Source organism: Hydrogenophaga sp. (assembly GCF_030158645.1).
Taxonomy (GTDB): domain Bacteria; phylum Pseudomonadota; class Gammaproteobacteria; order Burkholderiales; family Burkholderiaceae_C; genus Hydrogenophaga.
This window is the reverse complement of record NZ_JAOASO010000062.1, coordinates 1-54039: the sequence shown is the minus strand read 5'-3', so window position 1 is coordinate 54039 and position 54039 is coordinate 1. Positions and strand designations below refer to the sequence as shown.

At 65.9% G+C, this 54039-nt stretch carries 49 protein-coding genes and 4 tRNA genes; 12 read left to right on the top strand and 41 right to left on the bottom strand.

Annotation, left to right across the window (positions count from 1 at the left end; genetic code table 11):
* Positions 1-485 (top strand): helix-turn-helix domain-containing protein (locus Q1W68_RS06485; protein ID WP_300715919.1); only part of this gene is annotated, 485 nt, incomplete at its 5' end.
* Positions 486-590: 105 nt separating this feature from the next.
* On the opposite strand, the gene Q1W68_RS06480 is transcribed toward Q1W68_RS06485, so the two are convergent.
* From Q1W68_RS06480 to Q1W68_RS06440, 9 genes are all read right to left on the bottom strand, one after another.
* A complete protein-coding gene (locus Q1W68_RS06480) occupies positions 591-821 on the bottom strand; it encodes a hypothetical protein (protein WP_300655852.1) in 231 nt (76 codons plus the stop codon).
* Between the two features lie 31 nt (positions 822-852).
* Positions 853-1137 (bottom strand): hypothetical protein, encoded by a 285-nt coding sequence (locus Q1W68_RS06475; protein WP_300655850.1) that lies wholly within the window; start codon positions 1135-1137, stop codon positions 853-855.
* Positions 1138-1162: 25 nt separating this feature from the next.
* A complete protein-coding gene (gene ccoG, locus Q1W68_RS06470) occupies positions 1163-2536 on the bottom strand; it encodes a cytochrome c oxidase accessory protein CcoG (protein ID WP_300655866.1) in 1374 nt (457 codons plus the stop codon).
* Positions 2537-2620: 84 nt separating this feature from the next.
* Entirely contained in the window at positions 2621-3538 is a 918-nt protein-coding gene (gene ccoP, locus Q1W68_RS06465) for a cytochrome-c oxidase, cbb3-type subunit III (RefSeq protein WP_300715918.1), read from the bottom strand.
* Between the two features lie 33 nt (positions 3539-3571).
* Entirely contained in the window at positions 3572-3709 is a 138-nt protein-coding gene (locus tag Q1W68_RS06460; RefSeq protein WP_300660286.1) for a cbb3-type cytochrome c oxidase subunit 3, read from the bottom strand.
* A gap of 16 nt (positions 3710-3725) precedes the next feature.
* Positions 3726-4352 carry a cytochrome-c oxidase, cbb3-type subunit II gene (gene ccoO / locus Q1W68_RS06455; protein WP_300650632.1) on the bottom strand — a complete coding sequence of 209 codons (627 nt, stop codon included), beginning with the start codon at positions 4350-4352 and terminating at the stop codon, positions 3726-3728.
* A 10-nt stretch (positions 4353-4362) separates the two neighbouring features.
* Positions 4363-5808 (bottom strand): cytochrome-c oxidase, cbb3-type subunit I, encoded by a 1446-nt coding sequence (ccoN, locus tag Q1W68_RS06450; RefSeq protein WP_300715917.1) that lies wholly within the window; start codon positions 5806-5808, stop codon positions 4363-4365.
* A 78-nt stretch (positions 5809-5886) separates the two neighbouring features.
* Positions 5887-6024, bottom strand: a complete 138-nt coding sequence (gene ccoS / locus Q1W68_RS06445; RefSeq protein WP_300651765.1) for a cbb3-type cytochrome oxidase assembly protein CcoS — start codon at positions 6022-6024, stop codon at positions 5887-5889.
* 42 nt (positions 6025-6066) lie between these two features.
* Complete coding sequence (locus Q1W68_RS06440) at positions 6067-8454, bottom strand: cation-translocating P-type ATPase (RefSeq protein WP_300651762.1); 2388 nt, start codon at positions 8452-8454, stop codon at positions 6067-6069.
* Between the two features lie 79 nt (positions 8455-8533).
* On the opposite strand from Q1W68_RS06440, the gene Q1W68_RS06435 reads away from it, so the two are divergent.
* Both Q1W68_RS06435 and Q1W68_RS06430 read left to right on the top strand, forming a co-directional pair.
* On the top strand, positions 8534-8977 hold the full coding sequence (locus tag Q1W68_RS06435; RefSeq protein WP_300651760.1) for a universal stress protein: 444 nt from the start codon (positions 8534-8536) through the stop codon (positions 8975-8977).
* Positions 8978-9042: 65 nt separating this feature from the next.
* Positions 9043-10410 (top strand): MATE family efflux transporter, encoded by a 1368-nt coding sequence (locus Q1W68_RS06430; RefSeq protein WP_300651757.1) that lies wholly within the window; start codon positions 9043-9045, stop codon positions 10408-10410.
* A 309-nt stretch (positions 10411-10719) separates the two neighbouring features.
* Here Q1W68_RS06430 and Q1W68_RS06425 read toward each other — a convergent pair whose 3' ends face one another.
* The 9 genes from Q1W68_RS06425 to Q1W68_RS06385 form a co-directional block, all read right to left on the bottom strand.
* Positions 10720-12261 carry a malonyl-CoA synthase gene (locus Q1W68_RS06425; RefSeq protein ID WP_300651754.1) on the bottom strand — a complete coding sequence of 514 codons (1542 nt, stop codon included), beginning with the start codon at positions 12259-12261 and terminating at the stop codon, positions 10720-10722.
* Between the two features lie 32 nt (positions 12262-12293).
* The gene (locus Q1W68_RS06420) at positions 12294-13055 is read right to left on the bottom strand and encodes an enoyl-CoA hydratase/isomerase family protein (RefSeq protein WP_300651752.1); all 762 of its coding nucleotides are present in this window, start codon (positions 13053-13055) and stop codon (positions 12294-12296) included.
* A gap of 100 nt (positions 13056-13155) precedes the next feature.
* Positions 13156-14148, bottom strand: coding sequence for a tripartite tricarboxylate transporter substrate binding protein (locus tag Q1W68_RS06415; RefSeq protein ID WP_300662699.1), 993 nt, complete (start codon positions 14146-14148; stop codon positions 13156-13158).
* A 34-nt stretch (positions 14149-14182) separates the two neighbouring features.
* Complete coding sequence (locus Q1W68_RS06410; protein ID WP_300715916.1) at positions 14183-15511, bottom strand: malonyl-CoA decarboxylase; 1329 nt, start codon at positions 15509-15511, stop codon at positions 14183-14185.
* On the bottom strand, positions 15508-16176 hold the full coding sequence (locus Q1W68_RS06405; RefSeq protein WP_300715914.1) for a GntR family transcriptional regulator: 669 nt from the start codon (positions 16174-16176) through the stop codon (positions 15508-15510). The genes Q1W68_RS06410 and Q1W68_RS06405 overlap by 4 nt, the downstream gene beginning before the upstream one ends.
* A 188-nt stretch (positions 16177-16364) precedes the next feature.
* Positions 16365-17165, bottom strand: a complete 801-nt coding sequence (lgt, locus tag Q1W68_RS06400) for a prolipoprotein diacylglyceryl transferase (RefSeq protein ID WP_300715913.1) — start codon at positions 17163-17165, stop codon at positions 16365-16367.
* Positions 17166-17261: 96 nt separating this feature from the next.
* Positions 17262-18611 (bottom strand): ATP-binding protein, encoded by a 1350-nt coding sequence (locus Q1W68_RS06395; protein ID WP_300651736.1) that lies wholly within the window; start codon positions 18609-18611, stop codon positions 17262-17264.
* 5 nt (positions 18612-18616) lie between these two features.
* Positions 18617-19156, bottom strand: a complete 540-nt coding sequence (locus tag Q1W68_RS06390; protein ID WP_300651733.1) for a heme NO-binding domain-containing protein — start codon at positions 19154-19156, stop codon at positions 18617-18619.
* Between the two features lie 231 nt (positions 19157-19387).
* Entirely contained in the window at positions 19388-20341 is a 954-nt protein-coding gene (locus tag Q1W68_RS06385; RefSeq protein ID WP_300651731.1) for a LysR family transcriptional regulator, read from the bottom strand.
* A gap of 99 nt (positions 20342-20440) precedes the next feature.
* On the opposite strand from Q1W68_RS06385, the gene ilvD reads away from it, so the two are divergent.
* Positions 20441-22147: a dihydroxy-acid dehydratase gene (gene ilvD / locus Q1W68_RS06380; RefSeq protein WP_300662691.1), complete on the top strand. Its 1707-nt coding sequence runs from the start codon at positions 20441-20443 to the stop codon at positions 22145-22147.
* A gap of 6 nt (positions 22148-22153) precedes the next feature.
* On the opposite strand, the gene Q1W68_RS06375 is transcribed toward ilvD, so the two are convergent.
* Positions 22154-22399: a TIGR04438 family Trp-rich protein gene (locus Q1W68_RS06375; protein WP_300662688.1), complete on the bottom strand. Its 246-nt coding sequence runs from the start codon at positions 22397-22399 to the stop codon at positions 22154-22156.
* A 124-nt stretch (positions 22400-22523) separates the two neighbouring features.
* Here Q1W68_RS06375 and Q1W68_RS06370 point away from each other — a divergent pair, with 124 nt between their 5' ends.
* Positions 22524-22829 (top strand): c-type cytochrome, encoded by a 306-nt coding sequence (locus Q1W68_RS06370; RefSeq protein ID WP_300662685.1) that lies wholly within the window; start codon positions 22524-22526, stop codon positions 22827-22829.
* Between the two features lie 79 nt (positions 22830-22908).
* Here the strand turns inward: Q1W68_RS06370 and acs are convergent, their stop codons facing one another.
* Complete coding sequence (gene acs / locus Q1W68_RS06365; RefSeq protein WP_300715910.1) at positions 22909-24903, bottom strand: acetate--CoA ligase; 1995 nt, start codon at positions 24901-24903, stop codon at positions 22909-22911.
* A gap of 204 nt (positions 24904-25107) precedes the next feature.
* Between acs and Q1W68_RS06360 the strand changes: the two genes are divergently transcribed.
* A complete protein-coding gene (locus Q1W68_RS06360; protein ID WP_300662679.1) occupies positions 25108-25707 on the top strand; it encodes a TIGR00645 family protein in 600 nt (199 codons plus the stop codon).
* A 4-nt stretch (positions 25708-25711) separates the two neighbouring features.
* On the opposite strand, the gene fumC is transcribed toward Q1W68_RS06360, so the two are convergent.
* On the bottom strand, positions 25712-27097 hold the full coding sequence (gene fumC, locus Q1W68_RS06355; RefSeq protein ID WP_300662676.1) for a class II fumarate hydratase: 1386 nt from the start codon (positions 27095-27097) through the stop codon (positions 25712-25714).
* 134 nt (positions 27098-27231) lie between these two features.
* Here fumC and Q1W68_RS06350 point away from each other — a divergent pair, with 134 nt between their 5' ends.
* Positions 27232-28785, top strand: coding sequence for a fumarate hydratase (locus Q1W68_RS06350; RefSeq protein ID WP_300715909.1), 1554 nt, complete (start codon positions 27232-27234; stop codon positions 28783-28785).
* Entirely contained in the window at positions 28782-29582 is an 801-nt protein-coding gene (murI, locus tag Q1W68_RS06345) for a glutamate racemase (protein WP_300715907.1), read from the top strand. Before Q1W68_RS06350 ends, murI begins: the two co-directional genes overlap by 4 nt.
* Here murI and Q1W68_RS06340 read toward each other — a convergent pair.
* From Q1W68_RS06340 to Q1W68_RS06280, 13 genes are all read right to left on the bottom strand, one after another.
* Positions 29571-30884: an MFS transporter gene (locus Q1W68_RS06340; protein ID WP_300715905.1), complete on the bottom strand. Its 1314-nt coding sequence runs from the start codon at positions 30882-30884 to the stop codon at positions 29571-29573. The two genes, murI and Q1W68_RS06340, sit on opposite strands and share 12 nt — an antisense overlap.
* A gap of 86 nt (positions 30885-30970) precedes the next feature.
* Entirely contained in the window at positions 30971-31594 is a 624-nt protein-coding gene (locus Q1W68_RS06335; protein WP_300715904.1) for a DUF6806 family protein, read from the bottom strand.
* A gap of 40 nt (positions 31595-31634) precedes the next feature.
* A tRNA-Leu gene (locus Q1W68_RS06330) sits at positions 31635-31727 on the bottom strand.
* 115 nt (positions 31728-31842) lie between these two features.
* Positions 31843-31916: transfer RNA gene (locus Q1W68_RS06325), tRNA-Cys, on the bottom strand.
* Between the two features lie 73 nt (positions 31917-31989).
* Positions 31990-32065 (bottom strand) — tRNA-Gly (locus Q1W68_RS06320).
* A 98-nt stretch (positions 32066-32163) separates the two neighbouring features.
* Positions 32164-34596 (bottom strand): endopeptidase La, encoded by a 2433-nt coding sequence (gene lon, locus Q1W68_RS06315; protein ID WP_300715903.1) that lies wholly within the window; start codon positions 34594-34596, stop codon positions 32164-32166.
* Positions 34597-34696: 100 nt separating this feature from the next.
* Positions 34697-35962: an ATP-dependent Clp protease ATP-binding subunit ClpX gene (gene clpX, locus Q1W68_RS06310; protein ID WP_300661263.1), complete on the bottom strand. Its 1266-nt coding sequence runs from the start codon at positions 35960-35962 to the stop codon at positions 34697-34699.
* 115 nt (positions 35963-36077) lie between these two features.
* Entirely contained in the window at positions 36078-36695 is a 618-nt protein-coding gene (clpP, locus tag Q1W68_RS06305) for an ATP-dependent Clp endopeptidase proteolytic subunit ClpP (protein WP_300661266.1), read from the bottom strand.
* Positions 36696-36878: 183 nt separating this feature from the next.
* Positions 36879-38189 (bottom strand): trigger factor, encoded by a 1311-nt coding sequence (gene tig, locus Q1W68_RS06300; protein WP_300648585.1) that lies wholly within the window; start codon positions 38187-38189, stop codon positions 36879-36881.
* An 82-nt stretch (positions 38190-38271) separates the two neighbouring features.
* A tRNA-Leu gene (locus Q1W68_RS06295) sits at positions 38272-38358 on the bottom strand.
* A 101-nt stretch (positions 38359-38459) separates the two neighbouring features.
* Positions 38460-39104: an aspartate/glutamate racemase family protein gene (locus Q1W68_RS06290; protein WP_300648607.1), complete on the bottom strand. Its 645-nt coding sequence runs from the start codon at positions 39102-39104 to the stop codon at positions 38460-38462.
* Between the two features lie 127 nt (positions 39105-39231).
* Complete coding sequence (locus tag Q1W68_RS06285; protein ID WP_300648587.1) at positions 39232-42396, bottom strand: efflux RND transporter permease subunit; 3165 nt, start codon at positions 42394-42396, stop codon at positions 39232-39234.
* A 7-nt stretch (positions 42397-42403) separates the two neighbouring features.
* Positions 42404-43522 (bottom strand): efflux RND transporter periplasmic adaptor subunit, encoded by a 1119-nt coding sequence (locus Q1W68_RS06280; RefSeq protein ID WP_300648589.1) that lies wholly within the window; start codon positions 43520-43522, stop codon positions 42404-42406.
* Positions 43523-43642: 120 nt separating this feature from the next.
* Here Q1W68_RS06280 and hpnC point away from each other — a divergent pair, with 120 nt between their 5' ends.
* The 4 genes from hpnC to bchO all read left to right on the top strand — a co-directional run bounded on the left by hpnC (position 43643) and on the right by bchO (position 48479).
* Positions 43643-44557 carry a squalene synthase HpnC gene (gene hpnC / locus Q1W68_RS06275; protein WP_300648590.1) on the top strand — a complete coding sequence of 305 codons (915 nt, stop codon included), beginning with the start codon at positions 43643-43645 and terminating at the stop codon, positions 44555-44557.
* 129 nt (positions 44558-44686) lie between these two features.
* Positions 44687-45718, top strand: coding sequence for a magnesium chelatase ATPase subunit I (gene bchI, locus Q1W68_RS06270; RefSeq protein ID WP_300648591.1), 1032 nt, complete (start codon positions 44687-44689; stop codon positions 45716-45718).
* A 24-nt stretch (positions 45719-45742) separates the two neighbouring features.
* A complete protein-coding gene (locus Q1W68_RS06265; protein ID WP_300648593.1) occupies positions 45743-47563 on the top strand; it encodes a magnesium chelatase subunit D in 1821 nt (606 codons plus the stop codon).
* Between the two features lie 10 nt (positions 47564-47573).
* Complete coding sequence (gene bchO / locus Q1W68_RS06260) at positions 47574-48479, top strand: alpha/beta fold hydrolase BchO (protein WP_300648594.1); 906 nt, start codon at positions 47574-47576, stop codon at positions 48477-48479.
* Positions 48480-48488: 9 nt separating this feature from the next.
* Here bchO and ccmI read toward each other — a convergent pair whose 3' ends face one another.
* From ccmI to ccmC, 7 genes are all read right to left on the bottom strand, one after another.
* A complete protein-coding gene (gene ccmI, locus Q1W68_RS06255) occupies positions 48489-49742 on the bottom strand; it encodes a c-type cytochrome biogenesis protein CcmI (protein ID WP_300648596.1) in 1254 nt (417 codons plus the stop codon).
* Entirely contained in the window at positions 49739-50227 is a 489-nt protein-coding gene (locus tag Q1W68_RS06250; RefSeq protein WP_300715901.1) for a cytochrome c-type biogenesis protein, read from the bottom strand. Before Q1W68_RS06250 ends, ccmI begins: the two co-directional genes overlap by 4 nt.
* Before the next feature lie 4 nt (positions 50228-50231).
* Positions 50232-50756 carry a DsbE family thiol:disulfide interchange protein gene (locus tag Q1W68_RS06245; protein WP_300715900.1) on the bottom strand — a complete coding sequence of 175 codons (525 nt, stop codon included), beginning with the start codon at positions 50754-50756 and terminating at the stop codon, positions 50232-50234.
* Entirely contained in the window at positions 50753-52777 is a 2025-nt protein-coding gene (locus tag Q1W68_RS06240; protein WP_300715899.1) for a heme lyase CcmF/NrfE family subunit, read from the bottom strand. The genes Q1W68_RS06245 and Q1W68_RS06240 overlap by 4 nt, the downstream gene beginning before the upstream one ends.
* Positions 52774-53253: a cytochrome c maturation protein CcmE gene (ccmE, locus tag Q1W68_RS06235; protein ID WP_300662559.1), complete on the bottom strand. Its 480-nt coding sequence runs from the start codon at positions 53251-53253 to the stop codon at positions 52774-52776. Before ccmE ends, Q1W68_RS06240 begins: the two co-directional genes overlap by 4 nt.
* 8 nt (positions 53254-53261) lie before the next feature.
* A complete protein-coding gene (ccmD, locus tag Q1W68_RS06230) occupies positions 53262-53441 on the bottom strand; it encodes a heme exporter protein CcmD (RefSeq protein WP_300662553.1) in 180 nt (59 codons plus the stop codon).
* Positions 53438-54039: heme ABC transporter permease CcmC (gene ccmC / locus Q1W68_RS06225; protein WP_300715898.1), on the bottom strand; the 602-nt coding region annotated here is incomplete at its 5' end. The genes ccmD and ccmC, both read right to left, overlap by 4 nt.

The window sequence follows — 54039 nt, the reverse complement described above, 5'->3', positions numbered from 1 at the left end:
TGACCGGCTTCCAGATGACGGGCGAGATCATCGGCATGGACGGCATCGTGAGCGATCACCATTCGTGCGATGCCGTGGCGCTGGAAGACGCCGAGGTCTGCATCATGCCGTTCGACCAGGTCGAAGAGCTGTCGCGGGAGTTCACCACGCTGCAGCACCATGTGCACAAGATCCTGAGCCGCGAGATCGTGCGCGACCACAGCGTGATGCTGTTGCTGGGCAGCATGCGGGCCGAGGAGCGGCTGGCCGCTTTCCTGCTGAACCTGGTGCAGCGCCTGCACGCGCGTGGCTTTTCACAGTCCGAGTTCGTGCTGCGCATGACGCGCGAAGAGATCGGCAGCTACCTCGGCATGAAGCTGGAGACGGTGAGCCGCACGTTCTCGAAGTTCGTCGAAGACGGCATCATCGAGGTGAAGCAGCGCTACGTGCACATCAAGAACGTCGACGGGCTGCGCCAGATCGTCAACCCGCAAACCTGCATTTGAGGCCCCCACGCTCCGCCGCTGCGCGGGTCGCTGCCCCCCGAGGGGGCTGATCCGGCTTGGGGCGGCCCGGCGCCGGATCACGACGTCCTCTCCCCGCTGCGCCGCTCAGAGCTCGGACGGCGGCAGGCTCAGCAGCGTGGTGAGTGCGCTCGACGCCATCGTCAACCCCCAGAAAACGAAGAACGCCAGGGTGTAGACCGCCTCGCGCGAGAGCGCCAGGGGTGACCCGAACCAGTGCAGACTGCCCGGGTCCACGAGTGCGAACACCACCATCTCCAGCACGGCCGCCACCAGAAAGGCGGGCCATGCAATCACCATCAGGCGTTTTCCCCACATGGGCTGGTCTCCCCGTTGTTGTGGTGTCGGATCACTCGGCCGGGATCACCGGTGAAGCGGCGTTGTTGCGCGCCTGGTGGGCCGGCTGCAGCTTGGCCAGCGCGTCGATGCGCGCCTGGCCTTGCAGCTCGTGGGCCGCTTTGTAGTCGCGCTGGTAGTCGGCCTTGTTGAGCACGGGATCGGCGCCGTTGATGGCGAAGAAGGCGGCCGTGAGACTGGCCGCCACGCCCACCAGCGGCGCGCCCACCACCAGCCACATCTGCGGCGTGCGCCACCAGGCGGTAGAAGAAGGGTGTGATGTGTGGATGGAACTCATGAAAATCTCCTGAAAGGGGGCTGGTTCAACGTGGAACCAGGAAGGCGGCCTTCTCGGTCACGCGGGCCACCTCGTCGCCGGTGGAACGGATCTCGAACTGGATCGGGTGTGAACCCGTGGACGCCGAGCCGGGTGGGACCTGCACCCGTACCGCAGCCGAACGCACCTCGGTGGGCAACACCTCGACCTCGGTGACCGGATCCAGCGTGATGCCGGGCAGGCCCGAGACGCTGATGGCATACCGCTGCGTTTCCTCGGTGGCGTTCATGATCTGCAGGCGGTACACGTTTTCGATGCGGCCCTGCTCCACCATGCGCGCCAATGAACCGCGGTCGCGCATCACGTCCACGCGCAGCGGCGTTCGCAGGTACAGGCTCACGCCCACCGCCGCGGTGATGGTGAGCAGGATGGCCGAGTACACCAGCACGCGTGGGCGCATGGCGCGCTTGAGCATCTGTTTCGTGTCCCAGCCCTGCTGCATGCCGTTCTGGGTCGAGAACTTGATGAGCCCGCGCGGATAGCCCACCTTGTCCATCACGTCGTCACACACATCCACGCAGGCGGCGCAGCCGATGCACTCGTACTGCAGACCTTTGCGGATGTCGATGCCGGTCGGACACACCTGCACGCAAAGTGTGCAGTCAATGCACGAGCCCAGGCCCAATGCCACGGGATTGGCTTTCTTCGAGCGCGGTCCACGCGGTTCACCGCGCTTCTCGTCGTAGGTCACGATCATCGTGTCCTTGTCGAACATCGCGCTCTGGAAGCGGGCGTAGGGGCACATGTACTTGCACACCTGCTCTCGCAGGAAGCCGGCGTTGCCGTACGTGGCGAAGCCGTAGAAAAACACCCAGAAGGTCTGCCAAGGTCCCAGCGACGCGGCCAGTGAGAGCGCGCCCAGTTCCCGGATGGGTGTGAAGTAGCCCACGAAGGTGAAGCCCGTCCACAGCGCAAAGGCGATCCACAGCACCTGCTTGAGCACCCGCTTGCCCAGCTTGGAGGCCGACATGGTGGCAGCGTCCAGCCGCAGGCGGGCCGAGCGGTCCCCCTCCACCTTTTTCTCGATCCAGAGAAAGATCTCGGTGTAGACCGTCTGCGGGCAGGCAAAGCCGCACCACAGCCGCCCCGCGACCGCCGTGAACAAAAACAGGGACAGCGCCGAGATGACCAACAACCCCGTGAGGTAGATGAAGTCCTGCGGGTAGAGCACCAGGCTGAAGATGTAGAAGCGGCGTACTTCCAGATCAAACAACACCGCCTGGCGCGCGTTCCATTCCAGCCAGGGCAGACCGTAGAAAACGATCTGCGTGATCCACACCATGAGCCAGCGCCAGTTCGAGAACACACCCGAGACCGAGCGTGGGTGGATCTTCTGGCTGGCCGCGTACAGGGACACCATCGTCTCGTCGTCCACCGGGACGGGCACGATGGGGATGACGGTGGCGGAGGGCTTGGTGGTGGACACGGGTATGTGCAATCCGGCTCAGTTGGCGGCCACGGGTGGCTTGTTGGACAGCCCCCAGACATAGGCCGTCAGCACATGAATCTGGTCGGCGTTGAGCTTGCCGGCCTGCGCCGGCATCTGGTTGGTGAAGCCGTTGGTGACGGCGCGCACGATGGCCTCTTCGCCCCAGCCGTGCAGCCAGATACCGTCCGTCAGGTTGGGGGCACCCAGCGCCGTGTTGCCCTTGCCCTCGGCGCCGTGGCAGGCCGCGCACACGGCGAACTTGACCCGGCCCTGCGCCGCCTTCACCGAGTCATGGGGCGTGGCTGACAGGCTCATCACGTAGTGAGCGACGTTGCGCACGTCGTCCGGTGTTCCCACGGCAGCGGCCAGCGCAGGCATCATGCCGATGCGGCCCTGCGTGAGCGTCGTCTTGATCGCGGCCGGCTCACCCCCGTGCAGCCAGTCGGCGTCGGTCAGGTTGGGGAAGCTGCGGGCACCGCGGGCGTCCGACCCGTGGCATTGTGCGCAGTTGTTCATGTACAGGCGCTCACCCACCGCCATGGCGGGTGCGTCGCCCGCCAGTTGCTCGGGCGACAGGCCGTTGAAGCGGGCGTAAATCGGCGCGATGTCCTGCTGCATCTTGTCCACCTCCGCCTGGTGCTGGCCTTGTGACGACCAGCCGAGCACGCCTGCGTATTTGCCGAAGGTCGGGTACAGCACGCCGTAAACGAGGGCAAAGATCACCGTGATGACGAACAGGTACACCCACCAGCGCGGCAGCGGGTTGTTCATCTCCTGCAGGTCGCCGTCCCACACGTGGCCGGTGGTGTTGTCGGCCCGGGCCTTGACTTTGGTCGTGCCGCTGATCCACAGCAGCACCGCGCAGGCCAGGATGCTGACCAAGGTCAGCCCGGCCACGTACCAGGACCAGAATTCGCTGGTGAAATCGCTCATGATGTTTCTCTTGTTCTGACAGGTTCGCGGGGTTCACTCGTCCTGGAAGGGCAACTGGGCCGCTTCCTCGAAGCGCTCCTTGTTGCGCCTGGACCAGGCCCAGGCCACGATGCCCAGGAAGGTCAGCAGGCTGACCAGGGTGACGATGCTGCGCAGGTCGTTGATGTCCATGGTGTCCTCCGCGGGCTTATTTGATGGCGGTGCCGAGCACCTGCAGGTAAGCCACCAGCGCGTCGAGTTCGGTCTTGCCCTTCACGTCGGCGGGGGCGGATGCGATCTCGGCGTCGGTGTAGGGAGCGCCCAGGGTACGCAGCACCTCCATGCGGCGCGGCACGCTGGCCTCGTTCACGGTCTTCTTGCCCAGCCAGGGGTAGGCCGGCATGTTCGACTCGGGCACCAGGTCGCGCGGGTTGTTCAGGTGAACGCGGTGCCATTCGTCGCTGTAGCGTCCCCCCACGCGGTGCAGGTCCGGTCCGGTGCGCTTGCTGCCCCACTGGAAAGGCCGGTCGTACACAAACTCGCCGGCCAGCGAGTAGTGGCCGTAGCGCAGCGTCTCGGCCTGCAGCGGCCGGATCATCTGCGAGTGGCAGTTGTAGCAACCCTCGCGCACGTAGATGTCGCGTCCGAGGATCTGCAGCGCGCTGTAGGGTTTGAGACCCTCCACCGGCTGGGTGGTGGACTTCTGGAAGAACAGCGGAACGATCTCCACCAGTCCACCGACCGCGATCACCAGCACGATGAGCACGATCATCAGGAAGTTGTTGGTCTCGATCCGCTCGTGGGTGAAACCCTGGATCTTGTCTTCGTTGGCCATGGTCTTGTCCTCAGGCGTGGGCAGGGTTGAGCGCGGGGATGCGCACTTCGGGCGCCTGTCCGTTCCTGACCGTCATGACCGTGTTCCACAACATGACCAGCATGCCGCCGAGGTACAGCAGGCCCCCCAGCAGACGGATCACATAGAAAGGGAACGTCGCCTTCACGGACTCCACGAAGGTGTAGGTGAGGCTGCCGTCGGGGTTGATGGAGCGCCACATCAGCCCCTGCATCACACCGGCGATCCACATCGCGGCGATGTAGAGCACGATGCCGATGGTGGCGATCCAGAAGTGCAGCTCGATGGCGGGCACCGAGTACATCTTCTTCTGGCCGTACAGGCGGGGGATCAGGTAGTACATGGAACCCATGGTCACCAGGCCGACCCAGCCCAGCGCGCCGCTGTGCACGTGGCCCACGGTCCAGTCGGTGTAGTGGCTCAGGGCGTTCACGGTCTTGATCGACATCATCGGACCTTCGAAGGTCGACATGCCGTAGAACGAGAGCGAGACGATCAGGAAACGCAGGATCGGGTCGTCGCGCAGTTTGTGCCAGGCGCCCGAGAGCGTCATGATGCCGTTGATCATGCCGCCCCAGCTGGGCGCGAGCAGGATGAGCGAGAACACCATGCCCACCGATTGCGTCCAGTCGGGCAGCGCGGTGTAGTGCAGGTGGTGCGGGCCGGCCCACATGTAGGTGAAGATCAGCGCCCAGAAGTGCACGATCGACAGCCGGTACGAGTACACCGGGCGCTCGGCCTGCTTGGGGATGAAGTAGTACATCATTCCGAGGAAGCCGGCGGTGAGGAAGAAGCCCACCGCGTTGTGGCCGTACCACCACTGCACCATGGCGTCCTGCACGCCGGCGTAGGCCGAGTAGGACTTGAAGCCGTCCACCGGCAGCGCCGCGCTGTTGACGATGTGCAGCATGGCCACGGCCAGGATGAAGGCGCCGAAGAACCAGTTGGCCACGTAGATGTGGCGCACCTTGCGCTTGCCGATGGTGCCGAAGAACACCACCGCATAGGCCACCCAGACCACCGCGATCAGCAGGTCGATGGGCCATTCGAGTTCGGCGTATTCCTTGCCGGAGGTCAGGCCCAGCGGCAGCGTGATGGCCGCCAGCACGATCACGAGTTGCCAGCCCCAGAAGGTGAAGGCGGCCAGGCCGTCGGAGAAGATCCGCGTCTGGCAGGTGCGCTGCACCACGTAGTAACTGGCCGCAAACAGGCCGCAACCACCGAAAGCAAAGATCACCGCGTTGGTGTGCAGCGGCCGCAAGCGACCGTAAGACAACCACTCAATGCCCAGATTGAGCTCGGGCCAGGTGAGCTGGGCAGCAATGATCACGCCCACCAGCATTCCCACCACCCCCCACACCACCGTCATGATGGTGAACTGCCGCACCACTTTGTCGTTGTAGACCGCCGACTGGCTGGCCTGGTTTGTCACGGACATACAGAACTCCTCGCAAATGTCACTGATTGAAGTGTCTTCACTGCCGGAGCTCGGCGCCTTGACTTACATCAAGCGAGCTCAATCGCTTTTGAGAATCCGCTCGCCCTCACGCTCGATGTTGTCGAACTGCCCCGACTGCAAGGCCCACCAGAACACGCCGATGATCCCGAACACGAGCAGCACGGACAGGGGAATCAGCAGGTACAGGACGTCCATGGCAAGAAGGTTCTCGGAATCGTGGTGGGGGTGCGGTCCATGCTACGCCGATGCGGGCGCGGAAACCGGGTTGATCGATGAGGAGTGCGTGCTTTTCCCGGCCAGGCGCAGGGCGTTGCCGATCACCAGCAGCGAACTGCCCGCCATGCCCAGACCGGCCAGCCAGGGCGGCATCCAGCCCACCAGCGCCAGCGGCACGGCCACCAGGTTGTAGGCCGCGGCCCAGATGAGGTTCTGCCGCACGATGCGCAGCGTGGCACGCGCCTGGGTCAGCGTGTGCACCACGTCCATCACCTGTCCGCCCTGGATCACATAGTCCGACTGGGCCTGCGCCAGCGGCGCGGCCTGGCCGAGCGCGAACGAGGTGTCGGCCCGCGCAAGCACCGGCCCGTCGTTGAGGCCGTCGCCCACCATGGCGAGGGTGAGGCCCTGCGCCTGCAGGCGAGAGACCTCGTCCAGCTTTTGCTCGGGCGTGGCGCCAGCGATCACGTGATCCACCCCCACCGCCCGGCCCACGGCCTCGGCGGCGGCAGCACGGTCGCCCGACAGCAGCCAGGTGCGCACGCCCAGCGCGCGCAAGGCCTGCACCGCCTCGCGGGCGTCGTCGCGCAGGCCTTCTTCCAGGGTGAAGCTGGCCATCCAGCCCTGGTCGTCGCTGAGGTGGGCGCGGGGCGCGTCTTGGGTCGCGGAGACCAGGGGTGCCCCGCAGAACGCGGCCGAGCCCAGCCGCACGCCAGCGCCGTCGGGCCGTCGGGCCTGCATGCCCTGCCCCGCCACCTCGCGCACATCCACCATTTGCAGTCCTGTGGAATGCTGCGTCAGCGCGCGCGACACCGGGTGCAGCGAGCCCGCCGCCAGCGCACCGGCCAGCGCCAGCGCCTGCTCGCGGCTCACGCCCGCCCGCGTGACGACTTCGCGCAGGACCAGCCGGTCGTGGGTCAGCGTGCCGGTCTTGTCGAACACCACGGCGTTGATGTTGGCCAGCGTCTCGAACGCCTGAAGCCGGCGCACCAGAACACCGCGGCGGGCCAGCGCCCCGGCCGAGCTCAGCATGGCCGCCGGCGTCGCCAGCGAGAGCGCACACGGGCAGGTGACGATGAGCACCGCCACCGCCACGGCCAGCGCACGGGTGTGGTCGATCTGCCACCAGTACACCCCGGCCACCGCCGCGGCCAGCAGCACGAGCAACAGAAAGGGCGCGGCCACCCGGTCGGCCAGGATGGCCAGGCGCGGTTTCTCGGTGGAGGCCTGCTCCATCAACTGGACGATCTGGGCAAAGCGCGTGTCGCGCCCGACCTGCATCACGCGCATGCGCACCGGACCACCCAGGTTGAAACTGCCGGCCACCACGCCCTGCCCTGCTTCGCGCGTGACCGGGCGCGACTCACCGGTGAGCAAGGCCTCGTCCACCGTGGCCCGTTCGCTCAACAACTCGCCGTCGGCCGGAAAAGCCTGGCCGGCCTGAAGAAGCACCACGTCGCCCACCGCCAGCCGGCGGATGGACACCGTCTCAAGGCCCTTCGCGGTCTCGCGCTCGCACACTTCGGGCAAGCGGTTCATCAGGCTGTCGAGCGCGCCGGCGGTGCGGTCGCGCGCCTTGAATTCGAGGTAGCGCCCACCGAGCAGGAAAAACACGAACATGGTCAGCGAGTCGAACCAGACCTCGGCGCCCCAGGGGCCGGTGGGGTCGAAGGTGGCGGCCGAACTCACGAGGAAGGTGACCAGGATGCCGATGGAGACCGGCGTGTCCATGCCCACACGGCCGTGCTTGAGGTCGCGCCAGGCACTTTCGAAAAACGGACCGCTGGCAAAAAACACCACCGGCAGGCTCAGCACCCAGCTGGCCCAGCGCAGCAACTGGTCGATGTCGGCCGGGATCTCGCCCGGCTCGGTCACGTAGGCGGGCCACGCGTACATCATCACCTGCATCATGCAGAAGCCCGCCACGAACAGGCGCCACAGGCCTTGCCGGGTTTCACGCAGGCGCTCGCTGATGCTCAGCGCCTGCTGCATGGGGAGCAGGCGGTAGCCGCGCTCGCCCACCACCTGCGCCAGGCTGGACATGCGGGTGGCAGAAGGGTCCCAGCGCAGCGTGAGCCGGCGCGTGGCGGCGTGCACCCGCGCCAACTGCACACCGGGCAAGCCTTGCAGGGCCGACTCCACCGTGTCGGCGCAGGCGGCGCAGTACATGCCCTGAACCATCAGCACCGATTCGGCGAGATCACCGTCGGCCTGCTCGATGCGCTGGGTGAAGGTCGCCTGCTCCACCGGATCGTCGAGCACCGCGAAGTTGTCGGTGACGGTGAGGGGTCCCCGGTGGTCGGTCAGCCAGCTGGTGGCTGGGGATGCGGGTTCGGCGAGCAGGGGCCGCACCGGGAGCGTGGACGCGGCCTGGTTCATGGGCTGAGCGTAATCGGGGACTTGTTTCATGGGCTTGATCCAAGTCAACCACAAGCGGGCCAGCTGCGCTACCCTGAAGACTCGAACAACAAACTTGAAGGAGCAAGCCATGTACAAGCGCATCCTGGTCGCCACCGACGGATCCAAACTCTCCAAGATGGCGGTGGAACACGCCATCAACCTGGCGGACCTCACCGGCGCGGAAGTGGTGGCCCTGAAGGTGGTGCCGCGCTACCCGCAGACTTACTTTGAAGGCGGCGTGGCCCTGGCCGCGGCCGAGATCGCGCGCATCGAAGCACAATGGAACGAGGAAGCGCTGACGGCTGTGAATGCGGTGAAATCGGCTGGGCAGCTGCGCGAGGTCAAGGTCAAGCCAGTCACCGTGAAGTCGGACCTGATCGCCGAGGCCATCATCGCCACGGCCAAACGCAACAAGTGCGACCTGATCGTGATGGCTTCGCACGGCCGCCGGGGTTTGAAGCGCTTGTTGCTCGGCAGCGAAACCCAGCAGGTGCTCACGCATTCGCACACACCGGTGTTGGTGCTGCGCTGACTTGACCCCCATCTCACAGGGCTGAGGGGCCCGGTGTAGAGTGGGCGGGCACCCCGACCCACCCCATGCCGCCCTCGTCCCCCGCTTCGCCCACCTTCGTCACAGGTTCCACGCTCAAGCACGTCATCAGCATGACCGCCACCGGCTCCATCGGGCTGGCGGCGGTTTTTCTCGTCGACGTGCTCAACCTGTTCTACATCTCGCAGCTCGGGCAGAAGGAGCTGGCCGCGGCGGTCGGCTACGCCGGCACCCTGGTGTTCTTCCTCACCTCGCTGGCCATTGGCCTGTCGATCGCGGCCACGGCCCTGGCCTCCCGTGCCCTGGGGCGTGGCGAACGCGACCAGGCCCAGGTGATCGCGGGCGCCTCGCTGGTGCTGATGGCCGTGTTCATGGGGGCCGCGGTGGCCTTGATCTATCCGTGGCTGGCCCACCTGATCGCGCTGCTCGGTGCGACGGGCGACACGGCCGCACTGGCCCTGCGGTTCACCCATTGGGTGGTGCCCTCGGCGGTGCCACTGGGACTGGGCATGTGCCTGGCGGCGCTGCTGCGCTCGCTGGGTGACGCACGCCGTGCGATGTATGTGACGCTGGGCGCGGGCGCGGTGTCGGCCGTGCTCGACCCGTTGCTCATTCTCGGCCTGGGCTGGGGGCTGGACGGTGCGGCGACGGCCACGGTGCTGGCCCGTTGCTCCATGGTGTTCATCGGCCTGCACGCCCTGCTGCGGGTTCACCGGTTGTTTGCCTGGCCCACCTGGCGGGTGCTGCGCAACACCCTGCAACCCTTTCTCGCCATCGGCTTTCCGGCCGTGCTGACCCAGGTGGCCACGCCGGTGGGCAATGCTTTTGTGACCGCGGCCATCGCGCCGTTCGGCGACAACGCGGTGGCGGGCTGGGCGGTGATCGTGCGCCTGATTCCGGTTGCTTTCGTGGCGCTGTTTGCGCTCTCGGGCTCGGTGGGTCCGATCCTGGGTCAGAACCTGGGTGCGCGCCGCTTTGACCGCCTGCGCAGCACCGTGCGCGACAGCCTGAAAGTGACGCTGGTGTACGTGCTGGTGGTGTGGTTGCTGATGGCGGTGGGCAGCGGTTTCATCGCCACCGCGTTCGGTGCACAGGGTGAGGCGCGCGAGCTGATCGTGTTCTTCTGCGTGTTCGTGGCGGGCAGTTTTTTCTTCAACGGCGCATTGTTCGTGGCCAACGCGGCGTTCAACAACCTGGGCTTTGCCTTCTATTCCACCGCGCTCAACTGGGGCCGCGCCACGCTGGGGGTGGCGCCCTTCATCTGGATCGGTGCACAGTGGTTTGGTGCGCGCGGGGTGTTGGCGGGGTATGGCCTGGGGGTGGTCGTGTTCGGGGTGGTGGGCTTGTGGCTGAGTCGGCGGGTGCTGAAACGGTTGGAGCGGGAAGCCACTTCTGCCGGCCTTGCTTCTCGTTAGTTGGGGTTGATGGCGTGCACCACTTGGGCTCGCGGACGCGGCTTGCTCTGCTCCGCGGCTGTCCCCCGGCGGCTGGAGCCGCCTCCTCCTTTATGCCGCTGCGCGGAGCAAACCACGCCCTCGAGCGGCCTGCACCCTGGCACGCCAAGCTTTCAACACGCCTTTCGAACGCCAAGGAGGGCGGCGGCAGCCGGGCTGACCGGCGCAGCGGCATAAAGGAGGAGCACGGGGCGCAGCCCCGGGCGGGGGACAGCCGCGGAGCCGGTCAGCCCGGTTGCCGCCGACCGGAGCAAGCCAACGAAATGGGGCTCAAGCAAACAACGATTTGTGCTCTTCCCGCAGCAAATTTTTCTGAACCTTCCCCATCGTGTTCCTCGGCAACTCGTTCACCACAAAACAGCGCTTGGGAATCTTGAAGTTCGCCAGACGCGACTTGAGCGAAGCCAACACCTGCGCGGCGTCCACCTGCGCACCCGGCTTGGCAATCAGCAGCGCCACACCCACCTCGCCAAAGTCCGGATGCGGCACACCGATCACCGCACTCTCGACCACCCCCGGCATCTCGTTGATGTAGCCCTCGATCTCGGCCGGGTACACGTTGTAGCCGCCGGAGATGATCAGGTCCTTGCTGCGCCCCACGATGTTCACGTAACCGCGCTCGTCGATGCGGCCCACGTCACCCGTCTTGAAAAAACCGTCCGCGGTGAACTCCTCGGCTGTCTTCTCCGGCATGCGCCAGTAGCCCTTGAAGATGTTGGGACCACGCACCTGGATGCCACCGATCTCACCCGGCTGCACCAGCTGCCCGTCGTCGCCCATCACGCGCAGTTCCACCCCTGGCAACGGGAAACCCACCGTGCCGCCACGCCGTTCGGTGGCGCCGCCATGGCGCGGGTCGGCACCGCAGGGGTTGGAGGTCAGCATGGCGGTTTCGCTCATGCCGTAACGCTCCAGGATGGTGTGGCCCGTGCGGGCCTTCCAGTCGTTGAAGGTCTCGATCAGCAGCGGCGCCGAGCCCGAGATGAAGAGCCGCATGTGCGCCGCCTGCTCCACCGTGAGCGTGGGCTCGGCCAGCATGCGGGTGTAGAGCGTGGGCACGCCCATGAACACCGTGGCCTCCGAGAACTTGCGGATCGCCAGCTTGGGGTCGAACTTCGACATCCAGAACATCTTGCTGCCGTTGATCAGCGCGCCGTGGATGGCCACAAAAAGACCATGCACGTGGAAGATGGGCAACGCATGAATCAACACGTCATCGGGTTGCCAGCCCCAGTAGGTCTTGAGCACCTCGGCGTTGCTGCGCAGGTTGCCGTGCGTGAGCATCGCGCCCTTGCTGCGGCCGGTGGTGCCACTGGTGTAGAGGATGGCGGCGAGGTCGTCGTCCGCGCGCACGGCGGGCGTGTGCCGGTCGCTCATGTGGGCGGCGCGCTCCAGCAGGCTGCCGGTGCGGTCGTCGCCCAGCGTGAACACATGGCGCGTGCCGGCGGTGAAGGCAATCTTGCTGACCCAGCCGAACTGGCCCGGGCTGCACACCACCACGGCGGGCTCGGCGTTGCCGATGAAATACTCGATCTCGGCGCTCTGGTAGGCCGTGTTGAGCGGCAGAAACACATGGCCCGCGCGCAGCGTGGCGAGGTACAGCACCAGCGCTTCGACCGACTTCTCCACCTGCACCGCCACGCGCGATGCGAGCGGCAGCGCCAGCGAGTCGAGCAGGTTGGCCACCATGGCCGAGGCGCGGTCGAGGTCGCGCCACGAATAGTTCAGACCATCGTCGGTCTCGATCGCCACCCGGTCGAGGTCCTGCGGGAAGGCCGCGCGCAGGGCGGCAAAGAGGTTGGAGTTGTCCATGTTCTGGTCAGCAAAGTGGGGTGACAAAAAGATCAGAAAACCGCGGGCCGTTTGGCCAGAAACGCCGCGATGCCTTCGCGGTGTTCGGCGCTGTCGGCGTAGCGGTAGGCGCCAGCGTCCCCGGACAACGGCGCGCCCTGGGCGGCACGCAGGGCCTGTTTGTTGAGCCGCGCGGCTTGCGGGGACAGTGCACAAATGCGCTGGGCACGCGCCAGCACGGCGGACGTGAGCGTGCCGTCGGGCAGCACCGTGTTGAGAAAACCGCGCGCCTTCATCTCGCCGGCGTCAAAGACCGCCGCTTCCAGCAGCATTTCGCGCGCGGTCGCCGCGCCGGCTTCACGGGCCACCAGCGCGGCCTCGCGCGGCGCCATGGGAAAACCCAGCTTGGCGATCGGCGCACCGAAACGTGCGCCGCTGGCCGCCACGCGGATGTCGCAACAGCTCGCCATCTCCACCCCCGCGCCCATGCAGTTGCCTTCGATCTGCGCGAGCATCGGCACGTCGCAGGCCAGCATGGCGCCCAGGCCGCCCCACACATCGTCTTCGTGGAAACCGCGCAAGGCGGGCTCGTCGAACCGGAAGTCGGGGTACTCGGCGATGTCACCACCCGCGCAGAAGTGCCCCCCCTCGCCCACCACGATCACGCAGCGCACGTCGGCGCGGCTTTGCAGCGCCACGAACACGGTCTTGAGCTCACGCCACATCGCGCGCGACATGGCGTTGAACTTGCCCGGGTGCGACAGGGTCACCTGCGCCACCTGGCCCAGCAGGGCCAGGTGGACTCGGCCGGTCATGGAGGCGAGGGCCAGCCGCCGGGCCGCCCCAAGGTAGGCCCAGCCCCCTCGGGGGGCAGCACAGCACACGCCGTGACAAGCGTGGGGGTCATGCGTTTCATCAGTCCAGCTTCGCGCCGGAGGCCTTGACCACGGCCGCCCATTTGCGGATCTCGCCCTTGACGAAGGCGTCGAACTGCGGGCCGCTCACGTTGGCAAATTCGGCGCCCTGGTTGGCCCAGACCGCCTTGGCTTCGTCGGTGCTCACGGCCTTGCGGATCTCTTCCGTGGCGCGCGCCTGCGCATCGGCCGGTGTGCCTTTGGGCGCCCACACGCCATACCAGGTGGTCACGTTGTACTCGGGCATGCCGAGTTCGGCGGCGCACGGCACGTCGGGGAAGGCGGGGTTGCGCTTGGGGCCCGAGACCATCAGCGCCTTGATGCGACCACCCTTGATGTGGGCTGCGGACGATCCGAGACCGTCGAACATCATGTCCACCTGACCCGCGATCAGGTCGTTGAGCGCGGGGCCTGCGCCGCGGTAGGGAATGTGGGTGATGAAAGTGTTGGATTGCTGCTTGAACAGCTCGCCCGCCAGGTGGTGCGAGGTGCCGCCACCGGCCGAGCCGTAGTTGAGCTTGCCGGGGTTGGCCTTGACCTGCGCCATGAATTCCTTGAAGCCCGCACCCGGGATGTTCTTCGGGTTGACCACCAGCACCTGCGGCACGCTGGCCACCAGGATCAGCGGGATCAGGTCGGTCTCAAGGTTGTAGTCGAGGCGGGGGTACATGCTCGGCGCGATGGTGTGGTGCACCGCGCCCATGAACAGGGTGTAGCCATCGGGCACGGCCTTGGCCGCGATGCCGGCGCCCAGCGTGCCACCGGCGCCGCCCCGGTTGTCGATCACCAGGCTCTTGCCCGCCAGGCGCGTGAACTGCGCGGCCAGGGGGCGGGCAAACGCGTCGGTACCGCCACCGGCGGGGAACGGCACGATCATGGTCACCGGCTTGTTGGGCCAGGTGGACTGCGCGTGGGCCAGGGTGCCGGTGCCCAGGACGGTGGCGCCGGCGACGGCGGCGCGCAGGACGTCCCTGCGATTGAAGTTGTCGGTCATGTTGTTTGTCTCCTGTGGTGATGAAAAAACAGCGTCAAAGGTACAGGTCTTCGATCGCTGCGGCTATCGGGATCTTTCCCTGCGCCAGCCAGGCGCGGTGCTTCTCCAGGCGTTTAAGGTCATAGAGGTAATTGACCATCAAACCGTAGGATTGTTTGGAACCTTTGTTGGACGGGTCCCCCGCCCAGTTCAGTCGCTCCACGCGGGCGCCGTTGCCCAGGTGGAAACGCGCCACCGGGTCCAGCGGCTTGCCACCTTGCATCTCCTTGCCCAGGTAACGCGCGGCCCAGCCCAGCAAGGTCTTGCGCTCAGGGGCGGACTCGGTGAGCTGCTCCAGGTTCTCCCAGCTCTTGAGCAATTCGGCCGGCGCGTTCTTGTTGAGCCAGGCGCGCAGGCCCGGGATGGGCGAGAGCGTGACGAACACCTTGAGCTTGGGAAACTCCTGGTGCAGGGTCTCGACCACGCGCTTGATGAGGGAGTCGCCAAAGCTCACGCCACGCAGGCCGTTCTGCGTGTTGCTGATCGAATAAAAGATGGCCGTGTTGGCCTTGGCGATGTCGACCGGCGCAGCCTCTTCGTCCAGCAAGGGCGTGATGCAGTCGGCGATCTCGTTCATGAGCGCCACCTCCACGAAGATCAAGGGCTCTTCGGGCAGGCGCGGGTGGAAGAAACCGTAACAGCGGCGGTCGCCATCAAGCCGGTTCTTCACATCGGCCCAGCTGCGGATGTCGTGCACCGCTTCGTACTTGATGAGCTTTTCCACCAGCGAGGCCGGTGAATCCCAGCTGATGCGGCGCAGCTCCAGGAAGCCCACGTCGAACCAGGTGGAGAACATGTACTCCATCTCGACGTCGAGCGCGAGCAGGCGCTTGTCGGCCTTGAGGTGGGACTGCATCTCGGCGCGCAGATCCACCAGAAAGCGGATGCCCTCGGGGTGAGCGCTGAAACGCTGCAGGATGCGCCGGCGCGGCGACACCGTGGCGCGGCGGTACAGCACCTCGGCCGCGGCTTCGTCGGGTGTGCCCACGGCGGCGGCAAACTGCGTCTGGGCGGCCTTGATCTGTTCGGCGTCGGCCACGAACTGCTCGCTCATGAGCAGCCACAGGTCGCGACGCTCGGGCGGTGTGGCCTTGGCATACCAGGTCATGAGGGCTTGCGCACGGGCGCCGCCCTCCACCTCGCTGAGCAGCGGATCAACAATGCCCTTGAGCTGTTCGAGCAGGCGGCGCAACTGGCGTGGCGACATCGCCTCGCCGTCGTGGATCAGGGCACCCTTGAGTCGCTCCTGCGTCGATCGCACGGCGGGCTTGCCGCCATGACGAAGGATGGACACGCCCTTCTCGATCCATTCAGCGGTGCTCATGCGGAGATCCTCGATGTGTTGTTGCGCGCGAGTTCGCGCAAGGCCACGCGCTGGCGCGTGAGGTGGGTGCGCATGGCGGCCTCGGCGCCTTCGGCATCGCGCGCCTTGATCGCGGCAAACACCGCCATGTGCTCTGAAAGGCTCTGGTCCAGCCGGCCCGGTGCGTGCAATTGCTGCAGGCGCGCGAGCTTGACGATCTTGCGCAGGTCCCCGATCACCTGTGCCAGCCAGCGGTTGTTGGCCAGCGTGATGATGGCTTCATGAATGGCGAAGTTGGCCTGGTAGTAGTCGTTGATGCGGCGCGATTTGGCGCAGCGGTTCAGGCGGTCGTGCATCTGCTCCAGCGTCACCAGATCGGCGTCGGTGGCGTTGCTGGCGGCTTCAAACGCACACCGGCCTTCGAGCAGGGCAATGACGGGAAAGATCTCGTCGAGGTCGCGCTCGGTGATCTGGTTGACGAAGCACCCCCGGCGCGGTTCGTGGCGCACCAGGCCTTCGGCGGCCAGCACCTTGAGCGCCTCGCGCAACGGCGTGCGGGAGATGGCCCACTCACCGCAGAGCGCGAGCTCGTCGATGAAGCTGCCGGGTGGCAGCACACCGTCGAAGATGCGCTGCCGAAGCTTCGCGGCCACTTCGTCGTGCAGGGAGTTGAGCACCAGTCGCATGGGGTTGGGTTCGTTCGTAATCACCTGTAATTACAGCCGATGATAAAAAATCCCCGGTCACCTGCACCGGGGATTTACCCTTGCAGGCGATGAGCGGCGCACAGATCCGCCGCCGGGCCGCCCCAAGGCGGATCAGTCCCCTCGGGGGGCAGCGACCCGCGAAGCGGTGGAGCGTGGGGGCAGCATCCCTAGCTGCGCCGGCCGAACCACCACCACATGAACGCGCCCGCGAGCACCATGGGCACGCACAGCCACTGCCCCATGCTCATGCCCATGGACAGCAGGCCCAGGTGGGCGTCGGGCTCGCGGAAAAACTCGGCGATGAAACGGAACACGCCATAGCCCATGAGGAACACCGCCGACACCTGCCCGCGCGCACGCGGTTTGCGCGCATAGAACCACAGCAGCACAAAGAGCAGCAGGCCTTCGAGCAGGAACTGATAAACCTGCGAAGGGTGTCGCGGCAGATCGCCCGCACCCGGAAACACCATGCCCCAGGGCAACGACGGGTCGGCCACCCGACCCCAGAGCTCACCGTTGATGAAGTTGCCCACGCGCCCGGCCGCAAGACCCGTGGGCACGCAAGGCGCCACAAAGTCCATGACCTCCATGAACGGGCGTTTGCGGCTGTGCGCGTACCAGACCATGGCCAGCATCACGCCGATCAGGCCGCCATGAAAACTCATGCCACCCTGCCAGATGGCAAACACCTCCAGCGGGTTGGCCAGGTAGTACGCTGGCTTGTAGAACAGGCAGTAACCGATGCGCCCGCCCGCCACCACACCGAGCACGCCGAGGAACAAAATGTCCTCCACATCGCGCCGGGTCCAGGGTGGGTTGGTGACGCCGGCGAACGGCTGGTGGCGCAGGCGCAGGTTGGCCAGCCACATGAAGAGCCCGAAGGCGGCCAGGTAGGTGAGGCCGTACCAGTGGATGGCCAGCGGGCCGAGCTGCAAGGCAACGGGGTCGATTTGGGGGTGTTGGAGCATGGCGGGATTGTCGCAGCGATCCGGCACCGGTCCGCTACGAACGCCGTACCCGGCACGGCGATGGGCCACCGGTGGCCGTGCCGGGCTTCTTGGCTTTCAGACCGGCGCCGCCGACATCAGGGCCAGTTTTTCGCCCAGGGCATCGAGCCGGAACGGCTTGGCCATGAAATCGTCCATGCCGGCGGCCATGCAACGCTGCCGGTCACTCTCGTAAGCATTGGCGGTCAAGGCAATGATGCAGGGCTGGCGAATGTCCAGGCCACGAATGAAGTGTGTGGTCTGCACGCCGTCCATGCCCGGCATCTGCAGGTCCATGAGCACAATGTCCACATCGCCCGCGCTGACGCGGGTGACGGCATCCTCACCGCAGGCCGCTGATTCGGCGGTCACGCCCAGCTTGTCCAGCATCGCCAGCGCCAGGGTGCGGTTGATCCGGTCATCATCCACCACGAGCACGAGACGCTTGTTGGCGACCAACTCGCGGGCCGACCCGCTGACCGCTTTCGCCGCAGGCACAGGGGTCAGCGGTGAGGGCGCAGCGCAGGGCGCGAGCGCCAATGCCACGCTGAACCGGAAGACCGAGCCTTTGCCCACCTGGCTCGTCACCGTGATTTCGCCACCCATCGCGTGGCAAAGCCGCGCCGAAATGGCCAGGCCCAGCCCGGTGCCGCCGAACTGGCGCGTGGTGGACGAATCCACCTGCGAGAACGCCTTGAACAGGCGGTCCAGCCGGTCTTTCGGAATGCCGATGCCGGTGTCTTCCACGGCGATGTCCAGCGTGAATGCATCGGCGCTCTCGCGCATTGACACGTTCACATGGACCCGCCCTTCCGATGTGAACTTGATGGCGTTGGCCAGCAGGTTGGAGAGCACCTGGCGCAGCCGGGTGCGGTCGCCCCGCACATGGGTGGTCAGCACGGGACCCCAGGTGTGGTCCAGGGCCAGCGATTTGCGCTCGGCCATCGGCCGGTAAAGCGCCAGGGTGCTGGAAACCGCCTCTTCAATGTCGAAATCCCGGTGTTCGAGGTCGAGGTACCCGGCCTCGATCTTGGAGAAATCCAGGATGTCGTTGAGCAGAACCAGCAGCGTGTCGCCCGAACTGCGGATCGCACCGAGATAGTCGCTCTGCTCGGTGTTCAGTGCGGTCATCTCCAGCAACTGCGTCATGCCCAGAATGCCGTTCAGGGGCGTGCGGATTTCGTGGCTCATCATGGCCAGGAATTCACTCTTGGCGCGGGTCGAGGCCTCGGCGCGGTCCAGCGCCAGTCGCAGTTCGGCCGTGCGCTCGGCCACCTGCTGCTCCAGATCGTCGGCGAGCTGCTGCAGAGAACGGTTGGCCTGAAACAGCGCCAGGCTCTTTTCTTCCAGCAACCGCTCTGCCTCGGCGCGAGCGTTCCGCTCGCGTTCGATGCGGCGGGTGTATTTGGCGATTTCGGCTTCGTCCATGGCGTTCAGCTCTGTCGAGTCAGGTGAAAGCGGTGGCTGGCGCCATGCGCAGCCGGCTCGCGGGTGATGGCGATCTGCTCACCGAAATGGGCCACACAGCCTTGCATGAGGCCCTCGGCAAGGTCCTCGAAATGCCTGGGCGAGTGGTAGAGCAGCACGAGTCTCTGCGCGTCATGGTGCTCCACATCGAAGCGGGGCAGCTCTGCATCCGGATACAGCTTGAGCACCTCCACGTGGATGATGTCCTCGATACCGGAGAGGAACTGAAACGCGTTATCGACCCCTTGAAAGAAACTCGGAAAGCCAACCACGAAGCGACCAAATAGGTGCTTTCCGAACGCACGGACCAGGTCCGTCACGGCAATGCCGCTGTGCTGGGACAGGGCGACCACCATCGCCACCATTTCCTGGTGCGGATAGGTGCCCACCGTGGTGTAGGCGCCGCCATGCGGCAGTTGGGCGTCATCGATGACGTCATCAACCATGTCGGCGGAGAACTGCTCCTCCACCATGCCCAGAAATTCGGTGAAAACGACGCCTTTCATGGCCTCCTCCAGTCAAGGAAGCGCTGGCAACGTCCGTTCGCCTCCGATCACCCCCCCGATCAATTTCGGCTGCGGCTTGAGAAACTGAAACTTCGATCGTCAGCGCAGGCCGTCGCCGCCCTGATTCTCCGTGCGCCGGCTGGTCAACCCTCAGCAGGGACTGGAGAGCCAGTCGCTCGGCCACCCGCAAGTGGCCCAACCACACGTCCTGCACCAGATCGAACAGCGCCCTCAAAGAACAGCGACCCGCGCAGGGGTGCTTCCTGGAGTCTCGATCGCAAAGCCGATGAAATGCGCCAGCGTCGGACTCACGGCATCCTCACGCCAGACCAGGCTGGTCTCGCACGCCGGCACCGCCCTCCCCCGCGGCCAGGCCACCGACCGGTACACCACACCGGGCCGCTGGAACTGGCGCACGCTCTGCGGCACCCAGGCGATGCCCAATCCCGCGGACACCAGGTTCACGATGGTCTGCATCTGGATGGCCTCTTGTGACACCTGCGGCACGCGGCCGGCCGCGTTGTAGAGCGCAAAGATCGCGTCGAACAGCGAAGGCAGGATGCGGCGGGGAAAGATCACGAGCGGCTCGGCCAGCAGGCTTTTGAGCGAAGGTCGCTCCTCGGCCGCCAACGGGTGGGTTTCGGGCAAGGCCACCACCAACGGTTCGCTGGCAATCAGCGCCTGGGCGAGTCCCGGAGCGGTGAAACCGGGCGAATGCAACACAAAGCCGGCGTCCACCTCGCCGCGCGCGAGCAGCTCCAGCTGCACATCGCCCGTGGCCTCGATCAGTTCCAGCGCGACCTGCGGCCAGCGTTCGCGAAATGCCCGCACCCACCGTGGCAGCAGATCAAAACCGACCGTGGACACGAAGGCCAGCCGAAGCCGCCCCAGCTCGCCGGCTGCGGCGGCGCGCGCCAGCCCGGGCAGGGCCTGCGCGCGAGCGAGCAACTCGCGAACCTCGGGCAACAGTGCCGCGCCGGCCGGCGTGATGTGCACGCTGCGCTGCGTGCGCTCGAACAGGCGCACGCCCAAGGCGGTCTCCAGACCGGCGATGGCCTGGGTCAGCGGCGGCTGGGTCATGTGCAGGCGCGCGGCGGCACGGCCGAAATGAAGCTCCTCGGCCAAGGCGACGAACTGGCGCCACTGGCGCAATTCAATGCGCAGCGATCTGGATGGCTCATTCATACGCCTAGCGTATCAAACCATCCCCTCAAAGCAATTGGAAAGTGCCCAGGGGCTGCCGCATACTTGGCGCTCTTTTCCCCACCCCACGAGACAAGACCCATGGCCGACAGCAAAACCATCCCGATCAAGCCCATCAACAGCCGCAGCGCCAACATCACGCAAGGCAAGTCGCGGGCGCCCAACCGCTCGATGTACTACGCCATGGGCTACGAGGAAGGCGACTTCGTCAAACCCATGGTGGGCGTGGCCAACGGCCACAGCACCATCACGCCGTGCAACTCCGGCCTGCAGAAGCTGGCCGACGCGGCCATCGCCGGCATCGAAGAGGCCGGCGGCAACGCGCAGGTGTTTGGCACACCCACCATCTCGGACGGCATGGCCATGGGCACCGAAGGCATGAAGTACTCGCTGGTCAGCCGCGAGGTGATCTCCGACTGCATCGAGACCTGCGTGGGCGGCCAGTGGATGGACGGCGTGGTGGTGGTCGGCGGCTGCGACAAAAACATGCCCGGCGGCCTGATGGGCATGCTGCGCGCCAACGTGCCGGCCATCTACGTGTACGGCGGCACCATCCTCCCGGGCCACTGGAAGGGACAGGACCTCAACATCGTCAGCGTGTTCGAAGCCGTGGGCCAGAACGCCGCCGGCAACATGAGCGACGAAGACCTGCGCGAGATCGAGATGCGCGCCATCCCCGGCACCGGCTCGTGCGGCGGCATGTACACCGCCAACACCATGTCCTCGGCGTTTGAAGCACTGGGCATCTCGCTGCCCTACTCCAGCACCATGGCCAACCCGCACGACGAGAAGATGAACTCGGCGAAAGAGTCGGCCAAGGTGCTGATCGAGGCGATCAAGAAAGACATCAAGCCACGCGACATCGTGACCAAGAAGGCCATCGAGAACGCCGTGGCGGTGATCATGGCCACCGGCGGTTCCACCAACGCGGTGCTGCACTTCCTGGCCATTGCCCACGCGGCCGACGTCGAGTGGACCATCGACGATTTCGAGCGCGTGCGCCAGAAGACGCCGGTGCTGTGCGATCTGAAGCCCAGTGGCAAGTACCTCGCCGTGGACCTGCACAAGGCCGGCGGCATTCCACAAGTCATGAAGGTGCTGCTCAACGCCGGTCTGCTGCACGGCGACTGCCTGACCATCAGCGGCCAGACGATTGCCGAGGTGCTCAAGGACGTGCCCGATGCACCGCGCGCCGACCAGGACGTGATCCGCCCGATCGACAAGCCCATGTACGAACACGGCCATCTCGCCATCCTCAAGGGCAACCTCAGCCCCGAAGGCGCGGTGGCCAAGATCACCGGCCTGAAGAACCCGGTGATGACCGGCCCGGCGCGCGTCTTCGACGACGAGCAGTCGGCCCTGCAGGCGATCCTGGACGGCAAGATCAAGGCGGGTGACGTGATGGTGCTGCGCTACCTCGGCCCCAAGGGCGGCCCGGGCATGCCGGAAATGCTGGCACCCACGGGCGCGCTGATCGGCGCGGGTCTGGGCGAAAGCGTGGGCCTGATCACCGATGGTCGCTTCAGCGGCGGCACCTGGGGCATGGTGGTGGGGCACGTGGCGCCCGAAGCCGCGGCAGGCGGCACCATCGCCTTCGTGAACGAAGGCGACAGCATCACCATCGACGCACACAAATTGCTGTTGGAGCTGAATGTGCCCGAGGCCGAGATCGAAAAGCGCCGCGCCGCCTGGACGGCACCAGCGCCGCGCTACACGCGCGGCGTGCAGGCCAAGTTTGCGTTCAACGCGTCCAGCGCCAGCAAGGGCGCGGTGCTAGACAACTATTGATGGGGTTCAGCGCGAGCGACGCTTGGTCTTGATGCCAAGGTTCTCGCGCTGTTTGTCGATGCGGTCCTGTTTCTTCTTGTCCATCTTGTCCATCTCGCGGCGCTTGGTGTAGCCCGTGGCGTCGGCCCAGGCCCACCAGACCACCGCCAGCGCAAATGGGGTCAACACCCACCACCAGGAGACGCTGGCCATGAACTCCACGCCGAGGTACTTCATCAACATCAGGATGACGCCCAGGATCAGCAAATACATCACACGCTCCAGTAAAGGTCCGACAAAGTGGGGCAAGAATCTGTAAGCGATCGTTTCGTCGGCCACCTGCCTCGCTAAAATCCGGCCTGTGCCGACTTCAGCATTCACTCACAAGGACCACCCCATGAAACGCGCTCTCCTGATTATGGCCGCCATGACCACGCTGGCCGCTCCCGCTTTCGCCGACGAAGCCCTGGCCAAAAGCAAGAACTGCATGGCCTGTCACGCGGTGGACAAGAAGCTGGTGGGACCGTCGTACAAGGATGTGGCCAAGAAGTATGCGGGCGACGCCAAGGCGGTCGATGCCCTGGCCACCAAGATCATCAAAGGCGGCTCCGGTGTGTGGGGTGCGATCCCCATGCCCGCGAACACGCAGGTGAGCGAAGCCGATGCCAAGAAACTGTCGGCCTGGGTTCTGAGCCAGAAGTAATCTCTGTTTCCGCCCACAAAAAAACCCGCTGGAGACAGCGGGTTTTTTGTTGCCTGCACGGGACCGAAGTCCCGAGCGATCAGTTGTTCTCCGACAACTGATCCAGGATGGCCGGGTTCTCCAGGGTGGAGGTGTCCTGCGTGATCGCCTCGCCCTTGGCAATCGAGCGCAGCAGGCGGCGCATGATCTTGCCGCTGCGGGTCTTGGGCAGGTTGTCGCCGAAGCGGATGTCCTTGGGCTTGGCGATCGGGCCGATCTCCTTGCCCACCCAGTCGCGCAGCACCTTGGCGATGGCCTTGGCCTCTTCGCCGGTGGGGCGCGAGCGCTTGAGCACCACGAAGGCCACGATGGCCTCGCCCGTCAAATCGTCCGGACGGCCCACCACGGCGGCTTCGGCCACCAGATCGGTCTTGCTCACCAGGGCCGATTCGATCTCCATCGTGCCCATGCGGTGGCCCGACACGTTGAGCACGTCGTCGATGCGACCGGTGATGCGGAAGTAGCCACGGTCGGCGCTGCGCACCGCGCCGTCGCCGGCCAGGTAGTAGCCCTTGAGCTCTTCGGGGAAGTAGCTCTTCTTGAAGCGCTCGGGGTCGCCCCAGATGGTGCGGATCATCGACGGCCAGGGTTTCTTGACCACCAGGATGCCGCCCGAGCCGTTGGGCACATCGATACCGGCTTCGTCCACGATCGCGGCGGCAATGCCCGGCAGCGGCAGCGTGCACGAGCCCGGCACCAGGGGCGTGGCGCCCGGCAGCGGCGTGATCATGTGGCCACCGGTTTCGGTTTGCCAGAAGGTGTCCACGATGGGGCAGCGCTCGCCACCCACGTGTTTGTAGTACCACATCCAGGCCTCGGGGTTGATGGGTTCACCCACCGAACCGAGCAGGCGCAGGCTGGACAGATCGGAGCGCGCGGGGTGCACTTTTTCGTCACCCTCGGCCGCCTTGATCAGCGAACGGATCGCCGTGGGCGCGGTGTAGAAGATGGTGCACTTGTGCTTCTCGATCATCTGCCAGAAGCGCCCTGCGTTCGGGTAGGTGGGCACCCCTTCGAACACGATCTGCGTGGCGCCAGCGGCCAGCGGGCCGTAGGTCACGTAGGTGTGGCCGGTGATCCAGCCGATGTCGGCGGTGCACCAGAAGATGTCGTCGGGCTTCAGGTCGAAGGTCCAGTTCATCGTGAGGTTGGCCCACAGCAGATAGCCGCCGGTGCTGTGCTGCACGCCCTTGGGCTTGCCGGTGGAGCCGGAGGTGTAGAGCACGAACAGCGGGTGTTCCGCGCTCACCATTTCGGCGGGGCACACATCGGACTCGCTGGCCATCACCTCGTGCATGAAGCTGTCGCGCCCCGCCACCATGTTGCAGGCGGTGGGTGTGCGCTGGAACACGATCACGTTCTTGATGCACTCGCAGCCGCCCATGGCGATGCCGTCATCGACGATGGACTTGAGCGGCAACTCCTTGCCCCCGCGCAGCTGGTAGTTGGCGGTGATCACGGCCACGGCACCGGCGTCCTGAATGCGCTCCTGAAGCGCCTTGGCGGAGAAGCCGCCGAACACCACGCTGTGCGTGGCGCCGATGCGCGCACAGGCCTGCATGGCCACCACGCCTTCCACCGTCATGGGCATGTAGATGACGACACGGTCGCCCTTCTTCACGCCGCGCGCCTTGAGCGCATTGGCAAAGCGCGAGACCTTGGCCAGCAATTCCTTGTAAGTGACCTTGGTCACCTCGCCGCCGTCGGCTTCAAAGATGATGGCGGTCTTGTTCTCCACCGGCGTGCCCATGTGCCGGTCCAGGCAGTTGTAGGAGGCGTTGAGTTCGCCGTCTTCGAACCACTTGTAGAACGGGGCGTTGGACGAGTCCAGCGTCTTGGTGAAGGGCTTGTGCCAGGTCAACGTCTCGCGGGCCAGGCGGGCCCAGAAGCCTTCGAAGTCCTTGTCGGCCTCGTCGCACAGTGCCTGGTAAGCCGCCATGCCCGAGACGCGCGCGGCCTTGACGGTGGCCGCGGAGGGTTCAAAAACGCGGTTTTCGACCAGGGTGGATTGGATGGACGACGAAGGTGTGGACATGGGCAGTCTCCTCGGGTGTTGTGAATTCGAATCAGTCGACGACTGTGGGCACGGGCTCTTACGAGCCACTTACATGACATGCAACGTGCCCGTTCGGGCGCGCAGGGGCAACGGTACAAACCCGTGCCCGCTGCAGGTGCCACCCTACAATACGGGCGCCTTGTGGCCGCCCGCCCCGGGCTCCCGGCGCATCGCCCTTCTCCCATGACCGACCCTGTCAAAACGCCCGTCCAGATCCGGGCCTTGCCCAACCTGATTTTTGCCAGCCGATGGTTGCAGTTGCCGCTCTACATCGGCCTGATCGCAGCGCAATGCATTTACGTTTTTCACTTCTGGGTGGAACTCGTGCATCTGGTCGAAGCGGCGTTTGGCAGCCAGGTCGCGCTCGACAAGCTGGTGAGCAGCATCGGCTACAAGACCGACGTGCAGCTCACTGGTCTCAACGAAACCGTGATCATGCTGGTGGTGCTGGCACTGATCGACGTGGTCATGATCTCCAACCTGCTGATCATGGTGATCATCGGCGGCTATGAAACCTTCGTGAGCCGCATGCACCTGGAAAACCACCCCGACCAGCCCGAGTGGCTGAGCCATGTGAACGCTTCCGTGCTGAAGGTGAAGCTGGCCACCGCCATCATCGGCATCAGCTCCATCCACCTGCTCAAGACCTTCATCAACGCCGCCAACTACACCGAGCAGGTGCTGATGTGGCAGACCATCATCCATGTGGTGTTCCTGCTCAGCGCCATGGCGATTGCCATGACCGACAAACTGATGCAGCCACCGGCCGGTCGCTCGCACTGAAGTTTCAGCGCCCCACCATCTGCTCGGGGCGCACCCACTGGTCGAACTGCTCGGCCGTCACATGGCCCGATGCCAGTGCCGCCTCGCGCAGGCTGGTGCCCTCCTTGTGCGCCTTTTTCGCGATCTGCGCGGCCTTGTCGTAGCCGATGTGCGGGTTGAGCGCGGTCACCAGCATGAGTGACCGATCCACCAGCGCCTGGATGCGTTCGCGGTTGGGTTCGATGCCCACGGCGCAGTGGTCGTTGAAGCTCTTCATGCCGTCGGCCAGCAGGCGCACGCTCTGCAGGAAGTTGTGCGCCACCAGGGGCCTGAACACATTGAGCTCAAAGTTGCCCGAGGCACCACCAATGTTGATCGCCACGTCGTTGCCCATCACCTGCGCGCAGAGCATGGTCACCGCCTCGCTCTGCGTCGGATTGACCTTGCCCGGCATGATGGAAGAGCCCGGCTCGTTCTCCGGAATGCTCAGCTCGCCGATCCCGCTGCGCGGACCGCTGGCCAGCCAGCGCACGTCGTTGGCGATCTTGTTGAGGCTGGCAGCCAGGGTTTTGAGGGCGCCGTGGGCATGCACCAGGGCATCGACACTGGCCATGTTTTCGAACTTGTTCGGAGCGGTCACGAAAGGCAGGCCGGTCAACCGCGCTAGCTCGGCCGCCACGGCCTCGGCGTAGCCGGTGGGCGCATTCAGTCCCGTGCCCACCGCCGTGCCGCCCAAGGCGAGCTCGCACAAGTGCGGCAGCGCAGCTTGCACATGCCGCTCGCCGTGCGCGAGCTGTGCCACCCAGCCCGAGAACTCCTGCCCCAAAGTCAGCGGTGTGGCGTCCTGCAGGTGGGTGCGACCGATCTTCACGATGTCATTGAATTCGGCGGCCTTCTGAGCGAGGGTGCTTCGCAGCAACGCCATCGAAGGCAGAAGCCGGTGCGTGATCGCGTCCACCGCCGCCACGTGCATGGCGGTGGGGAACACGTCGTTGCTCGACTGGCTGCGGTTCACGTCGTCGTTGGGGTGCACCAGGCGCCCTTCCCCGCGCTCGCCACCCAGCAACTCGCTGGCGCGGTTGGCCAGCACCTCATTGAGGTTCATGTTGGTCTGGGTCCCCGATCCGGTCTGCCACACCACCAACGGGAACTCGGCCCCGTGGCGCCCGGCAATCACCTCGTCGGCGGCGGCCACGATCGCCTCGGTCTTCTTCGCTTCCTGAAGACCCAGCGCGTGGTTCACCACGGCCGACGCCCGCTTGACCTGCGCCAGCGCGCGAATCAGCTCCAGCGGCTGGCGCTCGCCCGAGATGTCGAAGTTCTGCAGCGAGCGCTGCGTCTGTGCGCCCCAGAGGCGTTCGGCAGGCACGGCGACCTCGCCCATGGTGTCGCGTTCAATCCGGGTCTTCATGGCGCTCTCCTGTGTCAGCCGGCGTTGGGACGACCTGTCAAAATACCGGCTGGCCCACCGTAGCAGACTGTGCATCCCCCTGCGTCAGTTCGGCCCCCACGGCAACAGCACCCGACACCAACACCCCCACCGCCATGACCACGAGCATCCGCCAGAACGACCTGATCGAATCCGTCGCTGCCGCCCTGCAGTACATCAGCTACTACCACCCGGCCGACTACATCGCCCACCTGGCCCGCGCCTACGAGCGCGAGCAGAGCGCCGCCGCCAAGGACGCCATCGCTCAGATCCTGACCAACAGCAAGATGAGCGCCACCGGCCACCGCCCGATTTGCCAGGACACCGGCATCGTCAACGTGTTCCTCAAGGTGGGCATGAACGTGAGGCTCGACGGCTTCACCGGCAGCCTGGAAGACGCCATCAACGAAGGCGTGCGCCAGGGCTACAACCACCCCGACAACCAGCTGCGCGCCTCGGTCGTGGCCGACCCGCAGTTCGCGCGCAAGAACACCAAGGACAACACGCCCGCCGTGATCTTCACCGAGCTCGTGCCCGGTGACACGCTGGAAGTGACCGTGGCCGCCAAAGGCGGCGGCAGCGAGAACAAGAGCAAGATGATCATGCTCAACCCCGGCGACTCGGTGGTTGACTGGGTGATGAAAACCGTGCCCACCATGGGCGCCGGCTGGTGCCCGCCGGGCATGCTGGGCATCGGCATCGGCGGCACCGCGGAGAAAGCCGTGCTGATGGCCAAAGAGAGCCTGATGGACGACATCGACATGTACGAGCTGCAAGCCAAGGCGTCCAAGGGCGAGAAGCTCACGCAGGTGGAAGAGCTGCGCCTGGAGCTTTACGAGAAGGTCAATGCGCTGGGCATCGGCGCGCAGGGCCTGGGCGGCCTCACCACCGTGCTCGACATCAAGATCAAGATGTACCCCACGCACGCGGCCAGCAAGCCCGTGGCCATGATCCCCAACTGCGCCGCGACGCGTCACGCGCACTTTGTGCTCGACGGCAGCGGCCCGGTGTACCTGGAAGCGCCCAGCCTGGACCTCTGGCCCAACGTGAACTGGGTGCCCGACACGCAAAAGAGCCAGCGCGTGGACCTCAACAAGCTGACCAAGGCCGAGGTGGCCAGCTGGAAGCCCGGCCAGACCTTGCTGCTCAACGGCAAGATGCTCACCGGCCGCGACGCCGCACACAAGCGCATCCAGACCATGCTCGCCCAAGGCGAGAAACTGCCGGTGGACTTCACCAACCGCGTCATTTACTACGTGGGCCCGGTTGACCCGGTGCGCGACGAGGCCGTGGGCCCCGCCGGCCCGACCACCGCCACGCGCATGGACGGCTTCACCGACATGATGCTGGAGCAGACCGGCCTGATCGCCATGATCGGCAAGGCCGAACGTGGTCCTGTGGCCATCGAATCCATCAAGCAGCACAAAAGCGCCTACCTCATGGCCGTGGGCGGCGCGGCCTACCTCGTGTCCAAGGCCATCAAGCACGCCAAGGTGGTGGGCTTCGAAGACCTGGGCATGGAAGCCATCTACGAATTCGACGTGGTCGACATGCCGGTGACGGTGGCGGTGGACTCGGGCGGCACCAGCGCCCACATCACCGGCCCGGCCGAGTGGCAGAAGCGCATTGCCACCGGCGAGTTCAAGGGCATCAGCGTCGCCGCCGCTTGAAAACCGTCGGGGTGTTCGACAGCGGGGTGGGCGGCCTGAGTGTGCTGCGCGCCCTGCTGGGCGAGTTGCCCGGGGTGCGTTTTGTGTACGTGGCCGACAGCGCGTACGCGCCGTATGGCGAGCGCACGGTGGCCGAAATCACCGACCGATCGGAACGCATCACCGCCTGGCTGCGCCGCACCCACCAGATCGACGCATTGGTGGTCGCCTGCAACACCGCCACGGCGCTGGCCATCGACAGCCTGCGCGCCACCCACCCCGACCTGCCCATCGTGGGCGTGGAGCCTGCACTCAAGCCCGCTGCCGCCACGAGCCACACGCGCCACATCGGCGTGCTGGCCACGCGCGGCACGCTCAACAGCGAGCGTTTCGCGCGCCTGCGCACCCAACTGGAAAACACCGCGTCAAGTCCCGTGCACTTCATCTGCCAGCCTTGCGACGGCCTGGCCGACGCCATTGAGCGCGATGACCTGCCAGCCCAACAAACCCTCTGCGAGCGGTATGTGGCCGCCTTGCGCGAGCACGCGCCGGGCGACATGGACACCGTGGTGCTGGGCTGCACGCACTACCCCTTTGCCGCCGATGCGCTGGCGCAATTGCTGGGGCCGGACGTGGCGCTGGTCGACACGGGCGAAGCGGTGGCGCGCCGCACGCGCGACGTGCTGAACATGTCCGACCCGAAGGGTACAAACGCCACACCGCCGGTGCTCTTGTCCACCGGCGATCCTGCGGCGCTGTCGTTGGCCGCCCAGCGTTGGCTCGACCTGCCAACCCGTGCAGCGAAATTAATGGTCTGAAGCGTTCGCCGGTTGAAGCGCCGCCTCCCGGCCCCGCTGCATGTTGACCGGGATCAGCAGCAGCAGCCCGATCACGAACAACACGGCGGTGGACGCAATGGCCAGTCGCTGGTTGCCCCCGGTCATCCAGGTGATGGCGCCGTAGCTCAGCGGCCCGATGATGCTGGCCACGCGGGTGGCAAACGTCCACAGGCCGAAGAATTCGGCCAACTGCCCCGGCGGCGCCAGCATGCCGGCCATGGCACGGCCCGACGACTGGCTGGACCCCATGCACACACCCGCGATCGCCGCGGCGTACCAGAAGCCGCCCTTGGTGGTGGTGACAGCCGCAATGATGCAGGTGGCGACCCAGCCCACCAAGGTGATGCCCAGCGCGAGCTTGTGGCCCAGGCGGTCCTGCCAGTAGCCGAACGCGAACGCACCCACCATGGCCGCGATGTTGAGCACGAAGATCAGCACCATGGTTTCCTGCTGCACGAACCCGATCACCTGCTCGGCGTAGATCGCCGCCAGCGTGATCGCCACCGCCACGCCACCCTGGTAGGCCGTTGCACAGGCCAGCAACCACATGAAATCCTGGTAACGCCGCGCCTGCTGGAACGTGCTGCGCAACTGCTTGAACGACTGGCGCCAGGCCGAGTCCGAAACGCCCTTCAGCGGGGTTGCCCGCTCGCGCAGCAAGACCAGCGTGAACATCGAAGCCAGGGCGAACACCGCCGCCGTGATCAACATGGTCACCGGCACGAACTGCGCGGCCTTCTGCCCCTGCGCTTGCGCCCACAGCACATAAGCCAGACTCAAACCGAGCGCCAGCATGCCGCCGCAGTACCCCAGGCTCCAGCCCCAGCCGCTCACACGGCCCATGGCAGCCGGTTTGGCGAGTTCTGGAAGGAAGGCCGCCACCAGGGATTCGCCCCAGGCAAAAAACACGTTGGACACCACGATGAGCGCCACGCCCAACGCCACCGCACCCGGGCCCACCCAGGCCAGTGCCGCTGTGGCCAGCACACAGCCCACCGTCGTGAACATCAGCAGCCGCTTTTTCGCCCCGTGCTGATCGGCCCAGGCCCCCATGGCGGGGATGGTGACCATCACGATCAGGTGCGACAGGCTCAAGGCCGCGGTCCACGCAAATGCTGCCCACTCGGCGCCATCGGCCACCGCCCCGACAAAGTAGGCAGCGAACACCGCGGTCAACACCACGGTGGTGTAGCCCGAGTTCGCAAAGTCGAACATCGCCCAGCCAAACACCTCGCGCTTGCGCACGCCGGGGTTCAGGGCATCGGTGGAAAAGAAAGACATCGGCACTCCGGGCGGCGGGTTCGGAATCCCACCGTGGAGCGCAGTCTAGGGCCTGAGCGTGTCAGGCCGGCGCACGCGGGCGCGGATCAGTGCAAATGGCGCGGCTTGCGAGGTCCACCATGGCCCGATGGGCCACCATAACCGCGCGGGGGTTTGCCCAGTTGCATGGAATTCACCAGGGCGTCAAAGCGCTGGGTGAACAGCTTGTCGATCGAGCCCACCACGTCGCCCAGCTCGGAGGCGTCGAAGTGGCGCTCCATGATGTGCAACACGTCCTGCACCAGCAGGTCGCGCTGCACCTGCATGATGGCTGCGGGGGTCGGACCCACGAAACACATCAGGAAGTCGTCACGCGCTTCTTCCTCGGAAGACTCGTCTTCTTCGTCAAATTCGGCGTCGTAGAACGAAACCTCCAGCGGAGCGCCCGTGGACGCAATGTCGTTGAGGCCCATGCAGGCCTCTTCGATCACCTGCCGGAAATCTTCGTCACCCGGCACAGTCCAGCAGATCTGCAGAACATGGGATTCAGCGTCGAAGCGGATGCCCGGTTCGTCTTCGTAACTGCTCTCGGCCGCGGCCGCCAAGGACTTGGCGCCGGCATAGACCCACAGCGGCTTGAGTGCGTCCTGGATCTGGGCAAAGACCACGTCATCGCGCAAAGGCACATCGCCGTGCACGTGGATCTCGAAGGGCGCGTTGTATCGGGTCATGAAAACTCACTGTACCGGCGAAACCGGAAAAAACCTAGCCTGGTGCCTCGAACCGGGGTCGAACCGGTACGCTCCCTTTCGGGATGGCGGCGGATTTTAAGTCCGCTGTGTCTACCAATTTCACCATCGAGGCCGAGTGTGGATTGTCGCAGGTGGAGACACCCCGCTGACCTGCAAGCGTCAAGGATCGCCCGATTCAAATGAAACAACCCCGGCAACAAACTTGTTGGCGGGGTTGCATGTGATACTGGAGGCGCGATCCGGAGTCGAACCGGACTAACCGGATTTGCAATCCGGGGCATAACCGCTTTGCTATCGCGCCATCAGGGTCAGCGCGGAAAGCGCCGATCTGAAAAGGCTACAAAAAAGGGAAGCAGAGCTTCCCTTTTTGAATCTGGAGCGGGAAACGAGACTCGAACTCGCGACCTCAACCTTGGCAAGGTTGCGCTCTACCAACTGAGCTATTCCCGCATTTCTCAACACTTTTCAGTGCTGTTCCGCTTGTCTGCCGGAAGCTGAAATTCTAACCTAAAAAATAGGCCTCTTTCAAGCCCCCTCAAATTTTTTGATCAGTGTTTCACCGCGTCCTGACCGGGCGTGGGTGCGCGCGTGGAAGCTGCGGCCACCTGTGCCGCCACCTCTTCGTCGGTCAAGGGAACGGGCTGGCGCTCGAGTGCAATCGCGAGCACCTTGTCGATCCATTTCACCGGCACGATCTCAAGACCCTGCTTCACGTTGTCGGGAATGTCGGCGAGGTCCTTGACGTTCTCTTCCGGGATGATCACCGTCTTGATACCGCCACGCAACGCGGCCAGCAGCTTCTCTTTCAAACCACCAATGGCCGTGACTTCGCCACGCAGGGTGATCTCGCCTGTCATGGCCACATCGGCCCGCACCGGGATGCCCGTCAGGGACGACACCAGGGCCGTGGTCATGGCAGCACCCGCGCTCGGGCCGTCCTTGGGTGTGGCGCCATCTGGCACATGGATGTGGATGTCGCGTTTGTCGAACTGCTCGTCCTTGATGCCCAGCATGCGCGCACGGCTGCGCACCACGGTGCGTGCGGCTTCCACCGATTCCTTCATCACATCGCCCAGCGAACCGGTGCGGGTGATGACGCCCTTGCCCGGCATGATCGCGACTTCGATGGTCAGCAGATCGCCCCCCACTTCCGTCCACGCCAGACCCACCACCTGGCCCACCTGGTTCTGGGCTTCGGCACGACCATAGCTGTACTTGCGCACACCCAGGAAGTCGTTGAGGTTTTCCGCATCCACCACCACGGTGGGGGTGTACTTCTTGAGCAGCAAGCCTTTCACCACCTTGCGGCAGATCTTGGAGAGTTCGCGCTCGAGCGAACGCACACCGGCTTCACGGGTGTAGTACCGCACAACATCGCGCACGGCCTCTTCCTTCACCTCCAGCTCGCCCTCTTTCAGGCCGTTGTTCTTGAGTTGCTTGGGCAGCAAATAGCGCATCGCGATGTTGGTCTTTTCCTCTTCGGTGTAGCCCGAGAGTCGAATGACTTCCATGCGGTCCAGCAGGGCCGGTGGAATGTTCATCGAGTTCGAGGTTGCAACGAACATCACGTCGGACAAGTCGAAATCAACTTCAACGTAATGGTCACCAAAGGTGTGGTTCTGTTCGGGGTCCAGAACTTCAAGCAAGGCACTCGACGGGTCGCCACGGAAGTCGGTGCCGAGCTTGTCGATCTCGTCGAGCAGGAACAGCGGGTTGCGCGTGCCGACCTTGGTCAGCGACTGCAGCACCTTGCCCGGCATCGAGCCGATGTAGGTGCGGCGGTGGCCGCGGATCTCGGCCTCGTCGCGCACGCCGCCCAGCGCCATGCGGACGAACTTGCGCCCGGTCGCACGCGCCACACTCTGGCCGAGCGAGGTCTTGCCGACCCCCGGTGGCCCGACCAGGCACAGGATCGGCGCCTTGACCTTGTCGACGCGTTGCTGCACCGCGAGGTACTCGAGGATGCGGTCCTTGACCTTCTCGAGGCCGTAGTGGTCTTCGTTCAGCACCGACTCGGCAAACGCCAGGTCGTGCTTGATCTTGGTCTTCTTCGTCCACGGCAGGTTGACCAGCGTGTCGATGTAGTTGCGCACCACCGTCGCCTCGGCCGACATCGGCGACATCAGCTTGAGCTTCTTGAGCTCGGCGTCGGCCTTCTTGCGCGCCTCCTTGGGCATCTTGGCCGCGATGATCTTCTTCTCGAGCTCTTCGATGTCCGCGCCCTCTTCGCCTTCGCCAAGCTCCTTCTGGATCGCCTTGACCTGCTCGTTCAGGTAGAAATCGCGCTGGTTCTTTTCCATCTGCCGCTTGACTCGACCACGGATCTTCTTGTCGACGTTGAGGATGTCGACTTCACGCTCGAGCTGCTCGAACAGATTCTCCAGGCGCTTGTTGACCGGGTCGAGGTCGAGCACGACCTGCTTGGATTCGAGCTTGAGCGGCAAGTGGGCGGCGATCGTGTCGGCCAGGCGACCGGGATCGTCGATGCTGGAGATCGAAGTGAGGATTTCCGACGGAATCTTCTTGTTGAGTTTGACGTACTGGTCAAACTGCTGCATCACTGCGCGGCGCAGAGCTTCGAGTTCGTTGGACTGCGTGTCAGCACGCTCCACAGCCGGGTCCACCGGACTCACGCTGGCGATGAAATGGCTCTCTCCATCACGGATGGCCAGCACCTTGGCGCGCTGCACGCCTTCGACCAGCACCTTCACCGTGCCATCGGGCAGCTTGAGCATCTGCAGGATGGTGGCCACGCAACCCATCTCAAACATGTCTTCGGTCGACGGCTCGTCTTTGGCCGCTGCCTTTTGGGCCACCAGCATGATGCGGCGCTCGGACTCCATGGCGGACTCGAGTGCCTTGATGCTTTTGGGGCGGCCCACGAAGAGCGGAATGACCATGTGCGGGAACACCACCACGTCGCGCAGAGGCAGCAGCGGGAGTTCCACCGGGGAGCTGGGGAGAGGGGTTTGTCCGGACATTTCAACCTCGACTAAAACGGGTAAATGGGGTTGGTGCGGGCGATATCAACCGGACGCATCGCTGGGGCGCTGACAGCAGCGCCCGTGGTGGCAGGCCTGTTCAGGCCTGCTTGGCCGCCTCGCGGTAAACCAGCAGAGGTGGCTTGTTTTCGTCGATGGTGGACTCGTCCACCACCACTTTTTCAACGTTATTCATGCTCGGCAGGTCGAACATGGTATCGATCAACGCATTTTCCAGGATCGAGCGCAGGCCTCGGGCGCCGGTCTTGCGCGCCAGTGCCTTGCGGGCGATGGCCTTGAGCGCGGCGGGTCGCACTTCGAGCTCGGCGCCTTCCATGGCCAGCAGGCGGGAAAACTGTTTCACCACCGCGTTCTTGGGTTCGGTGAGGATCTCGACCAGCGCGTCTTCGCTGAGCTCAGACAACGCAGCGATCACCGGAACACGGCCCACCAATTCGGGAATCAGGCCGAACTTGATCAGATCTTCGGGCTCGATCTCCTTGAACGCCTCGGTCAGGCTACGCTGCTTCTTGCTTTTGACCGTGGCACCGAAACCGATGCCCGAGGCTTCGGTGCGGTTCTCGATGATTTTTTCCAGGCCCGCAAAGGCGCCGCCGCAAATGAACAGGATGTTGGTCGTGTCGACCTGCAAAAAGTCCTGATTGGGGTGCTTGCGACCACCCTGGGGAGGCACCGAAGCCATGGTGCCTTCGATCAGCTTGAGCAAAGCCTGCTGCACGCCCTCCCCCGACACATCGCGGGTGATGGACGGGTTGTCGGACTTGCGGGTGATCTTGTCGATTTCGTCGATGTAGACGATGCCCTGCTGGGCACGCTCAACGTCGTAGTTGCAGCTCTGCAGCAGCTTGGCCACGATGTTTTCGACGTCTTCGCCCACATAACCGGCTTCGGTCAGTGTGGTGGCATCGGCCATGACGAAGGGCACGTTGAGCATGCGTGCCATGGTCTGGGCCAGCAGCGTCTTGCCCGAACCCGTGGGCCCGATCAGCAAAATGTTGCTCTTGGCCAGCTCCACATCGTCCTTGCGGGCGGTCTGTTTGTGGCGCAGGCGCTTGTAGTGGTTGTAGACCGCCACGGCCAGGGCACGCTTGGCGCCCTGCTGGCCGATCACGTAATTGTCGAGGTTGGACTTGAGATCGGAAGGTGTGGGTACGTCATCGCCCGACGCCTTGACCGACTCGAGGCCCGGCAACTCGTCGCGGATGATGTCGTTGCACAGGTCGATGCACTCGTCGCAAATGAACACCGAAGGGCCGGCGATGAGCTTTTTGACCTCGTGCTGGCTCTTACCGCAGAAGGAGCAGTAGAGCGCTTTTTCGCTGGAGGTCGCTTTTTTGTCGGCCATAGAGGGGCGTCAGATGAATCGGTAGGAACAATGATAGATCAAGCCTTTCGGGCGCCAAACCCGGGAAAAGCACCTTTATGGGCACTGTCTCCCGCTTTTCGACGCCCGGTGGGCCTCAGGTGGCGCTCGGGCGCTTTTCGATGACTTTGTCGATCAGACCGTATTCGGCCGACTCGGCAGCAGACATGTAGTAGTCGCGCTCGGTGTCGCGTGCGATGCGGTCCAGCGGCTGGCCGGTGCGCTCGGCCAGGATCTTGTTGAGTTGCTCGCGGGTTTTCAGGATCTCGCGGGCCTGGATCTCGATCTCGGTGGCCTGGCCACGGCTGCCGCCCGAGGGCTGGTGGATCATGATCTTGGAGTTGGGCAGCGAGAAGCGCTTGCCCTTGGTGCCGGCCGCCAGCAAGAAAGCGCCCATGCTGGCTGCGAAACCGCAGCACAGGGTGGACACATCGGGCTTGATGAAGTTCATGGTGTCGTAGATCGCCATGCCGGCGCTCACCGAACCACCGGGCGAGTTGATGTAGAACGAAATGTCCTTGTCGGGGTTCTCGCTTTCCAGGAACAACAGCTGCGCCACCACCAAGTTGGCCGAGTGATCGTTGACTTCGCCGACCAGGAAGATCACGCGCTCCTTGAGCAAACGCGAGTAGATGTCGTAGGCGCGTTCGCCGCGACCCGACGTTTCGATCACCATGGGCACCATGCCCAAGCCTTGAATGTCCATTGCGCTCATGCGTTTCTCCATGTGTTGATGCATTGCTGTCTTGCTACTGTAACCAACCCACTGTGGCCGTATGCACACAAGGGCGATGGCCTTTGGGGCACCACCAAGGGCCGACTGGACGCACGTGGGGCTCAAACCGACGAAAAAAAGGGCGGATCGCTCCGCCCTCTGCTTTTCTGAAGGTCGGACCGATCAGTTTTGCGCCATCAGCTCGTCGAAACTGACCGCCTTCTCGGTGATCTGGGCCTTGGACAGCACGAACTCGGTCACGTTGTTTTCGATCACGATGGCCTCAACTTCGGCCATGCGGCGGTTGTCGCCCTGGTACCAGCGCACGACGTCCGCAGGCTTCTCGTACGAAGCCGCCAGCTCTTCAATGTGGGCCTTGATCTGCTCGGGCTTGGCGTGCAGTTCGTTGGAACGCACCAGCTCGGCCACCACCAGACCCAGGCGCACGCGGCGCTCGGCTTGCGGGCGGAACAGTTCTTCGGGGATCGGGGCTTTCTCGGCGTCCTTCACACCGCGCTGCTTGAGGTCGGCGCGGGCGCCTTCCACCAGACGGTCGAGTTCGGACTGCACCACCGACTTCGGCAGGTCCAGTTCGGACGTGGCGATGAGCGCGTCCATCACGGACTGCTTGTTGCGGGACTGCAGGCGGAACTTGACTTCGCGCTCCAGATTTTTCTTGATGTCGGCACGCAGGCCTTCCACGGTGCCGTCGGCAATACCGAGCGACTTGGCCAGTGCTTCGTCGACTTCTGGCAGGTGAGCGGCTTCGAGCTTGTTGACCGTGACCAAGAAGTCGGCGGTTTTGCCAGCCACGTCCTTGCCGTGGTAATCCGCGGGGAATGCCAGCGGGAAGGTCTTGCTCTCGCCCTGCTTCATGCCGCGCACGGCGTCTTCAAACTCCTTGAGCATCTGACCGTCGCCCACGATGAACTGGAAGGCCTCGGCCTTGCCGCCTTCGAACGGCTCGCCGTCGATCTTGCCGGCGAAATCGATGGTGGCGCGGTCGCCGTCCTGGGCGGCCTGGTCTTGTGCGCGCTGCGCGAAGGTGCGGCGCTGCTTGCGCAGGATGTCCAGCGTGCGGCCAATGGCAGCGTCGTCGACCTCAGCAGAAACCTTGTCCACCGACGCAGTGCTCAGGTCACCGATCTTGACTTCGGGGTAGACCTCGAACACGGCGTCGAAGGTCAGTTCGCCTTCGGGCGCGCCTTCCTTTTCGGTGATCTTGGGCTGACCGGCCACGCGCAGTTGTGCCTCGTTCGCGGCGGTGGCGAAAGCTTCGCCAACCTTGTCGTTCATCACTTCGTAGTGCACCGAATAACCGTAGCGCTGGGCGACCACGTTCATGGGCACCTTGCCGGGACGGAAGCCGTCCATCTTCACATCGCGCGCCAGGCGCTTGAGGCGGTTTGCCACCTCGTTCTGGATCACATTGGCCGGGAGCGACAGCGTGATCTTGCGCTCGAGCTTTTCCAGGGTTTCAACGGTCACGGTCATGGTTCTCTCCAAAAGGGTGATGCCCAAAAATTGCGGTTCGGCCAGCCTGCCTGGACGAACCGGGGGATGCATGTGTCTGTGGTGGTGCGCGGGGGGGGACTCGAACCCCCACACCATTGCTGGCGTCAGGACCTAAACCTGGTGCGTCTACCAATTTCGCCACCCGCGCGCCTGGTTGGGGTTCCGGCACGACACAGATGGGGATCTGCGCCAAGCCCTGCCCCCTTCACGGCAACCCTCGATTGTAGCGGTTGCCCGAAGTCCAGCGGTTCAGGCGCCGAGCCGGTGGCGCAGCAGCCGCACCGCACTGCCCGGGGTGGTGAGCACCGGCAGGCCCACGCCCCGGTGAACCGCCATTTGTGCGCGGGCCATGCTGAACTGCGCCAGCGCGATCACGTCGCAACCCTGGCTGGCCAGCCACTGCGCAGCCTCGATGACCAAGGTGTCGTGCCGTTCGGTGTCGCCTTGGTTGAGCGCCTCGAGCGCACCGTCGGCCAGCCGGGTCAGCAACTCGGTGCCGGGTGGAAACTCCGGCGGCATGGATTCGAGCGTGGGGCCAAACGATGCGATCAGGCCCACACGTCCGCCATGCGCGACGGCGTCGGCCACCATGGCTTCATTGGGCTTGAGGACGGGCATGTGGTGCCGGCGCGCTGCCACGGCCTCAATGCAGGGTCCGAACGCCGAGCAGGTGAAAAGGATGGCGTTCGCCCCCGAACGTTCGGCATAGGCCGTCAGGTCCTCGAACCGCTGGTGCATGGTGGCGTCCAACCCGGCGCCGTTGCGCGCCAGATCGGCGGACAGGCTGTCGTCGAGCAGGTTCATGCGCACCGCCTCGGGCCAGCGGCGCTCCAGCTCCTCGTTGATGGGTGCCACCGAGTGAGCCAGGGCGTGGATGAGGGCGATTCGCATGATGGGACCTTGGCATGGGTTGGATGTTCGAGCGCATTGTTGACCAGCCGGCTTGTTGTCCGCCAGAGCGGGTCATCCGTTTCACAAAACCAAGGCGCCACACCAGGCTCGCGAACCCACGGCGTTGCGCTCAGGCGGTCCCGGGTTCCCGTTTCACCCGGAACCAGGCCGCGTACATCGCCGGCAGTGCCAGCAAGGTCAACACCGTGGCAACGACCAGCCCACCCATGATGGCCACCGCCATCGGCCCCCAGAACACACTGCGCGACAGCGGAATCATCGCCAGCACTGCCGCAGCGGCGGTCAGCACGATGGGCCGCATGCGGCGCACCGCCGACTCCACCACCGAGTCCCATGCCGGCACCCCGCGAGCGCGGTCCTGCTCGATCTGATCGATGAGGATCACCGAGTTGCGTTGGATCATGCCCATGAGCGCGATCACGCCGAGCAGGGCCACGAAGCCGAACGGACGGTTCAGCAGCAACAAGGCGGCGGCCACGCCAGCCAGTCCCAGCGGGCCGGTCAAAAACACCAACATGGAGCGGCTGAAGCTCTGCAGCTGCAACATCAGCAGGGTGAACACGATGAACAGCATGAGCGGGATGCCCGCGGCAATCGACGACGAACCCTTGCTGCTCTCTGCCACGGCGCCCGCGACCTCGATGCGGTAGTCCGAGAGACCGCGGGCCGCCCAGCGATCGCTGATGCTTTTGAGCACGGGCTGCAGTTCGGCGGTCACCGTCGCACCCTGCAAACCTTCCGCCACATCCCCTTGCACGGTGATGGCGTAGTCGCGGTTTTCGCGCCACAGCACGCCGGCCTCCCAACCAAAGACCGGCTTCGCAATCTGAAGCAGCGGAATGCTTTGCCCGCTGCTCGTGGGCAGGTTCGCGTTGGCCAGATCGGTGATGGCACTGCGTTCATCCAGGGGTTGGCGCAACACGATGTCGATGAGTTTGTCACCGTCGCGGTACTGACCCACCGTGCTGCCGCTGAGCAAGGTGCGCGCGGCTTGCGCAATCGACTGACTGGACACGCCCAGCGCACGCGCCTTGGCCTGGTCGATTTCCAGCCGCAGCCGCTTGACCGACTCGTTCCAGTTGTCATTCACGCCGCGCATGTTGCTGTTGCCCCGCATGGCCACCTTGACTTCGTCGGCCAACGCGCGCAACTGTGCGGGGTCGGTGCCGACCACCCGGAACTGCACCGGATACGGCACGGGTGGCCCGTTGGGCAGCAGCTTCACGCGACCGCGCAGCTCGGGGAACTCGGCGGCCAGCAAAGCGGGCAGCGCCTTGCGCAGACGCTCGCGGGTCTTGAGGTCTTGCGGCAACACGATGAGTTGCGACACGTTGGTCTGCGGAAAGATCTGGTCCAGCGGCAAATAGAAGCGCGGCACACCCGAACCGACCCAGGTGCTGACGCTTTTGACGCCCTCTTCGGCCGTCATGCGCAACTCCAGGCGCTTGGTGACCTCGTCCATGGCCCGGATGCTGCTGCCCTCCGGCAGCCACACGTCCACCAGGATTTCGGGCCGGCTTGAGTCCGGGAAAAACTGTTGCTGCACCTGGCCCATGCCGACGATGCCCAACACGAAGGTGAGCACGGTCGCGCCGATGGTGATCCAGCGGTACTGCACGCACCAATCGACCACGGCACGAAACCGCACGTAGAACGGACCGTCGAAGACCTCATGCACCTCGCCCACATGCGGCTTCACCTTCAGCAGGCGCACGCCGAGATAGGGCACGAAGAACACCGCCACGATCCACGACAACAGCAATGCGATCACGGTCACTGCAAAGATCGCAAAGGTGTATTCACCGGTGCTGGAATTCGCCAGGCCGATGGGCAGGAACCCGGCTGCGGTGATCAGCGTGCCGGTGAGCATGGGCATGGCCGTTGCCTCCCAGGTGAAAGTGGCCGCACGAACCATGCTGTAGCCCTCTTCAAGCTTGCGCACCATCATCTCCACCGCAATGATCGCATCGTCCACCAGCAGCCCCAGCGCAATGATCAGGGAGCCCAGCGAGATCTTGTGAAGGCCGATCTTGAAGTAGTTCATGGCCAGGAAAGTCATGGCCAACACGAGCGGAATGGTGATGAACACCACCAATCCGGGGCGCATGTCGAGTGTGTAGCCGCGCAGGCCCTTGCTGCCGGTGCGCTTGTGCAGACCCAGCGCCAGAAAGCTCACCGCCAGCACGATCACCACCGCTTCGATCAGGACGGTGACGAACTCGTTCACGCTTTTGGTCACCGCACTGGGCTGGTCCTGCACCTGTGCGAGCACCATGCCCGCGGGCAACGTGGCCTCGATGCCCGCCACCGTGGTCTTGAGCGCTTTGCCCAGGGCAATGATGTCGCCGCCCTTGGCCATGGAAATGCCCAAGCCGATGCTGTCCTTGCCGTTGTGGCGCACCAGCACTTGCGGCGGGTCCACGTAGCCCAGGCGGATGCTGGCGATGTCACCCAGGCGGATCTGCGTGCCATTGGCGGCACGGATCGGCATCGCGCCGAGCTGCTCCACCGAAGTGAACGCACCGGCCACACGCACCTGCACCACATCCTGAGGCGACTGCACCGCTCCCGCCGCGACCACGGCATTCTGCTGTCCGAGCGCGTCGAACACCTGCTGCAGGTTCAAGCCCAGCACCGCCAAACGCTTCTGCGAGATCTCAACGAACAGCTTCTCGTCCTGCACGCCGAAGAGCTCCACCTTGCTCACGTCGGGCACGCGCAGCAGCTGCTGGCGCACGTTGTCGGCCACCTGTTTTTTGTCGGCGTACGAGAAACCGTCGCCCTGCAGGGCGTAGATCACGCCGAAAACATCACCGAACTCGTCGTTGAAAAAAGGCCCCACCACGCCTTGAGGCAGCGTGGCCTGCATGTCACCGATCTTCTTGCGGGCCGTGTACCAGATCTGCGGCACCTCCTTGGGCGGCGATGAGTCTTTCAGCTGAAAGATCACCAGCGTCTCGCCGGGTTTGGAGTAGCTGCGGATCTTGTCCGCGTAGGGCACTTCCTGCAGCGTTTTCTCAATGCGGTCGGCCACCTGCTCGGCCACTTGTTCGGCGGTGGCGCCGGGCCAGTAAGCCCGCACGACCATGGCCCGAAAGGTGAACGGCGGGTCTTCGTCCTGGCCGAGCTGAAAATAGGCCGCGACGCCCAGCAGCATCAGCACGATCATCAGGTAGCGCGTGAACGCCTGGTGGTCGAGCGCCCATTGCGAGAGGTTGAAACGCGAGACCCACGAGGCGGCCTGGTCGGCAGAGGAATAGTCGGACGAGCTCATGCAGTCCTCACTTCGTGGCCGCGGCGACAAACCGCGTGACCTTCTGCCCTGGTGACAGCACATGCACGCCCGCGGCCACCACCTCATCGCCCGGCTTGAGGCCCGAGGCAATCACGATATCGTTGCCGTCGGCGCCAGCCACCACCACCTCGCGCGGCTGCACCGTGCCGCTGGCGGGGTCAAACACCCACACCGCGCTGCCGCTGCGATCGCCGGCTTCCGAACGCATGAGCGCCGAGGTCGGCAGCTTGATGGCGGCGGTGGGCGTGTCGGCCGACCGCATCAGCAGCACGTAAGCGGTGGCACCGAGTGGCACCGCGGCACCCTCGGGCAAGGCCAGCTTGACCTGGTAGGTGCGGGTCGCAGGGTCGGCACTTGCCGCCATTTCGCGCACCACGGCATCCCAGGGTGTCACGGCACCGGCTGGTGTGCCGGACGAGCCAGCCCACAGGCGCACCTGCGCTGCCTGACCGACACGCAAGCGTGCCACTTCGTCTTCGGGCACGGCAAACACCACGTCGCGCGCACCGTCGCGCGCCACACGCACCACCGGCGCACCGGCGGCCACGACCTGTCCCACTTCCGCATCGACCGCCAGCACCACGCCGTCGCCATCGGCCCGCAAACTGGCGTAGCCGGCCTGGTTGCCTTGCACGGCACCTTGGGCGCGTGCCTGACGCAGCAACGCGTCGGCCGATTGCAGCGTCGCCTGACGCCGTTCGATCTCGGCGCCGCTCACGAAACCTTGCGCCAGCAGTTCCTGAAAACGTTGGAGGTCGGCCGCCGCCAGATCGCGCTGGGTTTGTGCCGACGCCACCTGGGCCTGCGCGGCCTGGCTGGAGAGTGCCAGGTCCTGCGCGTCGAGCTGGGCCAGCAACTGACCCGCCTTCACCCGCTGCCCGACTTCGGCCGGGCGTTGCACCAGCTTGCCCCCGACCCGGAAGCCCAGCCGCGACTCGGTCCGTGCCCGCACCTCACCGGCGTACTCGGTCTGCGAGCCCAGGGTGCTGGCGCCCACGGTCATCAACTTGACCGAGCGGATCGGCTCCACCGGCGCGGGTTTGGGAGAGCAGGCTGCCAGCACAAGCGTGGCGGTCAGGGCGAATGCAACAGGCAGCGTTTTCATGGCGGGCTTGGCGGGTGAGAATGGGACGGGTGCACGGCGTTTGTCGACACCGCGAATCCCCGTATATTACTGACTGACCGGTTAGTAATCAAAATTTTCGTTCACGCGCACCTCGGTTTCATGGCCCCCTCCAACACCACCACCACCCGCCCGCTGGACCATGCGACCGGCACGTTCGGGGGCGGCGTTGACCATTACGAAAACTTCCCCGTGGCCTCCTGGCTGTGCCCACCCCGGCTTCGGCCGGCCGTAGTGGCCATCTACCGTTTTGCCCGCACCGCCGACGACATCGCAGACGAGGGATCGGCCGGTGCATTGGAGCGGCTGGCCGATCTGGCCGCCTTCCGCAGCGAACTGGCGCGCTGCATCGCCAGGGCATCGGGTGAGGGGACCGCGCCCGTACCCGAACGCTGGCCCGGCGTGTTCGGTCCGCTCGGTCTGGCCGTGGCGCGCCACACACTGCCGGGCCAGCTGCTGCACGATCTGCTGAGCGCCTTCGAGCAGGATGTGCGGTACACCGAGCAACAGCACCGCTATGCCAGCACCGAGGAGCTGTTGGGCTACTGCCGGCTCTCGGCCAACCCGGTGGGACGCCTGCTGCTGCACCTGTACCACGTGCAAGACGCCCGCTCCTTGCAGCAAAGCGACCAGATCTGCAGCGCCTTGCAGCTCATCAACTTCTGGCAGGACATCAGCCGCGACCTGCCCAACGGCCGCTGCTATCTGCCGGCCGACACCCTGCGGCGGCATGGTCTGCAAGTCGCTGATTTCGAGAACGCCGAGTTGCAGACAACACCCGCCCGCCAGGCCGTCGTGGCGGAGTTGTGTGCCTACGCACGAGGTCTCATGCAACTGGGCGCTCCGCTGGCGCGGCGGATACCGGGTCGCGCGGGCTGGGAGCTGCGCCTGGTTGTTCAAGGCGGCTTGCGCATCCTGGACGCCATCGCCGACAACGACCACCGCAGCTGGCAGACACGGGTCACGCTGCAGCGCGCCGACATGCCTCGACTGGTGTGGCGCGCGCTCTGGATGTGACGCCGCGCTCACCGCAAGGCGCGCAGGTGACACGCACCCACGGGAAGTCGCTGAAAAGCCACTGAATCCGACGCCCTCCGTAGAAGCTCCGGGGTGGCACACACGGGCCGTGTGCCATACTGATTTTCTATGGCACAGGCATTCCCTTTCTCCGCGATAGTTGGTCAAGACGAGATGAAAACGGCGATCCTGATCGCCGCCATCGATTCCTCCATCGGCGGTGTTCTGGTCCTCGGTGACCGGGGCACCGGCAAGTCCACCGCGGTGCGGGCGCTGGCCGCCCTGCTGCCGAAAATGCGGGCGGTCAACGGCTGCCGCTACAGCTGCGATCCGGCCGACCCCGCCAGCCGCTGCGCCGATTGCGCCACCCTGCGCGCACCCGACCAGCCACCGCCCAAGACCCACCTCATTCCCGTCCCCGTGGTCGACCTGCCACTGGGCGCCACCGAGGACCGCGTGGTCGGCGCGCTCGACCTCGAACGCGCGCTGTCTCAAGGCGTGAAGGCGTTTGAGCCCGGCCTGCTGGCCCAGGCCAACCGCGGTTTTCTCTACATCGACGAAGTCAACCTGCTCGAAGACCACCTGGTCGACCTGCTGATCGACGTCGCGGCCTCGGGCGAGAACGTGGTGGAGCGCGAAGGCCTCTCCGTGCGCCACCCTGCGCGGTTTGTGCTGGTGGGCAGCGGCAACCCCGAAGAAGGTGAACTGCGCCCGCAGCTGCTGGACCGATTCGGTTTGTCGGTGGAGGTGAAGACGCCCGAGCTGCTGCAGGAGCGCGTGGAAGTGGTGCGCCGACGCGATGCCTTCGAGCAGGACCGCGAGGCTTTCATCGCGCACTGGCACAAGGAAGACGAACGCATCCGGCGCAAGATCGTTGCCGCGCGCAAGCGCCTGCACGAAGTTGACATCAGCGACGCCGCGCGCCAGCGCGCCGCTGCCCTGTGCATGGCCCTCGGCACCGACGGCCTGCGCGGCGACCTCACGCTGATCCGCGCCGCGCGGGCCATGGCCGCGCTGCAAGGTGACGCTGCCGTGACCGACGCGCACTTCAAGCGCGTGGCCGGTCCCGCCCTGCGCCACCGCCTGCGCCGCAACCCGCTGGACAACGCCGGTTCCACGGCCCGGGTCGACCGTGCGGTCGCCGAGCTGATGGGCGCCTGAGCGCGGGTCTCGGGCTCACCACCGATGCTCGACGCCTTCTCTTCGCCGGTTCCCAGCGCCGACGCCGCCTTGGTGGCCGCCCTGCTGGCGGTGGACCCCGACGGCCTGGGCGGTGTCGCACTGCGCGCACCTGCCGGCCCCTTGCGCGACGCCTGGCTGACCCTGCTGCGCGACGGCCTGCCCGCCAGCACCCCGATGCACCGCGTGCCCCTGCACGCCACCGACTCGGCCCTGCTCGGCGGGCTGGATCTGGCCGCCACCCTGCATGCCGGGCGCCCGGTGGCCCAGCAGGGTTTGCTCGCGCGGTGTGACGGCGGCGTGCTGCTGCTGGCCATGGCCGAGCGCGTGAGCGCCGGCGTGGCCTCGCAACTCGCGGCCGTGCTCGACACCCAGGTGGTGGCGCTCGAGCGCGACGGCCTGACCCAACGCCGCCCTGCCCGCGTGGCGCTGGTCGCACTGGACGAAGGCGATGGTGACGAAGAACAGATGCCCGCCACGCTGCTCGACCGCGTGGCCTTTCACCTGCCGCTGCAAGCCGCCGATTCCGAGGACAACGCGCCGGTGGACTGGACACGCACCGAGATCGCCGAGGCGCGCGCGCGGCTCGCGCAGGTGGTCGTGCCCGAGAGCGTGGTGCAGGCGCTGTGTGCGGCCTCGCTGGTGTGGGGCGTGAATTCCATGCGCGCGCCGTTGCTGGCGGTGCGTGTCGCTCGCGCCGCGGCGGCCTTGTCGGGCATGGACGAGGCCGAGGAGGTGCACGCCTCGCTGGCCGCGCGGCTGGTGCTCGCGCCGCGCGCCACGCGCATGCCTGCGCCGCCGGCGGAAGAAGCCGACGACACGCCACCGCCACCGACGGACACGCAAGCGCCCGCTCCCGACGAAGACGACACGCAGGACGCGCCTGCGCCCGAGACGCCGCAGGACGAAACCAGCAACGCCGACGAAGAAGAGGCCCCCGGCGCACTGGACGACCGCATGGTTGAGGCGGTGCGCGCGGCCATTCCGCCCGGCCTGCTGGCCGCGCTGCAAATGGGCCAGGCCCGGCAGGCGCGCGCGGCAGCCGCCGGCCGCTCGGGCGAGCTCATGAAAAACCAGAACCGCGGCCGTCCCGTGGGCACACGCCGCGCCGAACCCCGCTCGGGTGCACGGCTGCACATCCTGGAAACCCTGCGTGCGGCTGCGCCCTGGCAGCGCCTGCGCCAACAAAAGGCATATGGTCCAAAACGCATCCAGGTGCGGCGCGAAGACTTTCACGTGGTGCGGTTTCGCCAGCGCCGTCCCACCACCACGCTGTTCGTGGTGGACGCCTCGGGTTCGGCCGCGTTGCACCGCCTGGCCGAGGCCAAGGGCGCGGTGGAACTGCTGCTGGCCGAGTGCTACGTGCGGCGCGACAAGGTGGCGGTGCTGGCGTTTCGCGGCGATGGCTGCGAGCTGCTGCTGCCGCCCACGCGCTCGCTGGCGCGCGCCAAGCGCAGCCTCGCCGCCCTGCCCGGCGGTGGCGGCACGCCGCTGGCCGCCGGCATTGAAGCGGCGCGCGAACTGGCCCAGCAGATCGGGCGCGCGGGCGAGACACCGGTGGTGGTGATGCTCACCGACGGGCGCGCCAACGTGGCGCGCGACGGCCGCCACGGCCGGGTCCAGGCCACCGACGACGCGCTGCAAGCCGCCGACGCGTTCCGCCTCGCCGGCTTCGCGGCCCTGCTGATCGACACCTCGGCGCAGCCGGGCGAGGCCTCGCGCCAGATGGCCGAACGCATGGGTGCCACCTGCGTGCCGTTGCCGCACGCGGGCGCCACCGGCCTGTCGCAAGCGGTGCGGCTGGCGAGCGTGCCCGGCGCACGCTGACCACCGCCCCATGACACGAGGCCTCGACTGGCAACGCGACGGCCCGCAGTGGCCGCACCACGAGCGCAGCAGCTTCGTGTGGGCCGCTGGTCTTCAGTGGCATGTGCAGCGCTTCGCCGGTCCGGAGCAGGCGCCTTGTCTGGTGCTGCTGCACGGCACCGGCGCCTCCACGCATTCGTGGCGCGACCTGGCACCGCTGCTCGCGCAGCGCTTCGAGGTGGTGGCCATGGACCTGCCCGGCCACGCCTTCACCGGCATGCCGCCCGGTGGCGTGGGTTCACCGCAGCTCTCGTTGCCCGGCATGGCGCGCGCGGTGCAGGGTCTGCTGCAGACGCTGGCCGTCCAACCGGCGATGCTGGTGGGCCACTCGGCCGGTGCGGCCGTGGCGGTGCGCATGTGTCTGGATGGACTGGCCACTCCGCGCTCGGTGCTGGGGCTCAACGCCGCGCTCATGCCGCTGGGCGGTCTGGCCGGCCAGCTGTTTTCGCCCGTGGCCAAACTCATGGCCTCGGCCCCGTTTGTGCCGCGCCTGTTCGCCTGGCACGCCAAAGAACCAGCGGTGCTGCAGCGCCTGCTCGACAGCACCGGATCCACGCTCGATTCCGCCGGCACCGCGCTCTACCAACGGTTGGTGCGCAGCCCCGACCACGCCGCCGGCGCGCTGGGCATGATGGCCAACTGGGACCTCGATACGCTCTGGCGCGACCTGCCCGCGCTGGCCGTGCCGCTGGACCTCGTGGTGGGTGAGCGCGACCGCACGGTGCCGCCCGAACAGGCCACACGCGCCATGGCCCGGCTCTCGCCCGCGCTGAACGCGCAGTACCTCCAGCTCGATGGCCTGGGGCACCTCGCACACGAGGAGCAGCCCCGCACCGTGGCGCGGCTGGTCTTCAACCGCTTCGACGCGCGGGCCTGAAGGCAGGGCTCAGGGAACGACGTTCTCGATCCGGATCTGCAGCTGCGCGCTGTTGCTCGCCACCGGGCCACTGCTGCCCTGCAGGTCGCCGCTCTGCGGCATGGCCTGCCCGGTGCGGCTGATGCGCGCTTCCACCACCACCTGTTCGTGCATCGACAGGCGAAGTTCCGGCGCCATGGCCTGGCTGTCGTCGAGCACAAAAGGCACCGGCCCTGCGGTCGCCGCAACCTTCAGCACCGCCAGCGGCATGCGCGGACCTTGCACCGGGCGCGCAAACACGAACAAGGTGTCGCCCGATGCCAGCTGGCCTTGCAGCTCGGGCGCGATGGTGATCTGCCCCCGCAAGCCGGGGTGGGAGTTGGTGGCCGGCGGTGGATCGGCGGGTGCCGTGGCCACGCGCGCGGCGCCACCGGGTTGTGACGCGATGCCGGCGCGCGCTGCCTCCAGGCTGCTCTGCAGGCCTTGGTCGAACGGGCTGCCCGGGGCGGCGCGTTCGCGGGCGCGTTGCCAGAACGCCTGGGCCGCCACGAAGTCCTGCCGACCGTAAGCCGCGCTGCCGGCCAGGGCGAGCGCCTTGGGGTGACCGGGGTCGATGGCCAACGCGCGGTTGACCAGGCGCATGGGTTCACCGCTGGCGCTCTGCCCTTGCAGCAGCGACAGGAGATCGGCCCGATCGGCCAGCAGGTCGGGGTTGTCGGGCGTGAGTTCGATGGCGCGCTGGTAGGCCTGGTCGGCGTCGGCAAATCGTTGGCGGCTGGCGTGGGCGCGCGCCAGCATGGCCCAGGCGGGTGCGTCGGCCGTCTGACCCGGTGGGCGGCTCTGGAGTTGTTGGGCCATCTGGCGGACCATGGTGTCGACGTCGCCATCGGACGCGTCCGCCTGCTGGGCCATCTCGGCCTCGAAGCGCACCGCGTCGGGCTCACCCAGCCAGACGTACAGACCGATGGCCAGCGCGGGCACGGCCAGCAGCAAGCCGGTGGCGGTGGCGTTGCGGTGGGTGGCGCGAACGCGCTGGTCCAGCGGTGCCGACTCGTCGATCACGCGGCGGGCCAGCTCGGCACGCGCCTGCTCCAGCTCCGCGGGTGTGAGCTGGCCTTCAGAAAAATCCGCATCGAGCTGCGCACGCTGTGCGCGCAACAGCGCGAGGTTGGCTTGCTGCGGCATGGCGGGCACGGCGCCCGATCGCGTGCGCCAGAGCACCGACAACAAGGGCCACAAAGCCAGCGCAAGCAGCGCCAGGGCGAGGGCATAGAACACGGTCATGGCGCGCCTCCGGCATCGTCGAGCAAGCGCTGGGCGCGCTGCAGTTCTGCCGGGGTCAGCGGCGCGGGCTCGGCCTGCGGATCGCGCCGGCGGATGTTCATCACCAACACGATGGCGCCCAGCAACAGCAGCACAAACGGCCCACCCCACAGTAGCAAGGTGCTGAGTTGCAGCGGCGGGCGGTAGAGCACGAAGTCACCGTAACGCTGCGACATGAATTCGAGGATCTGCGCCTGTGTGCGGCCTTCTGTGAGCTGCTCGCGGATCTGCTGGCGCAGGTCTTTGGCCAGATCGGCCTGCGAGGCGGCGATGGTTTCGTTCTGGCACACCAGGCAGCGCAGCTCTTCGGCGATCTTGAGCACACGCGCTTCCAGCGCCGGGTCGGCCGACAAAGGCGCGGCCTTCGAATCCGCAGGAACCTGCGCGGCCACGCCGCCCGGCCCCAGGGCCCAGCACAGCATCATGGTCAGCAGCACAACACGCATGGGCTCAGGTACCGAGTTGGTTCATCAGCGGCAGCAGCTTCTGGCGCACCACCTCGGGCGTGACCGGCCCGGTGAATTTGAGGCGGATCACACCCTGTTTGTCGATCACATACGTCTCGGGCACACCATAGACACCGAAGTCCAGACCGACGCGGCCGTCAGCGTCGAACAGCGTGGTCTGGTAGGGGTTGCCGTGTTTGCCCAACCAACTCAGCGCCAGGTGGCGCTGGTCCTTGTAGTTCAGGCCGATCAGGGGCACGGCGCTGGTTTTGGCCAGGTCCATCAGCACCGGGTGTTCCTGCTGGCAGGCCACGCACCACGAGGCCCACACGTTGAGCAGCCACACCTGGCCGCGCAGGTCGTCGGGCGCCACCAGCGTGTCGGGCGCGGCGAGCGTGGGCAGGCGAAAAGCGGGTACCGGTTTGTCGATCAGGGGCGAAGGCACGTCGCGCGGGTTGAGCTGCAGGCCCATGCCCAGAAAACCCAGCATCACCACGAAGATGGCCAGCGGCCACAGGTAACGCTTCATGGGCGCGCGCTCCGTGCCGTCATCACCGGGCGCACCGGGCGCACCGTGCCCACGTTGCCAGCGGACGGCGCCGCGGGCGCCACCGACGCCGCCTTGCGCACGCGGTAGCGCCGGTCCATCACGGCCATGAGTCCGCCCAGCGCCATCAGCAGACAACCGCCCCAGATCCAGTTGACCATGGGCTTGTGGTGCAGGCGCACGCTCCAGGCGGTTTCGCTCACCGGCTCGCCCAGCGCGACGTACACGTCGCGCATCACGCCGCGGTCGATGGCCACCTCGGTCATGGCCGTGCGGCTCACCGTGTAGATACGCCGTTCGGGGTGCAACATCGCCACCAGTTCGCCATCGCGGCTGACGGTGAGCGTGGCGCGGGCCGAGGTGTAGTTGGGTCCCTGCACCAGGTCCATGCTGTCCAGCCGGATGCTGTGGCCGCCCACGTCGGCGGTCTGGCCCACCTCCATGCGCACGTCGTTCTCGGTCTGGAAACTGCTGACCACCGTGACCCCGGCGATGAACACCGCCACGCCGAAGTGCGCCAGCAACATGCCGAAATAGCTGCCCGGCTGCGCCCGAAACGCGACCCAGGCCGAAGCAGGATGGGCGCGCAAACGTTGCACCAGGTTCAGCACCGCCGTGCTGGCCACCCACACCGCCAGCAGCAGACCCAGGCCGGTGAGCGGGGTCCAGCGCTGCAGCACCAGCGGCGCGATCACCGCGCTGGCCACGCTCACACCGGCGGCCCAGCGCAGCTGGTGCGCGAGATCGCCCAGCGAGGCCTGCCGCCAGCGCGCCAGCGGCCCCACGCCCATGAGGAACAGGGCCGGTGCAATGAGCGGCACGAACACCGCGTTGAAGTACGGCGGGCCGACCGAGAGCTTGCCCATGCCGAGCGCGTCGATGAGCAAGGGGTAGAGCGTGCCCAGCAGCACCGCGGCCGCGGCCACCACCAGCAGCACGTTGTTGGCCAGCAGCAGGCTTTCGCGCGAGAGCATCTCGAACGCGCCGCCACCGCCCACCTTGGGGCCGCGCCAGGCAAACAGCGTGAGCGAGCCGCCCACCACGATGGTGAAGAACACCAGGATGAACAAGCCGCGCGCCGGGTCGGTGGCAAACGCGTGCACCGAGCTGAGCACGCCCGAGCGCACGAGGAAGGCGCCCAGCAGCGAGAGCGAAAACGCCAGGATGGCCAACAGCGCGGTCCACAGCTTGAAGCCGCCGCGCTTCTCGGTGACCGAGAGCGAGTGGATCAGCGCCGTGCCCACCAGCCAGGGCATGAAGGACGCGTTTTCCACCGGGTCCCAGAACCACCAGCCGCCCCAGCCGAGTTCGTAGTAGGCCCAGAAGCTGCCCAGGGCAATGCCCACCGTTAGAAAGCACCAGGCCATGGTGGTCCAGGGGCGTGACCAATGCGCCCAGGCCGCGTCCACCCGACCCGCCAAGAGCGCGGATACGGCAAACGCGAAGGCCACCACAAACCCCACGTAACCCATGTAAAGCATCGGCGGGTGGATGGCCATGCCCAGGTCTTGCAGCAGGGGGTTGAGGTCGCGCCCGTCCAGCGGCACCGGGTACAAGCGCTCGAACGGGTTCGAGGTGAGCAGCGTGAATAACAGGAAGCCCACACTGATGAGACCCATGATGCCGAGCACGCGGGCGCGCATGGGCTCGTCCAGCTGGTCGGAGAACACGGCCACGGCCAGCGTCCAGCCCGCCAGGATCAGGCTCCACAACAAAATGGAGCCTTCGTGGTTGCCCCAGACGGCGGTGATGCGGTAGATCAGCGGTGAGCTGGTGTGCGAGTTTTCTGCGGCCAGCAGCACCGAGAAGTCGCTCGTGACGAAGGCGTGCATAAGGCAGCCGAACGACACCGCCAACAGCACAAACTGCGCAAAAGCCGCTGGCCGGGCGAGCGCCATCCAGTGGCGGCGACCTTGGTGCGCACCCAACAAAGGAAACACGCTTTGAACCAACGCCATCACCAGAGCGAGCACAGCAGCGAAATGACCGAGTTCGGGAATCATGGTTGGGCTCCTGCTGGCATCACCAGCGTCGTCTGACCGGGCATGGCTTTCGCGTCGCGCGCCTTGTTCAGGGCTTCGGCCGCTTCGGGTGCCATGTAGTTTTCGTCGTGCTTGGCCAGCACCTGCTCGGCGCGAAACACACCGTCCGAGCCGAGCTTGCCCTGCGCCACCACGCCCTTGCCTTCCTGAAACAGGTCGGGCAGCAGGCCGGTGTAGGTCACGGGAATGCTTTTGGCTGTGTCGGTGACCATGAAGCGGATGGTCAGGCCCTGGGGTTCACGCACCACGCTGCCCTGCTCCACCAGCCCACCCACGCGAAACGCGCGCTCGCGCGGCGCTTCGTTGGCCATCACCTGCGTGGGGCTGAAGAAGAACACGAGGTTGCTGTTGAAGGCGTTGAGCACCAGCGCGGTGGCCGCAGCCAATGTGGCCAGGCCCACGGTAAGGGCCACCAGGCGGCGGTTGCGGGGTTTCATGCGGTTGCTCATGCGGTGTGCTCCTCGGTAGCGCGCTCATCACCCGCTTCCTGTGCCAGCAAACGTCGGCGAAACCGGATGACCATGAGCTCGGCCACCACGGTTGCAGCACACATGCCCAGCGACCCCCACACGTAAAGGCCGTAGCCGCCCATCTCCAGAAAATCGCCAAAGTTAATCCAGTTCATGCAGTCCCCAATGCCTGTCGCGCCCACACGGTGTGGCGTTCGCGCTCCAGCATGATCAGGCGCACCCGGGCCAGTGCCACGGCGATGCAGTACATCCAGCAGGCCAGCGCCATCACCAGCATGCCCATCAGCATGGGCGTGGCCATGCTGGGTGCCTTGGTGATGCTCACCGACGCGCCCTGGTGCAGCGTGTTCCACCACTGCACCGAAAAATAGATGATGGGCAGGTTGACCACGCCCACGATGGCCAGCAGGCCGGCGGCGCGGTCGGCGCGGCGCGTGTCGTCGATGGCGCTGTGCAGCGCCATGAAGCCGATGTAGAGGAACAGCAGCACGAGTTCGGAGGTGAGCCGCGCGTCCCACACCCACCAGGTGCCCCAGGTCGGTTTGCCCCAGAGCGCGCCGGTCCACAGCGCAAGAAAGGTCATGAGCGCGCCGGTGGGTGCCAGTGCGGTGGCCATCATGGATGAGAGGCGCGAGTTGAACACCAGGCCGATGGCCGCCCAGGTGGCCATGGCGAGGTAGACCACCATCGACATCCAGGCCGTGGGCACGTGCACAAAGATGATGCGGTAGGCCTCGCCCTGCTGCGCGTCGG

Coding starts and splice junctions, on each gene's coding strand:
- Q1W68_RS06480 (WP_300655852.1), bottom strand. CDS start 821: ATGTGGGGAAAACGCCTGATGGTGATTGCATGGCCCGCCTTTCTGGTG.
- Q1W68_RS06475 (WP_300655850.1), bottom strand. CDS start 1,137: ATGAGTTCCATCCACACATCACACCCTTCTTCTACCGCCTGGTGGCGC.
- ccoG (WP_300655866.1), bottom strand. CDS start 2,536: ATGGTGTCCCTGTACGCGGCCAGCCAGAAGATCCACCCACGCTCGGTC.
- ccoP (WP_300715918.1), bottom strand. CDS start 3,538: ATGAGCGATTTCACCAGCGAATTCTGGTCCTGGTACGTGGCCGGGCTG.
- Q1W68_RS06460 (WP_300660286.1), bottom strand. CDS start 3,709: ATGGACATCAACGACCTGCGCAGCATCGTCACCCTGGTCAGCCTGCTG.
- ccoO (WP_300650632.1), bottom strand. CDS start 4,352: ATGGCCAACGAAGACAAGATCCAGGGTTTCACCCACGAGCGGATCGAG.
- ccoN (WP_300715917.1), bottom strand. CDS start 5,808: ATGTCCGTGACAAACCAGGCCAGCCAGTCGGCGGTCTACAACGACAAA.
- ccoS (WP_300651765.1), bottom strand. CDS start 6,024: ATGGACGTCCTGTACCTGCTGATTCCCCTGTCCGTGCTGCTCGTGTTC.
- Q1W68_RS06440 (WP_300651762.1), bottom strand. CDS start 8,454: ATGAAACAAGTCCCCGATTACGCTCAGCCCATGAACCAGGCCGCGTCC.
- Q1W68_RS06435 (WP_300651760.1), top strand. CDS start 8,534: ATGTACAAGCGCATCCTGGTCGCCACCGACGGATCCAAACTCTCCAAG.
- Q1W68_RS06430 (WP_300651757.1), top strand. CDS start 9,043: ATGCCGCCCTCGTCCCCCGCTTCGCCCACCTTCGTCACAGGTTCCACG.
- Q1W68_RS06425 (WP_300651754.1), bottom strand. CDS start 12,261: ATGGACAACTCCAACCTCTTTGCCGCCCTGCGCGCGGCCTTCCCGCAG.
- Q1W68_RS06420 (WP_300651752.1), bottom strand. CDS start 13,055: ATGACCGGCCGAGTCCACCTGGCCCTGCTGGGCCAGGTGGCGCAGGTG.
- Q1W68_RS06415 (WP_300662699.1), bottom strand. CDS start 14,148: ATGACCGACAACTTCAATCGCAGGGACGTCCTGCGCGCCGCCGTCGCC.
- Q1W68_RS06410 (WP_300715916.1), bottom strand. CDS start 15,511: ATGAGCACCGCTGAATGGATCGAGAAGGGCGTGTCCATCCTTCGTCAT.
- Q1W68_RS06405 (WP_300715914.1), bottom strand. CDS start 16,176: ATGCGACTGGTGCTCAACTCCCTGCACGACGAAGTGGCCGCGAAGCTT.
- lgt (WP_300715913.1), bottom strand. CDS start 17,165: ATGCTCCAACACCCCCAAATCGACCCCGTTGCCTTGCAGCTCGGCCCG.
- Q1W68_RS06395 (WP_300651736.1), bottom strand. CDS start 18,611: ATGGACGAAGCCGAAATCGCCAAATACACCCGCCGCATCGAACGCGAG.
- Q1W68_RS06390 (WP_300651733.1), bottom strand. CDS start 19,156: ATGAAAGGCGTCGTTTTCACCGAATTTCTGGGCATGGTGGAGGAGCAG.
- Q1W68_RS06385 (WP_300651731.1), bottom strand. CDS start 20,341: ATGAATGAGCCATCCAGATCGCTGCGCATTGAATTGCGCCAGTGGCGC.
- ilvD (WP_300662691.1), top strand. CDS start 20,441: ATGGCCGACAGCAAAACCATCCCGATCAAGCCCATCAACAGCCGCAGC.
- Q1W68_RS06375 (WP_300662688.1), bottom strand. CDS start 22,399: ATGTATTTGCTGATCCTGGGCGTCATCCTGATGTTGATGAAGTACCTC.
- Q1W68_RS06370 (WP_300662685.1), top strand. CDS start 22,524: ATGAAACGCGCTCTCCTGATTATGGCCGCCATGACCACGCTGGCCGCT.
- acs (WP_300715910.1), bottom strand. CDS start 24,903: ATGTCCACACCTTCGTCGTCCATCCAATCCACCCTGGTCGAAAACCGC.
- Q1W68_RS06360 (WP_300662679.1), top strand. CDS start 25,108: ATGACCGACCCTGTCAAAACGCCCGTCCAGATCCGGGCCTTGCCCAAC.
- fumC (WP_300662676.1), bottom strand. CDS start 27,097: ATGAAGACCCGGATTGAACGCGACACCATGGGCGAGGTCGCCGTGCCT.
- Q1W68_RS06350 (WP_300715909.1), top strand. CDS start 27,232: ATGACCACGAGCATCCGCCAGAACGACCTGATCGAATCCGTCGCTGCC.
- Q1W68_RS06340 (WP_300715905.1), bottom strand. CDS start 30,884: ATGTCTTTCTTTTCCACCGATGCCCTGAACCCCGGCGTGCGCAAGCGC.
- Q1W68_RS06335 (WP_300715904.1), bottom strand. CDS start 31,594: ATGACCCGATACAACGCGCCCTTCGAGATCCACGTGCACGGCGATGTG.
- lon (WP_300715903.1), bottom strand. CDS start 34,596: ATGTCCGGACAAACCCCTCTCCCCAGCTCCCCGGTGGAACTCCCGCTG.
- clpX (WP_300661263.1), bottom strand. CDS start 35,962: ATGGCCGACAAAAAAGCGACCTCCAGCGAAAAAGCGCTCTACTGCTCC.
- clpP (WP_300661266.1), bottom strand. CDS start 36,695: ATGAGCGCAATGGACATTCAAGGCTTGGGCATGGTGCCCATGGTGATC.
- tig (WP_300648585.1), bottom strand. CDS start 38,189: ATGACCGTGACCGTTGAAACCCTGGAAAAGCTCGAGCGCAAGATCACG.
- Q1W68_RS06285 (WP_300648587.1), bottom strand. CDS start 42,396: ATGAGCTCGTCCGACTATTCCTCTGCCGACCAGGCCGCCTCGTGGGTC.
- Q1W68_RS06280 (WP_300648589.1), bottom strand. CDS start 43,522: ATGAAAACGCTGCCTGTTGCATTCGCCCTGACCGCCACGCTTGTGCTG.
- hpnC (WP_300648590.1), top strand. CDS start 43,643: ATGGCCCCCTCCAACACCACCACCACCCGCCCGCTGGACCATGCGACC.
- bchI (WP_300648591.1), top strand. CDS start 44,687: ATGGCACAGGCATTCCCTTTCTCCGCGATAGTTGGTCAAGACGAGATG.
- Q1W68_RS06265 (WP_300648593.1), top strand. CDS start 45,743: ATGCTCGACGCCTTCTCTTCGCCGGTTCCCAGCGCCGACGCCGCCTTG.
- bchO (WP_300648594.1), top strand. CDS start 47,574: ATGACACGAGGCCTCGACTGGCAACGCGACGGCCCGCAGTGGCCGCAC.
- ccmI (WP_300648596.1), bottom strand. CDS start 49,742: ATGACCGTGTTCTATGCCCTCGCCCTGGCGCTGCTTGCGCTGGCTTTG.
- Q1W68_RS06250 (WP_300715901.1), bottom strand. CDS start 50,227: ATGCGTGTTGTGCTGCTGACCATGATGCTGTGCTGGGCCCTGGGGCCG.
- Q1W68_RS06245 (WP_300715900.1), bottom strand. CDS start 50,756: ATGAAGCGTTACCTGTGGCCGCTGGCCATCTTCGTGGTGATGCTGGGT.
- Q1W68_RS06240 (WP_300715899.1), bottom strand. CDS start 52,777: ATGATTCCCGAACTCGGTCATTTCGCTGCTGTGCTCGCTCTGGTGATG.
- ccmE (WP_300662559.1), bottom strand. CDS start 53,253: ATGAAACCCCGCAACCGCCGCCTGGTGGCCCTTACCGTGGGCCTGGCC.
- ccmD (WP_300662553.1), bottom strand. CDS start 53,441: ATGAACTGGATTAACTTTGGCGATTTTCTGGAGATGGGCGGCTACGGC.